General features: G+C 72.5%; 51 protein-coding genes (1 of these 51 running past the window's edge). 20 read left to right on the top strand and 31 right to left on the bottom strand.

What is annotated here, in order from left to right; genetic code table 11:
- Positions 1–491: 491 nt before the first annotated feature.
- The 5 genes from proC to ACZ5WC_RS07775 all read right to left on the bottom strand — a co-directional run bounded on the left by proC (position 492) and on the right by ACZ5WC_RS07775 (position 4,088).
- Positions 492–1,301 (bottom strand): pyrroline-5-carboxylate reductase, encoded by an 810-nt coding sequence (proC, locus tag ACZ5WC_RS07755; RefSeq protein WP_468539982.1) that lies wholly within the window; start codon positions 1,299–1,301, stop codon positions 492–494.
- Between the two features lie 87 nt (positions 1,302–1,388).
- The gene (locus ACZ5WC_RS07760) at positions 1,389–2,159 is read right to left on the bottom strand and encodes an ABC transporter permease (RefSeq protein WP_468539983.1); all 771 of its coding nucleotides are present in this window, start codon (positions 2,157–2,159) and stop codon (positions 1,389–1,391) included.
- Positions 2,156–2,998, bottom strand: a complete 843-nt coding sequence (locus ACZ5WC_RS07765) for an ABC transporter ATP-binding protein (RefSeq protein ID WP_468539984.1) — start codon at positions 2,996–2,998, stop codon at positions 2,156–2,158. The genes ACZ5WC_RS07760 and ACZ5WC_RS07765 overlap by 4 nt, the downstream gene beginning before the upstream one ends.
- A 122-nt stretch (positions 2,999–3,120) precedes the next feature.
- The gene (locus ACZ5WC_RS07770) at positions 3,121–3,678 is read right to left on the bottom strand and encodes a hypothetical protein (protein WP_096633092.1); all 558 of its coding nucleotides are present in this window, start codon (positions 3,676–3,678) and stop codon (positions 3,121–3,123) included.
- A 53-nt stretch (positions 3,679–3,731) separates the two neighbouring features.
- The gene (locus ACZ5WC_RS07775) at positions 3,732–4,088 is read right to left on the bottom strand and encodes an SH3 domain-containing protein (protein WP_468539985.1); all 357 of its coding nucleotides are present in this window, start codon (positions 4,086–4,088) and stop codon (positions 3,732–3,734) included.
- Between the two features lie 134 nt (positions 4,089–4,222).
- Here ACZ5WC_RS07775 and ACZ5WC_RS07780 point away from each other — a divergent pair, with 134 nt between their 5' ends.
- Positions 4,223–6,388 carry a protein kinase domain-containing protein gene (locus tag ACZ5WC_RS07780; protein ID WP_468540522.1) on the top strand — a complete coding sequence of 722 codons (2,166 nt, stop codon included), beginning with the start codon at positions 4,223–4,225 and terminating at the stop codon, positions 6,386–6,388.
- Between the two features lie 136 nt (positions 6,389–6,524).
- Here ACZ5WC_RS07780 and ilvD read toward each other — a convergent pair whose 3' ends face one another.
- The 4 genes from ilvD to ACZ5WC_RS07800 all read right to left on the bottom strand — a co-directional run bounded on the left by ilvD (position 6,525) and on the right by ACZ5WC_RS07800 (position 11,046).
- Positions 6,525–8,375, bottom strand: coding sequence for a dihydroxy-acid dehydratase (gene ilvD / locus ACZ5WC_RS07785; RefSeq protein WP_468539986.1), 1,851 nt, complete (start codon positions 8,373–8,375; stop codon positions 6,525–6,527).
- Positions 8,376–8,518: 143 nt separating this feature from the next.
- Positions 8,519–9,151 carry a TetR/AcrR family transcriptional regulator gene (locus tag ACZ5WC_RS07790; protein WP_468539987.1) on the bottom strand — a complete coding sequence of 211 codons (633 nt, stop codon included), beginning with the start codon at positions 9,149–9,151 and terminating at the stop codon, positions 8,519–8,521.
- Positions 9,148–9,981, bottom strand: a complete 834-nt coding sequence (locus tag ACZ5WC_RS07795) for a sugar phosphate isomerase/epimerase family protein (protein ID WP_468540523.1) — start codon at positions 9,979–9,981, stop codon at positions 9,148–9,150. Before ACZ5WC_RS07795 ends, ACZ5WC_RS07790 begins: the two co-directional genes overlap by 4 nt.
- 114 nt (positions 9,982–10,095) lie before the next feature.
- Positions 10,096–11,046, bottom strand: coding sequence for a Ppx/GppA family phosphatase (locus tag ACZ5WC_RS07800; RefSeq protein ID WP_468539988.1), 951 nt, complete (start codon positions 11,044–11,046; stop codon positions 10,096–10,098).
- Between the two features lie 39 nt (positions 11,047–11,085).
- Between ACZ5WC_RS07800 and ACZ5WC_RS07805 the strand changes: the two genes are divergently transcribed.
- Positions 11,086–11,943, top strand: coding sequence for a DUF3109 family protein (locus tag ACZ5WC_RS07805; RefSeq protein ID WP_468539989.1), 858 nt, complete (start codon positions 11,086–11,088; stop codon positions 11,941–11,943).
- 17 nt (positions 11,944–11,960) lie between these two features.
- Here the strand turns inward: ACZ5WC_RS07805 and ACZ5WC_RS07810 are convergent, their stop codons facing one another.
- Positions 11,961–13,916, bottom strand: coding sequence for a BACON domain-containing protein (locus ACZ5WC_RS07810; protein ID WP_468539990.1), 1,956 nt, complete (start codon positions 13,914–13,916; stop codon positions 11,961–11,963).
- A gap of 231 nt (positions 13,917–14,147) precedes the next feature.
- Between ACZ5WC_RS07810 and radA the strand changes: the two genes are divergently transcribed.
- Both radA and disA read left to right on the top strand, forming a co-directional pair.
- Positions 14,148–15,560, top strand: coding sequence for a DNA repair protein RadA (gene radA / locus ACZ5WC_RS07815; protein WP_468539991.1), 1,413 nt, complete (start codon positions 14,148–14,150; stop codon positions 15,558–15,560).
- Positions 15,561–15,640: 80 nt separating this feature from the next.
- The gene (gene disA, locus ACZ5WC_RS07820) at positions 15,641–16,765 is read left to right on the top strand and encodes a DNA integrity scanning diadenylate cyclase DisA (RefSeq protein ID WP_003968311.1); all 1,125 of its coding nucleotides are present in this window, start codon (positions 15,641–15,643) and stop codon (positions 16,763–16,765) included.
- Between the two features lie 219 nt (positions 16,766–16,984).
- On the opposite strand, the gene ACZ5WC_RS07825 is transcribed toward disA, so the two are convergent.
- Positions 16,985–17,794, bottom strand: coding sequence for a hypothetical protein (locus tag ACZ5WC_RS07825; protein WP_468540524.1), 810 nt, complete (start codon positions 17,792–17,794; stop codon positions 16,985–16,987).
- A 222-nt stretch (positions 17,795–18,016) separates the two neighbouring features.
- On the opposite strand from ACZ5WC_RS07825, the gene ACZ5WC_RS07830 reads away from it, so the two are divergent.
- From ACZ5WC_RS07830 to cseC, 5 genes are all read left to right on the top strand, one after another.
- Positions 18,017–18,931, top strand: coding sequence for an HhH-GPD family protein (locus ACZ5WC_RS07830; RefSeq protein WP_468539992.1), 915 nt, complete (start codon positions 18,017–18,019; stop codon positions 18,929–18,931).
- Positions 18,932–19,099: 168 nt separating this feature from the next.
- Positions 19,100–19,771 carry a SigE family RNA polymerase sigma factor gene (locus ACZ5WC_RS07835; protein WP_311120073.1) on the top strand — a complete coding sequence of 224 codons (672 nt, stop codon included), beginning with the start codon at positions 19,100–19,102 and terminating at the stop codon, positions 19,769–19,771.
- Between the two features lie 143 nt (positions 19,772–19,914).
- Positions 19,915–20,568 (top strand): hypothetical protein, encoded by a 654-nt coding sequence (locus tag ACZ5WC_RS07840; protein ID WP_468540525.1) that lies wholly within the window; start codon positions 19,915–19,917, stop codon positions 20,566–20,568.
- 91 nt (positions 20,569–20,659) lie between these two features.
- Positions 20,660–21,379: a two-component system response regulator CseB gene (gene cseB, locus ACZ5WC_RS07845; protein ID WP_468539993.1), complete on the top strand. Its 720-nt coding sequence runs from the start codon at positions 20,660–20,662 to the stop codon at positions 21,377–21,379.
- A gap of 42 nt (positions 21,380–21,421) precedes the next feature.
- The gene (gene cseC / locus ACZ5WC_RS07850; protein ID WP_468539994.1) at positions 21,422–22,759 is read left to right on the top strand and encodes a two-component system sensor histidine kinase CseC; all 1,338 of its coding nucleotides are present in this window, start codon (positions 21,422–21,424) and stop codon (positions 22,757–22,759) included.
- A 267-nt stretch (positions 22,760–23,026) separates the two neighbouring features.
- Here the strand turns inward: cseC and ACZ5WC_RS07855 are convergent, their stop codons facing one another.
- The gene (locus ACZ5WC_RS07855; protein ID WP_096632718.1) at positions 23,027–23,725 is read right to left on the bottom strand and encodes a M23 family metallopeptidase; all 699 of its coding nucleotides are present in this window, start codon (positions 23,723–23,725) and stop codon (positions 23,027–23,029) included.
- 456 nt (positions 23,726–24,181) lie between these two features.
- Here ACZ5WC_RS07855 and ACZ5WC_RS07860 point away from each other — a divergent pair, with 456 nt between their 5' ends.
- On the top strand, positions 24,182–24,586 hold the full coding sequence (locus tag ACZ5WC_RS07860) for a trypco2 family protein (protein ID WP_468539995.1): 405 nt from the start codon (positions 24,182–24,184) through the stop codon (positions 24,584–24,586).
- Complete coding sequence (locus ACZ5WC_RS07865; protein ID WP_468539996.1) at positions 24,583–27,831, top strand: NACHT domain-containing protein; 3,249 nt, start codon at positions 24,583–24,585, stop codon at positions 27,829–27,831. The genes ACZ5WC_RS07860 and ACZ5WC_RS07865 overlap by 4 nt, the downstream gene beginning before the upstream one ends.
- A gap of 88 nt (positions 27,832–27,919) precedes the next feature.
- Here the strand turns inward: ACZ5WC_RS07865 and ACZ5WC_RS07870 are convergent, their stop codons facing one another.
- Positions 27,920–30,448 (bottom strand): ATP-dependent Clp protease ATP-binding subunit, encoded by a 2,529-nt coding sequence (locus ACZ5WC_RS07870; RefSeq protein ID WP_096632714.1) that lies wholly within the window; start codon positions 30,446–30,448, stop codon positions 27,920–27,922.
- Positions 30,449–30,898: 450 nt separating this feature from the next.
- Between ACZ5WC_RS07870 and ACZ5WC_RS07875 the strand changes: the two genes are divergently transcribed.
- Entirely contained in the window at positions 30,899–31,513 is a 615-nt protein-coding gene (locus ACZ5WC_RS07875) for an SCO3374 family protein (RefSeq protein ID WP_468539997.1), read from the top strand.
- Here ACZ5WC_RS07875 and ACZ5WC_RS07880 read toward each other — a convergent pair.
- The 10 genes from ACZ5WC_RS07880 to ACZ5WC_RS07925 all read right to left on the bottom strand — a co-directional run bounded on the left by ACZ5WC_RS07880 (position 31,492) and on the right by ACZ5WC_RS07925 (position 39,848).
- Positions 31,492–31,827, bottom strand: a complete 336-nt coding sequence (locus tag ACZ5WC_RS07880; protein ID WP_018489329.1) for a histone-like nucleoid-structuring protein Lsr2 — start codon at positions 31,825–31,827, stop codon at positions 31,492–31,494. The genes ACZ5WC_RS07875 and ACZ5WC_RS07880 overlap by 22 nt on opposite strands.
- Before the next feature lie 144 nt (positions 31,828–31,971).
- A complete protein-coding gene (locus ACZ5WC_RS07885) occupies positions 31,972–32,541 on the bottom strand; it encodes an amino-acid N-acetyltransferase (RefSeq protein WP_468539998.1) in 570 nt (189 codons plus the stop codon).
- Positions 32,542–32,550: 9 nt separating this feature from the next.
- Positions 32,551–33,021: a BlaI/MecI/CopY family transcriptional regulator gene (locus ACZ5WC_RS07890; protein ID WP_468539999.1), complete on the bottom strand. Its 471-nt coding sequence runs from the start codon at positions 33,019–33,021 to the stop codon at positions 32,551–32,553.
- A gap of 131 nt (positions 33,022–33,152) precedes the next feature.
- The gene (locus ACZ5WC_RS07895) at positions 33,153–33,332 is read right to left on the bottom strand and encodes a hypothetical protein (protein ID WP_468540000.1); all 180 of its coding nucleotides are present in this window, start codon (positions 33,330–33,332) and stop codon (positions 33,153–33,155) included.
- Between the two features lie 90 nt (positions 33,333–33,422).
- Entirely contained in the window at positions 33,423–34,007 is a 585-nt protein-coding gene (locus ACZ5WC_RS07900) for a hypothetical protein (protein ID WP_468540526.1), read from the bottom strand.
- A gap of 160 nt (positions 34,008–34,167) precedes the next feature.
- Positions 34,168–34,965, bottom strand: coding sequence for a type III pantothenate kinase (locus ACZ5WC_RS07905; protein WP_468540001.1), 798 nt, complete (start codon positions 34,963–34,965; stop codon positions 34,168–34,170).
- Positions 34,965–36,005 carry a carboxylating nicotinate-nucleotide diphosphorylase gene (gene nadC / locus ACZ5WC_RS07910; RefSeq protein ID WP_468540527.1) on the bottom strand — a complete coding sequence of 347 codons (1,041 nt, stop codon included), beginning with the start codon at positions 36,003–36,005 and terminating at the stop codon, positions 34,965–34,967. The genes ACZ5WC_RS07905 and nadC overlap by 1 nt, the downstream gene beginning before the upstream one ends.
- A gap of 146 nt (positions 36,006–36,151) precedes the next feature.
- Complete coding sequence (locus ACZ5WC_RS07915) at positions 36,152–37,834, bottom strand: L-aspartate oxidase (protein ID WP_468540002.1); 1,683 nt, start codon at positions 37,832–37,834, stop codon at positions 36,152–36,154.
- Entirely contained in the window at positions 37,831–38,886 is a 1,056-nt protein-coding gene (gene panC, locus ACZ5WC_RS07920; RefSeq protein WP_468540003.1) for a pantoate--beta-alanine ligase, read from the bottom strand. Before panC ends, ACZ5WC_RS07915 begins: the two co-directional genes overlap by 4 nt.
- Positions 38,883–39,848, bottom strand: coding sequence for a Rossmann-like and DUF2520 domain-containing protein (locus tag ACZ5WC_RS07925; RefSeq protein ID WP_468540004.1), 966 nt, complete (start codon positions 39,846–39,848; stop codon positions 38,883–38,885). The genes panC and ACZ5WC_RS07925 overlap by 4 nt, the downstream gene beginning before the upstream one ends.
- 167 nt (positions 39,849–40,015) lie before the next feature.
- On the opposite strand from ACZ5WC_RS07925, the gene ACZ5WC_RS07930 reads away from it, so the two are divergent.
- Positions 40,016–41,170 (top strand): threonine aldolase family protein, encoded by a 1,155-nt coding sequence (locus ACZ5WC_RS07930; protein WP_468540005.1) that lies wholly within the window; start codon positions 40,016–40,018, stop codon positions 41,168–41,170.
- A gap of 45 nt (positions 41,171–41,215) precedes the next feature.
- Here the strand turns inward: ACZ5WC_RS07930 and ACZ5WC_RS07935 are convergent, their stop codons facing one another.
- Positions 41,216–41,398 carry a hypothetical protein gene (locus ACZ5WC_RS07935; RefSeq protein WP_468540006.1) on the bottom strand — a complete coding sequence of 61 codons (183 nt, stop codon included), beginning with the start codon at positions 41,396–41,398 and terminating at the stop codon, positions 41,216–41,218.
- A gap of 104 nt (positions 41,399–41,502) precedes the next feature.
- Between ACZ5WC_RS07935 and ACZ5WC_RS07940 the strand changes: the two genes are divergently transcribed.
- Positions 41,503–42,615 (top strand): DUF5937 family protein, encoded by a 1,113-nt coding sequence (locus ACZ5WC_RS07940; RefSeq protein ID WP_468540528.1) that lies wholly within the window; start codon positions 41,503–41,505, stop codon positions 42,613–42,615.
- A gap of 24 nt (positions 42,616–42,639) precedes the next feature.
- On the opposite strand, the gene ACZ5WC_RS07945 is transcribed toward ACZ5WC_RS07940, so the two are convergent.
- Both ACZ5WC_RS07945 and ACZ5WC_RS07950 read right to left on the bottom strand, forming a co-directional pair.
- Positions 42,640–43,314 carry a response regulator transcription factor gene (locus tag ACZ5WC_RS07945; RefSeq protein ID WP_468540529.1) on the bottom strand — a complete coding sequence of 225 codons (675 nt, stop codon included), beginning with the start codon at positions 43,312–43,314 and terminating at the stop codon, positions 42,640–42,642.
- A gap of 60 nt (positions 43,315–43,374) precedes the next feature.
- Positions 43,375–44,577, bottom strand: coding sequence for a sensor histidine kinase (locus ACZ5WC_RS07950; protein ID WP_468540007.1), 1,203 nt, complete (start codon positions 44,575–44,577; stop codon positions 43,375–43,377).
- A 120-nt stretch (positions 44,578–44,697) separates the two neighbouring features.
- Between ACZ5WC_RS07950 and ACZ5WC_RS07955 the strand changes: the two genes are divergently transcribed.
- Both ACZ5WC_RS07955 and ACZ5WC_RS07960 read left to right on the top strand, forming a co-directional pair.
- On the top strand, positions 44,698–45,687 hold the full coding sequence (locus ACZ5WC_RS07955; RefSeq protein WP_468540530.1) for an SAM-dependent methyltransferase: 990 nt from the start codon (positions 44,698–44,700) through the stop codon (positions 45,685–45,687).
- Positions 45,688–45,725: 38 nt separating this feature from the next.
- Positions 45,726–46,868: an NADH-quinone oxidoreductase subunit D gene (locus ACZ5WC_RS07960; RefSeq protein ID WP_468540008.1), complete on the top strand. Its 1,143-nt coding sequence runs from the start codon at positions 45,726–45,728 to the stop codon at positions 46,866–46,868.
- Between the two features lie 17 nt (positions 46,869–46,885).
- Here the strand turns inward: ACZ5WC_RS07960 and ACZ5WC_RS07965 are convergent, their stop codons facing one another.
- From ACZ5WC_RS07965 to ACZ5WC_RS07980, 4 genes are all read right to left on the bottom strand, one after another.
- The gene (locus tag ACZ5WC_RS07965) at positions 46,886–47,983 is read right to left on the bottom strand and encodes a hypothetical protein (RefSeq protein ID WP_468540009.1); all 1,098 of its coding nucleotides are present in this window, start codon (positions 47,981–47,983) and stop codon (positions 46,886–46,888) included.
- A 160-nt stretch (positions 47,984–48,143) separates the two neighbouring features.
- Complete coding sequence (locus ACZ5WC_RS07970) at positions 48,144–49,118, bottom strand: ABC transporter substrate-binding protein (RefSeq protein ID WP_468540010.1); 975 nt, start codon at positions 49,116–49,118, stop codon at positions 48,144–48,146.
- A gap of 59 nt (positions 49,119–49,177) precedes the next feature.
- Positions 49,178–49,852 carry an ABC transporter permease gene (locus ACZ5WC_RS07975; RefSeq protein ID WP_468540011.1) on the bottom strand — a complete coding sequence of 225 codons (675 nt, stop codon included), beginning with the start codon at positions 49,850–49,852 and terminating at the stop codon, positions 49,178–49,180.
- A gap of 3 nt (positions 49,853–49,855) precedes the next feature.
- On the bottom strand, positions 49,856–50,563 hold the full coding sequence (locus ACZ5WC_RS07980) for an ABC transporter permease (RefSeq protein WP_468540012.1): 708 nt from the start codon (positions 50,561–50,563) through the stop codon (positions 49,856–49,858).
- Between the two features lie 157 nt (positions 50,564–50,720).
- Here ACZ5WC_RS07980 and ACZ5WC_RS07985 point away from each other — a divergent pair, with 157 nt between their 5' ends.
- The gene (locus ACZ5WC_RS07985; RefSeq protein WP_468540013.1) at positions 50,721–51,905 is read left to right on the top strand and encodes an ABC transporter ATP-binding protein; all 1,185 of its coding nucleotides are present in this window, start codon (positions 50,721–50,723) and stop codon (positions 51,903–51,905) included.
- Positions 51,906–51,919: 14 nt separating this feature from the next.
- Here the strand turns inward: ACZ5WC_RS07985 and ACZ5WC_RS07990 are convergent, their stop codons facing one another.
- Positions 51,920–53,041, bottom strand: a complete 1,122-nt coding sequence (locus ACZ5WC_RS07990; RefSeq protein ID WP_468540014.1) for an alpha/beta hydrolase — start codon at positions 53,039–53,041, stop codon at positions 51,920–51,922.
- Positions 53,042–53,192: 151 nt separating this feature from the next.
- Between ACZ5WC_RS07990 and ACZ5WC_RS07995 the strand changes: the two genes are divergently transcribed.
- The 3 genes in view from ACZ5WC_RS07995 to ACZ5WC_RS08005 are tightly spaced (at most 29 nt apart) and all read left to right on the top strand, a layout consistent with a single transcriptional unit that may run on beyond the window.
- Positions 53,193–55,025 (top strand): phosphatidylglycerol lysyltransferase domain-containing protein, encoded by a 1,833-nt coding sequence (locus ACZ5WC_RS07995; protein ID WP_468540015.1) that lies wholly within the window; start codon positions 53,193–53,195, stop codon positions 55,023–55,025.
- A gap of 29 nt (positions 55,026–55,054) precedes the next feature.
- A complete protein-coding gene (gene folP, locus ACZ5WC_RS08000) occupies positions 55,055–55,915 on the top strand; it encodes a dihydropteroate synthase (protein ID WP_468540016.1) in 861 nt (286 codons plus the stop codon).
- Positions 55,912–56,198: the 5' portion of a nuclear transport factor 2 family protein gene (locus tag ACZ5WC_RS08005; RefSeq protein ID WP_468540017.1), read on the top strand. 187 nt of this gene lie beyond the right edge of the window; the window shows 287 of its 474 coding nt (coding positions 1–287); it begins with the start codon at positions 55,912–55,914; its stop codon lies beyond the right edge, outside the window. Before folP ends, ACZ5WC_RS08005 begins: the two co-directional genes overlap by 4 nt.

Here is a 56,198-nt window from a genome sequence, read left to right on the forward strand (position 1 = left end):
GTCCCGTTTCACCGGGGCCCTCCGGGCGCTTCCCTTCGTTCTTGCGTTTCCGACTCTATCAGACTCTTTCGTGTCCGATTCCCGGTCGAAGCGGGGTGCTTTCGAGGTTCTTCGCTTTCGCGTTTTCCCTTTCCGGCGAGTCCGACTCTATCAGATCCTTTCGGGCCTGATTCCCAGTCAGCGGGGTTTGTCTTCCCGGCTGTTGGGCCGTTCCGACGAGTGAGACTTTAGCGGAATCATGGGCCCCGACGCTAATCGGGGTGCGTTCCTTCGAACGCGGATTCCTCATTTCGCGCAGGCACACGAAAAGGCATGCGACACGAGGTCGCGCGTCTTGTCGTGGTTACTGCGGAATGGTTGTCCGGGGACCGACCGGGGTCGGCGCTCACGTCGGACAACTCGGAGCACACTACGGATCTGCTCGGGGTGTGTCAACCCCCGGCCGGAGGTGGCGGCGGCCGGGGGCGGGGGGGGGTGGGTCCGGCTGGGTGTCAGCCGTTGCCGGAGGCCAGTTCGCGGCTGCGGTCGCGGGCGGCCTCCAGGGCGGCGATGAGGGCGGCGCGTACTCCGTGGTTCTCCAGTTCCCGGATGGCGCTGATGGTGGTGCCGGCGGGGCTGGTGACGGCCTCGCGGAGCTTGACCGGGTGTTCGCCGCTGTCCCGGAGCATCACGGCGGCGCCGATGGCGGCCTGGACGATGAGGTCGTGGGCCTGGGCGCGGGGCAGGCCGAGCAGGATGCCCGCGTCGGTCATGGCCTCGACCAGGAAGTAGAAGTAGGCGGGGCCGGAGCCGGAGAGCGCGGTGGCCGCGTCCTGCTGGGACTCCGGGACACGCAGGGTCTTGCCGACCCCGCCGAAGATCTCCTCGGTGGTGGTGAGGTGGGCGCCGGTGGCGTGGCTGCCCGCCGAGATGACGGACATGCCCTCGTCGACGAGGACGGGGGTGTTGGGCATGACCCGGACGACCGGGGTGCCCGGGGTGAGCAGGTTCTCGATGAACGCGGTGGTGATGCCTGCCGCCGCGCTGATGACGAGGCGGTCCGCGGTGACGTGCGGGGCGAGTTCGTCCAGGAGCCTGCCCATGTCCTGCGGCTTGACCGCGAGGATGAGGACATCGGCGTTCTTGGCCGCCTCCGCGTTGCTGACCGACTCGACTCCGTACCGCGTGTGCAGTTCCTGGGCCCGCTCGCTGCGGCGGGTGGTCACCAGGAGGTCGGCCGGTCGCCAGCCCGCCCGGATCATGCCGCTGAGGAGGGCCTCGCCGATCTTGCCGGTGCCGAGGACTGCGACTGTCTGGGTCATGCGTTCACCCTCCGGGCTGTGCTCTGCTGTCGAGTGTCTGGTTCGGGCTGTCCCGCCGTCCCTCCCGTCATCCTCGCATCGGGGCCCTCACGGCGTACGGCGGCGGAGGGTGATCGCGCCCAGGCAGAGGACCAGGAGCGCACTGCCCGCGACGACGGCCACGTCACGGACGAAGTCGCCGGTGATGTCGGGGTGGTGGAGGACCTGGTTCATGCCGTCGACGGCGTACGACATGGGCAGGACGTCGGAGATCGCCTCCAGGACCGGGTGCATCGCGTCGCGCGGGGTGAACAGGCCGCACAGCAGGAGCTGGGGGAAGATCACCGCCGGCATGAACTGGACCGCCTGGAACTCGGACGCGGCGAACGCGGAGACGAACAGGCCGAGCGCCGTGCCGAGCAGCGCGTCGAGCAGGGCGACCATGAGCAGCAGCCAGGGCGAGCCGATGACGTCCAGGCCCAGCAGCCAGATGGAGACGGCCGTGGCGAGCACTGACTGGACGACCGCGACCGCGCCGAACGCGAGGGCGTAGCCCGCGATCAGGTCGCCCTTGCCGAGCGGGAGGGCGAGGAGGCGTTCGAGGGTGCCCGAGGTGCGTTCGCGCAGGGTCGCGATCGAGGTCACCAGGAACATCGTGATCAGCGGGAAGATGCCGAGGAGGGAGGCTCCGACGGAGTCGAAGGTCCCGGGGCTGCCGTCGAAGACGTAGCGGAGCAGGGTGATCAGCAGGACCGGGACCAGCAGGAGGAGTGCGACCGTGCGGCGGTCGTGGGTCAGCTGGCGCAGGACGCGGCCCGCGGTGGCGGTCGTACGGGACGGGGTGAGGGCGCGGGCCGGGGTGGGGGCGGTGGTCGTCATCGCGGGAGCTCCTCGGGTGTGGGCGGGGTGTCGGCGCCTGCCTCGTCGACCAGGTGGAGGAACGCCGCCTCGACCGTGTCCGTGCCGGTGCGGTGGCGCAGGGCGTCCGGGGTGTCCTCGGCGAGGATGCGGCCTTCTCGCATCAGGAGCAGGCGGTGGCAGCGTTCGGCCTCGTCCATGACGTGGGAGGAGATGAGGAGGGCGGCGCCTCGGTCGGCGGCCAGGCGGTGGAAGAGGTCCCACAGGTCGCGGCGGAGTACGGGGTCGAGGCCGACCGTCGGTTCGTCCAGGACCAGCAGGTCGGGGGTGGAGAGCAGCGCGACGGCCAGGGAGACGCGGCTGCGCTGGCCGCCGGAGAGCGCACCGGCGAGGGCGTCGGCGTGGCTCGTGAGGTCGACGTCCCCGATGGCGCGGGTGACCGCTGCGCGGCGGGTGTCTCGGTGGGCGCGGCCGGGGTGCAGGACGGCGGCGAAGTAGTCGAGGTTCTGGCGGACGGTGAGGTCGGTGTAGACGGAGGGCGCCTGGGTGACGTAGCCGATGCGGGTGCGCAGGGCGGGGTGTCCGGCGGGGCGCCCGAGGACGTCGAGGGTGCCGGTGGCCCGGGCCTGGGTGCCGACCACGGTGCGCATGAGGGTGGTCTTGCCGCAGCCCGAGGGGCCGAGGAGGCCGGTGATGCTGCCGGGGCGGACGGTGAAGTCGAGGGCGCGGAGGACGGTGCGCGTGCCTCGTACGACCGTGAGGCCCTGGGCCTCGATCGCCGGGGGCGGGGACGAGGGCGGGGGTGGGTTCGGGGGGCTTGTGGGGGTGGCCGGTGTCGACCCGGGCTCATAATTCATCATGTGATGAATTCTTCGCCCGATGGCACCGCCCGTCAAGGGGCGGGAGGAGTGAAAACGGCTCAGCCCGCCGACGGGCATCGGCGGGCTGAGTGAGCTGAGTCGTTCGTGGGGCGGGCGGGCCCTCAGGTGCGCTTGGGGCGCTTGCGGCCGGAGGACTTGCGGGCCGCCGGGTTGCCGGTGCGGGCCGAGCGGCGCTTCTCGTACTGCGTGCGGGCCGTCTCGTACTCCGTACGGCGCAGCTTCTCGCCGGGGGCCTCCACGAGCGAGCGGACGAAGTAGGCGAGCAGCGAGCCGATGAAACCGATCGACTTCAGCCCCCGCAGGGCGTCCTCGCGTGCCGGGTCCTTCGGGCGGGCGCGGAAGCCCTCCCAGGTCTTGCGGAACGCGATGGCGCTACAGATCGCGAACATCACGATCACCAGCATCCCGACGAGGTTCCCGACCTCCGCGATCTCCAGGCCCTGGAAGGCGAAGCGCAGCACGAAGCAGGCGGCCACGGCGGCGGCCAGCGAGCCGGCCGCGACGCCGGCGCGGCGCAGCCCGTAGCCGCCGTCGTGCTCGACCCAGGTCGTGCCGAAGAAGCGGATGGGCTCGGGCTGCGGGCCCGGGGGCGTGGGGGCGCCGCCGGAGGGCTTCCCTCCTGCGGGCGGGGTGCCGGGGGCTTCGCTGTTCTCGCTCACGGGGTCGATTATCCGCCATGCCCCGTCGCCCCCGGCCCTGCGGCGGGGACCGGTCAGTCGCAGCGCGGTGCGATGTAGCCGTCGCGGCCGGTGTAGACGTACGCGTCGGAGACGAACTGGCCGTTGGCGATGTTGTCCCAGAGGTTCGACGTGCCGTAGGGGCCGGTGACCCGCTCCCCCGGCTTCTGGCAGTAGATCGGGATCTTCTGTCCGTACGGCAGGGTCCGGACGATGCGGTAGTTGGTGCCGGGGCCGGTGCGGACGTTGACCCGGTAGCCCGGGGCGATCGGGTACCGCGTGCCGGATGCGGCCGCCGTCGTGACCATCGCCCCGTCCGGGGCGGCCGCCCCGTCGGTGACGGCTTCGGCGTGCTCCGCCATGCGCTCCGCCGTGTGCTCTTCAACGCCCATGAGGGCCTCCCCCGTTGAGAAACGCGTACGCGCGTACGGCGTACGACGCGCAGGCTAGCAAGCCCCGTGTCTCTCGCACGCACCATCGACTAGGCTCCGTGCGTCGCATGCGCACGAGCACACGGGGGTGGGCGATGCCGCCGCTGCGAGGAGCCGGAGTGCATCCGGAAGCGGAGTTTCCGCGGTACGCCGGCGCCTACCGTCTTGAGGCCTGTCTCGGCTCGGGCGGCATGGGGGTCGTGCATCTGGCGCGCTCGGCCTCGGGGATGCAGCTCGCGGTGAAGGTGGTGCATGCGCCGTACGCGGCGGACCCCGAGTTCAGGGCGCGGTTCCGGCAGGAGGTGGCGGCCGCGCGGCGGGTGAGCGGGGCGTTCACCGCGCCGGTCGTCGACGCCGATCCGGAGGCCGGCCGGCCCTGGATGGCCACCCTCTACGTCCCCGGGCCCACCCTCTCCGAGCAGGTGAAGCGGAACGGCCCGATGGCCCCCGCGGAGCTGCGCAGGCTGACCGCCGGGCTGGCCGAGGCGCTGCGGGACATCCATCGGGCGGGCGTGATCCACCGCGATCTCAAGCCGAGCAACGTGCTGTTGACCGACGGCGGCCCCAAGGTCATCGACTTCGGGATCTCCCGGCCGTACGACAGCGATCTGCGCACGGAGACGGGCAAGCTGATCGGCTCGCCGCCCTACATGGCCCCCGAGCAGTTCCAGCGGCCGCGCGAGGTGGGCCCGCCCGCCGATGTGTTCGCGCTGGGGTCCGTGATCGTCCATGCGGCGACGGGGCGGGGGCCGTTCGACTCGGACAGCCCGTACATCGTGGCGTACCAGGTGGTGCACGATCAGCCGGATCTGGGCGGGGTGCCCGAGGAGCTGGCCCCGCTGGTCGGGCGGTGCCTGGCGAAGGACCCGGCGGACCGGCCGACTCCGGGCGAGGTGATGGCGGCGCTGGAGCCCCCGTCGTACGAGGCCGACGCGTTCATACCGGCGCAGCGGCGCCGGGCCTCGGTCGCCGCGGCGGTCCCGGCGGCGCCGGACCGGGACGGTGCGGAGGAGGACACGCATGTGCGCGCCGCGCGTCCGGTGCGGCGCCGGCGGCCGTCGCGCGCCCGGCCGGCCCTCGCGGCGGCGCTGCTCCTGCTGGTGGCGGGGGCCGGGGCGTACGCGGTGTGGGGCGGCGGGGAGGGGCCGGGCCGTACGGGGCCGGAGCGGGCGGGCGGCGGCGACCGGGCCGCCGAGGCCTTCGCCCCGTGGCGTACCGAGCTGAGGCGTACGGGGAGCGCCACGCCCGTCTGTGCCTCCGCCGGGTCGGGGGCGGCGCTGTACTGCTCGGTGGCCGGGACCGGCACGGCCAGGATCGATCCGGCGGACGGGCGCGTGCTGTGGTCGGCCGACGCCACATCGGCCGGGGCCGTCGCCGCGCCGATCGTCTCCGGCGGGGTCGTGCTGTCCACCGGCCCGGACGGGAAGCTGCGCGCGCTCGACCCGGTGAAGGGCACCGCTGTCCGCGACACCGTGCTCTCCGCGAGCCCCGGTGGCGTGTTCCCGGCGGGTGACACCCTGCTGGCCGTCGCGGACGGCGGCACGGTGACGGCGCTCGACGGCACGAGCGGTGCGGAGCGCTGGAAGCGTCCGCTCGCGGGGCACACCCGGCCGGACTTCGCCCTGTACGACGGGGCGTCCGGGCTCGCCTACGCCTTCGAGCACGCCTCTTCCGGCGCGTCGACCCTGGTCACCGCGGTGGACGCCCTGAGCGGCCAGGCGTCCTGGCAGCGGCGGCTGGACGGGGTGCTCACCCCGGTCGGCACGGCGGGATCGGGGGATCTGGTGCTGACGGCGATGAACCGCGACTCGGACACCTCCGGGCTCGTGCGGTACGCCCCCGGGACCGGCGCCGCCGTACGCCTCGCGCTGCCCTTCACGATGGACGGGCCCCAGGTGGTGACGGCCGGGGATGCCGCGTATCTGCTGGCGCGGGGCGGTTCGCTGCTGGCCGTGGACACCGCGGCGGGCGGTACGGCGGAGGCGGAGCTGTGGCGGCTGGAGACCGGGGTCGGGCGGGCTTCCGCGCCGGTGCTCGGGGAGGGCGGGCGGCTGTACTTCTCCGCCGCGGACGGGCGGCTGCTGGCCGTCGACACGGCCCGGGGTGCGCTGGTGGGGCAGACCCGGGCGCGGCTGAGCGGCGGGAAGCTGACGTACGCGTCCGACCTGCCCGCCCCGGTGACGGCGGGGCGGACGGTCGTGGGAACGGCGCCGGACGGGTCGGTCTTCGCGGTGGACGGGCTGGCGCCGGGGGGTTGGTGAGGCCGGGGGGAGCCTGGGGGCGGGCTGCCCCCGGCCCCCGCTCCTCGAACGCCGGACGGGTCGGACGACAGACGTCGGAGGGGCGGGAGAGCGGGAGAGCGGGGGTGGGAGGAACAGCTTCCGGGGGCCGGAAGCGTCAGCCCAGCTTCGAGACGTCCCTGACCGCGCCCCGGTCCGCGCTTGTCGCCATCGCCGCGTACGCGCGCAGCGCCGCCGAGACCTTGCGGTCGCGGGACTTGGGGGCGTACACGCCGTTCAGCGCCTCGCGGCGGGTGGCCAGTTCGGCGTCGTCGACCAGCAGCTCGATGGAGCGGTTCGGGATGTCGATCCGGATGCGGTCGCCGTCCTCGACGAGCGCGATCGTGCCGCCGGAGGCCGCCTCGGGCGAGGCGTGGCCGATGGAGAGGCCCGACGTGCCGCCGGAGAAGCGGCCGTCGGTGACCAGGGCGCAGACCTTGCCCAGGCCCCGGCCCTTGAGGAAGGACGTCGGGTAGAGCATCTCCTGCATGCCGGGGCCGCCGCGCGGGCCCTCGTAACGGATGACGACGACGTCGCCCGCCTTGATCTCCTTGCGGAGGATCTTGTCGACGGCCTCTTCCTGCGACTCGCAGACGACCGCCGGGCCCTCGAAGGTCCAGATCGACTCGTCGACACCGGCCGTCTTCACGACACAGCCGTCCACGGCGAGGTTGCCCTTGAGGACGGCGAGGCCGCCGTCCTTGGAGTAGGCGTGCTCGACGTCGCGGATGCAGCCGCCCGCCGCGTCCAGGTCGAGGGTGTCCCACCGCTCGGACTGCGAGAAGGCGGTCGCGGAGCGGACGCAGCCGGGGGCGGCGTGCCACAGCTCGATGGCCTCGGGCGACGGGGAGCCGCCGCGCACGTCCCAGTTCTTCAGCCACTCGGCGAGGGTGTCGGAGTGCACGGAGTGGACGTCCTCGTTGAGCAGGCCGCCGCGGTGGAGCTCACCGAGGAGGGCGGGGATGCCGCCGGCGCGGTGGACGTCCTCCATGTAGTACGTACCGCCGGGGGCGACGTTGGGGGCGACCTTGGACAGGCACGGGACGCGGCGCGAGACCTCGTTGATGTCCTCCAGGTCGTACGCCAGCTCCGCTTCCTGGGCGGCGGCCAGCAGGTGGAGGATCGTGTTGGTGGAGCCGCCCATGGCGATGTCCAGCGCCATGGCGTTGTCGAACGCGGCGCGGGTGCCGATGGAGCGGGGCAGGACCGTCTCGTCGTCCTGCTCGTAGTACCGCTTGGTGATCTCGACGACCGTGCGGCCGGCGTCCTCGTACAGCGCCCTGCGGGCGGTGTGGGTGGCGAGGACCGAGCCGTTCCCGGGGAGGGAGAGGCCGAGGACCTCGGTCAGGCAGTTCATCGAGTTGGCCGTGAACATGCCGGAACAGCTGCCGCAGGTGGGGCAGGCGTTCTCCTCGATGCGGAGGATGTCCTCGTCGGAGATGGACTCGTCGACCGCGTCGCTGATCGCGTTGACCAGGTCGAGTTTTCGCACGGTGCCGTCGACGAGGGTGGCCTTGCCGGCCTCCATCGGGCCGCCGGAGACGAAGACGGTCGGGATGTTGAGGCGCATCGCGGCCATCAGCATGCCCGGGGTGATCTTGTCGCAGTTGGAGATGCAGATCAGCGCGTCCGCGCAGTGCGCCTCGACCATGTACTCCACGGAGTCGGCGATCAGGTCGCGCGAGGGCAGGCTGTAGAGCATGCCGCCGTGGCCCATCGCGATGCCGTCGTCCACGGCGATGGTGTTGAACTCACGCGGGACCGCGCCCGCCGCCAGGATCGCTTCGGAGACGATCCGGCCGACCGGGGCGAGGTGGGTGTGGCCGGGGACGAACTCGGTGAACGAGTTGGCGACCGCGATGATCGGCTTGCCGATGTCCGCGCTCGCTACGCCCGACGCGCGCATAAGGGCGCGCGCGCCCGCCATGTTGCGTCCGTGGGTGACCGTGCGGGACCTCAGCTGCGGCATCGTCGCTCGCTCCTTCGGCAGGGGGACTGCCTCCGACAGATAAGAAAAGACTGTCTTCGAGCGTACGCCCCGAATCCAAGATCTGGACAGGCTGTCCGGAATGCGGGATGCCGTGGTCGTTCCGTGGGCATGCGCTGTGCGCGTCAGCTCTCCGCCAAGTATCGCTGGAGCGTGGGGGCGACCATCGCGACGATGTCCTCCGGGTCCGCCGAGGCGAGCGGCTCGGCGCGGACCACGTACCGCAGCATCGCGATGCCGAGCATGTGCGAGGCGGCCAGCTCGGCCCGGAAGGTCGGGTCCGGTACGTCCAGCTCCGCCGCGACCCGCTCCAGCAGCCGCCGCAGCACGAAGTCGCGGAGCACGTTGGCCGCCGCCTCGTGGGTGACGGCGGAGCGCAGGATCGCCAGCAGGGGCGTACGGGTGCCGGGGTCCTCCCACACGGAGAGGAAGAAGCGCGCGAGCCGCTCCCCCAGGCCCTCCGGCGGGCCGCCGAGGACGGTGGGGATGACCAGGGCGGGTTCGAAGGTGACCTCGACGGCGGCGGCGAAGACCTCGTCCTTCGTACCGAAGTAGTGGTGGACGAGGGCCGCGTCGACCCCGGCGGCCTTGGCGATGCCCCGGATCGACGTCTTGTCGTAGCCGCGCTCGGCGAACTCCGTACGGGCCGCCTCCAGGATGCGCGTACGGGCATCGGGGCCCTCGGACGCGGCCTTGCGGGAGGGGCGGCCCCGGCGGCGGGGTGCGGGGGCGGGCTCCTCGGGGTTCTCCTCGGTCACGGGCGGCGGATCTTCGAGGACGGGTCGGGGGCGGCGGCGGTGGTGGCCAGATGCAGGCGGGTGAAGGCCAGGGCCTCGGCGAGGTCGGCCTCGCGTTCGGCGGAGGACATCGCCCGGCGGGTGTTGACCTCGACCACGACATGGCCCTCGAAGCCCGTGCGGGCCAGACGCTCCAGCAGCTCCGCGCACGGCTGGTCGCCCCGGCCGGGCACCAGGTGCTCGTCCTTGGCCGAGCCCTTGCCGTCCGCGAGGTGGACGTGGGCGAGGCGGTCGCCCATCCGCGCCGCCATGGCGAGCCCGTCGGTGCGGGCGGTCGCGGTGTGCGAGAGGTCGACCGTGAAGTGGCGGTAGTCGTCGTTGGTGACGTCCCAGTCGGGGGCGTACGCGAGCATCTCGCGGTCGCGGTAGCGCCAGGGGTACATGTTCTCGACGGCGAACCGGACGTCCGTCTCCCCGGCCATCCGCCAGATCCCGGTCACGAAGTCCCGGGCGTAGTTGCGCTGCCACCGGAACGGGGGGTGCACCACGACGGTGGAGGCGCCGAGCTTCTCGGCGGCCGCCCTGGCCCGCTGGAGCTTGACCCAGGGGTCGGTGGACCAGACGCGCTGGGTGATCAGCAGGCAGGGGGCGTGGACCGCGAGGATCGGGACCTGGTGGTAGTCGGAGAGCCGGCGCAGGGCCTCGATGTCCTGGCTGACGGGGTCGGTCCAGACCATGACCTCGACGCCGTCGTACCCCAGGCGCGCGGCGATCTCGAAGGCCGTCGCGGTGGACTCGGGGTAGACCGAGGCCGTTGACAGCGCGACCTTCGCATCGGGGATGCGCACCACTGGTTCTGCCACCTGGACAGCCTACGGGCACCTGTGCGCCGCGCCGAGGGACCCTGGCGGAAAGTGATCAGGGCCATGGGCGTACGCCTCCGCCGCCCCGTCACCCACCGCCCGTCACCCGGGCAGGGCGACCCGCTCCACCGGCAGGTGGTCCAGGCGGCGCAGGATGACGCCCTCGCGCAGGGCCCAGGGGCAGATCTCCAGCTCCTCGACGCCGAACAGGTCCATCGCCCCTTCGGCCACCAGCGCCCCGGCGAGCAGCTGGGCCGCTCGGCCCTCGGAGACCCCGGAGAGGCGGCCGCGCTCCTCGACGGTCATGGTCGCCAGCTTCGGCACCCAGTCCTCCAGCGCCGCGCGGCTCAGCGTGCGCTGGACGTACAGCCCCTCGGCGGAGCGGGCGGCGCCCGCGATCCTGGCGAGCTGCTTGAAGGTCTTGGAGGTGGCGACGACGTGGTCCGGGCGGCCGGCCCGGCTGAACTCGCCGACCGTCCGGGCGATGCTGGCCCGTACGTGCCGGCGCAGCGACCTGACCTGTTCGGGGTCGGCCGGGTCGTCCGGCAGCCAGGCACCGGTGAGGCGGCCCGCGCCGAGCGGCAGCGACACCGCGATGTCCGGCTCCTCGTCGATGCCGAAGGCGATCTCCAGCGAACCGCCGCCGATGTCCAGGACCAGCAGCTTCCCCGCCGACCAGCCGAACCAGCGGCGCGCGGCCAGGAAGGTCAGCCGGGCCTCCTCCTCGCCGCTGAGAACGGCGAGGTCGACGCCGGTCTCGACCTGTACGCGCTCCAGCACCAGGTCCGCGTTGGTCGCCTCGCGGACCGCGGAGGTGGCGAAGGCGAGCACGTCCTCGCAGCCCTTGTCCTCGGCGGCCTGGACCGCCCCGGCGATCGTCGCCACGAGCCGGTCGACGCCGAGCGGGCCGATCGCACCGGTCTCGTCGAGCAGTTCGGCGAGCCGGAGCTCGGCCTTGTGCGAGTGCGCGGGCAGCGGGCGGGCACCGGGGTGGGCATCGACCACCAGCAGATGAACCGTGTTCGATCCCACGTCGAGGACTCCGAGTCTCATACGGGAACGCTACTGCTCCATCGGACTTACTCTGGGCGCGTGCCAAAGACGAAAAAGGCTAAGCAGGACAAAGCCACGAAGAAGCAGAAGACGAACAGGGAGACATCACCGTCGGAGGCGAGCGGCCCCGGCCCGTCCGACGAGAAGGGCATCGACTTCGCGCGGGCCTGGGTGGAGTTTCCCGACCCGGCCGACGACGAGCAGGTCTTCCGCTGCGACCTGACCTGGCTGACCTCCCGCTGGACCTGCATCTTCGGCAGCGGCTGCCAGGGCATCCAGGCGGGCCGCGCGGATGACGGCTGCTGCACGCTGGGCGCGCACTTCTCCGACGAGGACGACGAGAAGCGGGTGGCTGAGCACGTGGCGCGGCTCACCCCCGAGCTGTGGCAGTTCCACGATGTCGGTACGGAGACGGGCTGGGTCGGCGTCGACGAGGACGGCGAACGGCAGACACGCCGCTGGGAGGGCTCCTGCATCTTCCAGAACCGGCCGGGATTCGCCGCCGGGGCGGGCTGCTCGCTGCACATCCTGGCGCTGCGGGAGGGCAAGGAGCCCCTGGAGACCAAGCCGGACGTGTGCTGGCAGCTGCCGGTGCGGCGGACGTACGACTGGATCGACCGGCCCGACGACACCCGGGTGCTCCAGGTGACGATCGGGGAGTACGACCGCCGGGGCTGGGGCCCGGGCGGTCACGACCTGCACTGGTGGTGCACGTCGGCGACCTCGGCGCACGGGGCCGGGGAGCCGGTGTACGTGTCCTACCGCCCGGAGCTGATCGAGCTGATGGGCAAGGAGGGGTACGACCGGCTCGTCGAGCTGTGCGAGGAGCGGCTGTCCTCGCTGCTGCCGATGGCCCCGCACCCGGCGGACCCGCCGCTGCCTCCGAAGAAGCGCTGAGTCCGGCCGGCGGGCCGTCAGCCCGCCGGGGCCGGGTCGGAGGGCCCCGGGTCCGTCGGGTCCGGGTCCGGGTCCGGGTCCGGAGTGCCCGGGTCCGTGGGCCCCGGGTCGGTCGGGTCCGGCGTCGGGTCGGGCGGGTCCGTGGGGTCCGGCGGATCGGTCGGGTCCGGCGGGTCCGTGGGGTCGGTCGGGTCCGGGCCGGGGTCGGTGGGGCCGGGCCCCGGGTCCGTGGGGCCGGGGTCGCTCGGGCCGGGATCGCTGGGGCCGGGGTCCGTGGTGCCCGGGTCCGTGGGACGGGGTGAGCCCGTCCCGGGGTGCGTGGGGCGCGGGCCGCCCGTCGTCGGGGAGGCCGCCCCGTAACCGTCGATGAGCACGACGGAGGCGGACGGGGTCAGCGAGATCCGGGCCCGCCACGGGCCGCTCGGCTGCGCCGCGTGGATCACCGAGACCGCGATCGTGGTGGACTGCCCGGCGGCGAGCGTGCCGGACGTACGGCTGAGGCGCAGCCAGGGCGCGTCCGTCGCCGCCGACCAGGCGACCGGCCCGCCGCCGGAGGCGGTCAGCGTGATCGTCGTGACGGCGCCGGAGGTCCGGGCGGTGACCTCCAGGCGGGCATCGCGCTGCTGTGCGCCGCCGACGCTGATGACCTCGGCGGTGACGTCCGGGACGCGGGCGCCGAACCGGTCGCCGGGGCGGGCGTTGCCCGCCGCCTCGTACGGGTCGCCGCTCATGCCGCCCGCGCCGTCGACCTCGGTGGCGGTGACGGATGTGCCGTCGTGGCCCTCGCCCGTCTGCGGTGCTCCCCGGTACGCGGCCCACAGGGCGATCACGGGGGCGGCGACCACGGTCGCGACCACGGTGGTCGTCACGACCCGGGCGCGCAGCCGGTCCCGGCGGGCGGCGTGGTCCTTGGGGTCCAGGGGGAACCCGGTGCGGTCGAAGCGCGGGCCGCCGGAGCGGGAGCGCTGGGCCTGGGCCATCGCCACGTACACGGAGGGCCGGGGGGCCTCGACGAGGGGGAGGGCGGCGGCCGGGGCCAGGGCCGCTCCGGGCCAGGGCCCCGCGGCGTCGGCCCGCTCGGCGGCGCGGCGGCAGCGCGGGCAGTCGTCGACGTGCCGGACGAGCTCGCGGCGCAGGGCGGCGGAGAGCAGCACCTGGTGGTCGCCGGTGAGCCGGGCGACGGTGGGGCAGTCACCGGTCTCGACGACGGCGAGGGCGGCGCGGGTGCGCTCCACCTCGCAGGCCGCGGCGGCCAGCAGCTCGCGGGCTGTGACCGGCTCCATGCCGAGCACGGCGGCGACGGCGCGCGGGGTGAGCCGGTGGCGTACGGCCAGTTCGAGGGCTTCGCGCTGCTCGGGGGTGGTGCCCGCGGCCTCGGGCCAGGCGAGCGTGGCGAGCTCCCGGCGGCGGGCCTCGGCGGCCGGGGACTCGGCGGGTGCGGGGGTGGTGGCGTCCTCGGGGGTGGCGGGGCGGGCGGTGGCGGAGGGGGTTGCTGGTGCGGTCTTTCCCCGCGGGTCCGCTGCGTGCTTTCCCTGCGGGCCCGCTGCGTGCTTTCCCTGCGGGCCCGGTGCGTACTTCTCCTGCGGGCCCGGGGGCGTGGGGGTCGCGGAGGCCTTGGCCGTACGGGGTGGCTTGGCCGGTCCCGACGGGCGGCGGTGGGCCTGGCGGCCGCGCTTGCGCTCGGTGAGGGTGCGCAGGCAGGTCCATCGGGCCAGGGCGTACAGCCAGGATTTACGTTCCTCCTCGGCCTCGGGACACCGGGCGTCCTGCCGGTCCGCGACCGCGAGGACCGCGCCGAGCGCCTCCGCGGCCGCGTCGTGGTCGCAGAGCACGGAGAGGCAGTAGGTGAACAGCCCGTCGAGATACGGCTCGTAACGTGCGGGGGATCGCTGTGCCGCGGCGTGATGGTCCCGGCGGTGCGCCCGGTGTGCGCCGGTGGTGTGCGTGGGGGTCTCCAGCCTGCTGCTCGTCACCCGGCGACCGTAGGCAGAGGAGCGCATGCCCTTAGCGCCCCTTGAGCACTTTTAATCCCAACGGGTGAACGTATCCCTCGAAAGGGGACAGGGATCAGCGGTTCCCGCCCGGGGCGCTCAGGAATGCTCCGGGATGCCTCCGTGCGCCCTCCGTGCGAGCGGGCCGGGTGACGGACCGGATGCGCGGACCGCGCGGGCGGGACTGTCGGACCCCACCGCTACGGTGGCGCCATGGCTGCCCGTACGAAATCCGCGAAGGACCGACCGTCCTACCGCTGCACCGAGTGCGGCTGGACCACCGCCAAATGGCTCGGCCGCTGCCCCGAGTGCCAGGCGTGGGGGACGGTCGAGGAGTTCGGCGGCGCCCCCGCCGTGCGCACCACCGCGGCCGGGCGGGTCTCGACCGCCGCCGTGCCGATCGGCCAGGTCGACAGCCGGACGGCCACCGCCCGTTCGACCGGGGTCGGCGAGCTGGACCGGGTGCTCGGCGGCGGGCTCGTGCCGGGCGCGGTCGTGCTGCTGGCGGGCGAGCCGGGGGTCGGCAAGTCGACCCTGCTGCTGGACGTGGCGGCCAAGGCGGCGAGCGACGACCACCGCACGCTGTATGTGACCGCCGAGGAGTCCGCGAGCCAGGTCCGGCTGCGGGCCGACCGCATCCGGGCGATCAACGACCACCTCTACCTCGCGGCGGAGACCGACCTGTCCGCGGTGCTCGGGCACCTGGACGCGGTCAAGCCCTCGCTGCTGATCCTCGACTCGGTGCAGACGGTCGCCTCGCCCGAGATCGACGGCGCGCCCGGCGGGATGGCGCAGGTCCGGGAGGTCGCCGGGGCGCTGATCCGGGCGTCCAAGGAGCGCGGGATGGCCACGCTGCTGGTCGGCCACGTGACGAAGGACGGCGCGATCGCCGGGCCCCGGCTGCTGGAGCACCTGGTCGACGTGGTGCTGTCCTTCGAGGGCGACCGGCACGCCCGGCTGCGCCTGGTGCGCGGCGTCAAGAACCGCTACGGGGCGACCGACGAGGTCGGCTGCTTCGAGCTGCACGACGAGGGCATCACCGGCCTCGCCGACCCTTCGGGCCTCTTCCTGACCCGGCGCGACGTGGCGGTGCCGGGCACCTGTCTGACGGTGACGCTGGAGGGCAAGCGGCCTCTGGTCGCGGAGGTGCAGGCGCTGACCGTCGACTCCCAGATCCCTTCGCCCCGGCGCACCACCTCCGGCCTGGAGACCTCCCGGGTCTCGATGATGCTGGCCGTGCTGGAGCAGCGCGGCCGGATCAGCGCGCTCGGCAAGCGGGACATCTACAGCGCGACGGTGGGCGGTGTGAAGCTCACCGAGCCCGCGGCCGACCTGGCCATCGCGCTCGCGCTGGCCAGTGCCGCCAGCGACACCCCGCTGCCGAAGAACCTGGTCGCGATCGGTGAGGTGGGGCTCGCGGGCGAGGTCAGACGGGTCACCGGCGTGCAGCGGAGACTGGCCGAGGCGCACCGGCTGGGCTTCACCCACGCCCTCGTCCCGACCGACCCGGGGAGGGTCCCCGCCGGTATGAAGGTCACGGAAGTCGCCGACATGGGCGACGCCCTGCGGGTCCTCCCGGCCCGCTCTCGCAAGGAGGCACCGCAGGAGGACAAGGCGCGCCGGTAGACTTTGCCCTGGTCTCGCCCGCCCGTGGACACGGCATGGCGGACGCAAGGGCACCGCAAACCTGTGACCGGAGGAGTGCAGTGGCAGCCAACGACCGGGCGACGACGCCCGGAAAGTCCGGCCAAGGCACCGGCAACGAGGCGCTGATGCGCGCCTCGTTGAGCGCGGTCGCGCCCGGTATGGCCCTGCGGGACGGCCTGGAGCGCATTCTCCGCGGCAATACCGGCGGGCTGATCGTCCTGGGCATGGACAAGACCGTCGAGTCGATGTGCACCGGCGGATTCGTGCTGGACGTGGAGTTCACGGCGACGCGCCTGCGCGAGCTGTGCAAGCTCGACGGGGCGCTGATCCTCGACAAGGACATGACCAAGATCCTGCGGGCCGGCGTTCAGCTGGTCCCGGACGCCTCGATCCACACCGAGGAGACGGGCACCCGTCACCGTACGGCGGACCGGGTTTCCAAGGCGTGCGGCTTCCCCGTCGTCTCGGTCTCCCAGTCGATGCGGCTCATCGCGCTGTACGTGGACGGGGAGCGGCGGGTCCTGGAGGAGTCCTCCGCGATCCTGTCCCGGGCCAACCAGGCGCTCGCCACCCTGGAGCGGTACAAGCTCCGCCTCGACGAGGTCGCGGGCACGCTGTCCGCGCTGGAGATCGAGGACCTGGTCACCGTGCGGGACGTGACGGCGGTGGCGCAGCGGCTGGAGATGGTGCGGCGGATCGCCACGGAGATCGCGGAGTACGTGGTCGAGCTCGGCACCGACGGGCGGCTCCTCTCGCTCCAGCTGGACGAGCTGATCGCGGGCGTGGAGCCGGAGCGGGAGCTGGTCGTCCGCGACTACGTCCCCGAACCGACGGCGAAACGGTCGCGCACGGTGGCCGAGGCGCTGACGGAGCTGGACGCGCTGAGCCACACCGAGCTGCTGGAGCTGCCGGTGGTGGCGCGGGCGCTGGGCTACAGCGGCTCGCCCGAGACGCTGGACTCGGCGGTGTCCCCGCGGGGGTTCCGGCTGCTGGCGAAGGTGCCGCGGCTGCCGGGGGCGATCATCGAGCGGCTGGTGGAGCACTTCGGGGGCCTGCAGAAGCTGCTGGCGGCGAGCGTGGACGACCTCCAGACCGTGGACGGCGTCGGCGAGGCGCGGGCGCGCAGCGTGCGGGAAGGGCTGTCGCGGTTGGCGGAGTCGTCGATCCTGGAGCGGTACGTCTGAGTTCGGCTCGGATGGGGAGGGCGTCCGGGCGGGCGCCCTCTTTCGCGTGCCGTCCACCGGGGCGGGGGTTCCGTTCTCAAGCCGGACGGGCTGGGATTCACGGGCCCCCAGCCCCAGCATGGGCGCCACCCGCCCGGGCGGAGGGTTCCGTCCTCAAGCGCCGGACGGGCCGGAAGGTGCTGCGCTGGGCTGGATGCGGCCCGGACACGGGCTGAGGCGTCAGTCCTTCGACAGGACGAACGACGCGCGCTGGACCGGGCCGCCCTCGGGCTTCGCCTCCAGGAGGTACGTTCCCGGGCCCGCCTTGCCCGGCGGCGGGGTCGCGCAGTCGGGGGCGGAGCGGGTGCGGTTCCAGTCCACGGTGTGCACCACCGTCTCGCCCGCCGGGACCTTCAGGAACAGCGGGCCGGGTGCGGCGGGGCAGTCCTTCGAGGACCAGACCGTGTCCTCACCGTCGCCGCCCGCCTCGGTGACGGTGAGGACCACGTTCTTCGGTCCGAGGTCGGTCTTGCAGGTGGCGGACGAGGTGTTCTTGGCGATCAGTTCGAACTTCGGCTTGTCGTCGGGGCCGTAGCTGACCTTCGTACGCAGGCTCAACTGCACCGCGCCGGGCTTGCAGTCGGGCAGCGGGGAGTTCGCCGGAACCTGCTGTCCGCCCGCACCGGCCGTACCCGCAGAGCCTGTTGACGATCCGTCGGACGACGCTCCGTCACTCGCGCCGTCGGAGGACGCACCGGTGTCGCCGTCGCCGCCGTCGGAGCCGCCGGGACCCTCGGAGCCGCCGTCCTCGCCCGACTCGTCGCGCCCGCCAGGCTGTTGGCTGATCGCGGGGCCGGTGCTCGACGGTCCGGGGGTGATCGACTTGACCGGGTCGGAGCCGCCGGACTTGCCGTCGCCCGTGCTCCCCCCGCCGCCGGCGGAGGTGACCGCCCAGGCGACCAGCGCAGCGAGCAGCGCAACCAGGAGTGCCGCTACCGCCCTCCGTCGCCAGTAGATGCTGGAGGGAAGCGGACCGACCGGATTACGCATAGATCCCACGGCCCAAACTGTACGAGAGATCCGGGGCCGCTCGGGCCCCACCCGCCGCTCGGGGCACAAGTTTTGCTGATCATCATCACGGGCGGCGCTCGCGCAGGCCGGGGCACAGGGGACAGAACGGGTGGCCGTTGTCACTCGCTGAGCCGCGCGTGCGGCCGACACCCCCGCACCCGTGACCGGCCGCCCCTCTTCCGTGCCAGGATCGGGAGTGCGATGACTGCCATGACTTCGACTTCACCTCAGACGCCCCCCGCCGCCGCCTCCCTCCACACCCCCGTCATCGGATGGTTCGAGCAGCACGCCCGCGATCTGCCCTGGCGCCGCCCCGAAGCGGGCGCCTGGGGCGTGATGGTCAGCGAGTTCATGCTGCAACAGACCCCGGTGAGCCGGGTCCTCCCGGTGTACGAACAGTGGGTGGCCCGCTGGCCCCGCCCCGCCGACCTGGCCGCCGAGGCGCCGGGCGAGGCGGTACGCGCCTGGGGCCGGCTCGGCTACCCGCGCCGCGCGCTGCGGCTGCACGGGGCCGCGCAGGCGATAACGGAACGGCACGGCGGCGACGTACCGAGCGAGCACGCGCAGCTGCTGGCGCTGCCCGGGATCGGCGAGTACACGGCGGCGGCGGTGGCCTCGTTCGCGTACGGGCAGCGGCACGCGGTGCTCGACACGAACGTCCGCCGGGTGTTCGCCCGCGCCGCGACCGGCATCCAGTACCCGCCGAACGCCACCACGGCCGCCGAGCGCAAGCTCGCCCGGGCCCTGCTGCCCGAGGAGGAGGAGCGGGCGGCGCGCTGGGCGGCGGCCACGATGGAGCTGGGTGCGCTGGTGTGCACCGCGCGCAACGAGGACTGCGACCGTTGCCCGATCGCCTCGCAGTGCGCGTGGCGGCTGGCCGGGAAACCCGCGCACCAGGGGCCCGCGCGGAAGGGGCAGACGTACGCCGGTACGGACCGCCAGGTGCGCGGGCGGCTGCTCGCGGTGTTGCGGGAGGCGCTGAACCCGGTCCCGCAGGCCGCCCTGGACGCGGTGTGGGACGAGCCGGTGCAGCGGGCCCGTGCGCTCGACGGGCTGGTGGCCGACGGGCTGGTCGAGCCGCTGGCCGACGGGCGTTACCGGCTGCCGCTGACCTGAACCCGGGCCCCGGGCAGGGCGCTGTGAAGGGTCCCGCCCGGGGCTGTTACACAACCGATGGACAGCCGTGCACCGTCCTACGGCTGCTCCGCACATCGCCGTGACAACGCCTCCGTAGCGTCTCCGACAGCAGTGCACGGGGATCGAACGGGGACGGAGGCGGTTGTCATGGCGCAGGGCGAGGTGCTCGCGTTCGAGGACTACGTACGCACACGGCAGGAGGCCCTGCTGCGCAGCGCGCGCCGCCTGGTCCCCGACCCCGTGGACGCGCAGGACCTGCTCCAGACCGCCCTGGTGCGGACGTACGGCCGCTGGGACGGCATAGCCGACAAGTCCCTGGCCGACGCCTATCTGCGCCGCGTCATGATCAACACCCGTACGGAGTGGTGGCGGGCGCGCAAGCTCGACGAGGTGCCCACCGAGCAGCTGCCCGACGCGAGCGTCGAGGACGGCAGCGAGCAGCGCGCCGACCGCGCCCTGCTGATGGACATCCTCGGGATTCTGGCTCCGAAGCAGCGCAGCGTCGTCGTACTGCGACACTGGGAGCAGATGAGCACGGAGGAGACGGCCGCAGCGCTCGGCATGTCCGCCGGTACGGTCAAGAGCACGCTGCACCGGGCGCTGGCGCGACTGCGTCAGGAGCTGGAGAGCCGCGAGCTGCACAGCCGCGAGGCGGTCGCCCGGGAGACCGGGAGCCACCGCGCGGCGGCGCCGGTCGCCTCCGCCCGTGTCGTCGCCCAGCGATCGCCGGTCACGGTGGTTCCGGGCGGTCGGGCACACACACCGGCGCAGCGGCACGGGCGTCACGACGAGCGGGGGATGGAGCGGTGCGCGGCCTGACAGGCAGCAGCGGCGGCATCAGCGGGAGCGGGGGCGGCAGCCCCGAAGGCGGCTCGGACAGCGGTTCGGGCGGCGGCTTCGACGGTGCGGACGGCGACGGCGCCCCGGGGAGATCCGGCCGGGGCCGCGGGCTCCGGACCGGTATGGCGGCGAGTGGCACGGCCTTGGCCGGACTCGTCGCCTTCGGGCTGTTCAGCGTCGGCTGCACCACCGGCGGCACCGGCACCCGGGACGAGGGCCCCGCGGGCAGTCAGCCCGTCGCCCAGATCACCCCGCAGCCCAGCCCCTCCGGTACGGCCCCGGCCGCCAAGCGGGTCGACAGCGTTCGGCTCCTCAAGAACGACCCCAAGGTGGGCGAGCGGATCAAGAAGGGCCTTGAGCCCTGCGCGGGCAAGGCCTACCCGGTCGACACCTCCTACGGATCGCTGACCGGCGGCCCGGCCGCCGACGTCGTGGTCAACGTGACGAGCTGCGCCGACCTGGTGGGCGTCGGGACCTACGTGTACCGGGCCGACGAGAACGGCTCGTACGAGAACGTGTTCGCGGTCGAGGTCCCCGCCGTCTACGGCACGATCGACCGGGGCGACCTGGTGGTGACGACCCAGGTGTACGGGGCGGACGACCCGATGACGTCCCCGTCCGGCTCGGAGGTGGTCACCTACCGTTGGGCGAGCGACCGCTTCACCGAGCACGACCGGGTGCACAACGACTTCAGCCAGGGCTTCGCGGGCGCGGACGGCGATCTGCCGGTTCAGTCGGAACCGGAGGAGCCGGCGGAGGAGCCGAGCAGCAACTGAAGCAGTCACCCCGGAGGAACCGGGGTGACAACTGAAGCGGTGGCCCCGCCCGGCACCACCGCGCAGGAACCGAAAGCGAGAAGCAGCGTCCATGGCCGAGACCCACGTCCTCTTCGTCGAGGACGACGACGTCATCCGTGAGGCCACCCAGCTCGCCCTGGAGCGGGTCGGCTTCACCGTCACCGCGATGCCCGACGGGCTCTCCGGCCTGGAGGCCTTCCGGGCCGACCGGCCGGACATCGCCCTGCTCGACGTGATGGTGCCGGGCCTGGACGGGGTGAGCCTGTGCCGGCGCATCCGGGACGAGTCGACCGTCCCCGTGATCATGCTCTCCGCGCGCGCCGACTCGATCGACGTGGTGCTGGGCCTGGAGGCCGGGGCGGACGACTACGTCACCAAGCCCTTCGACGGCGCGGTCCTCGTCGCCCGCATCCGCGCGGTGCTGCGCCGCTTCGGCCACGCGGCCGGGCCGGACGGCGGACAGCAGCCCGGCGGCGGTGCGGAGGGCGAGGGCCAGGTGCTCGGCGGGGTGCTGGTCTTCGGCGACCTGGAGGTCGACACCGACGGTATGGAGGTGCGGCGCGCCGGTGAGCAGGTGGCGCTGACGCCCACCGAGATGCGGCTGCTGCTGGAGTTCTCGTCCGCGCCGGGCACCGTCCTGTCCCGCGACAAGCTCCTGGAGCGGGTGTGGGACTACGGCTGGGGCGGCGACACCCGGGTCGTGGACGTGCACGTCCAGCGGCTGCGCACCAAGATCGGCCAGGACCGGATCGAGACGGTCCGCGGCTTCGGCTACAAGCTGCGCGGCTGATACGCGGATGAAGCGACCGGTGAGGCGCCTGGTGAGGCGCGGATGAAGCGGCGGGCCCTGCGGACGGGTGTTCGCTGGAAGATCAGCATCGCCATCGCGGCGGTCGGCGCGCTCGTCGCGGTGGCGCTGAGCCTCGTGGTGCACAACGCGGCCCGGGTCTCGATGATCGAGAACGCCCGCGAGGTGCAGCTGGAGCGGCTGCTGGGCGCCCAGCGCTTCTACGAGGCGACGAACATGCAGAAGGGCGCGCCGAAGTTCGGCGCCAAGCTCAACGACCCGACGATCCCGCCGAGCCTGCGCGAGGAGGTCCGCAAGAACCGCCGGGCCACGCATGTGGCGGAGGGCTCCGACGGGGTTCCCGACGTGTGGGCGGCGGTGCCGCTGGCCAACGGGGACGTGCTCTCGCTGCACACCCGGTTCGCGGACCGCTCCGCCACGATCATGGACGATCTGGACCGGGCCCTGATCATCGGCTCGGTCTCGGTGGTCTTCGGCGGCTGCGCCCTCGGCGTCCTGATCGGCGGCCAGCTCTCGCGCAGGCTGCGCAAGGCCGCGGCCGCGGCGGGCCTGGTCGCCCAGGGGCAGACGGACGTCCGGGTCGGGGACTCGGTCGGCGGGGTCGTCCGCGACGAGACGGACGAGCTGGCGCGGGCGGTCGACGCGCTGACCGACGCGCTGAACGAGCGGATCGAGGCGGAACGCCGGGTCACCGCGGACATCGCCCACGAGCTGCGCACCCCGGTGACCGGCCTGCTCACGGCGGCCGAGCTGCTGCCGCCGGGCCGCCCCACCGAGCTGGTACGGGACCGGGCCCAGGCGATGCGGACGCTGGTCGAGGACGTGCTGGAGGTGGCCCGTCTGGACAGCGCTTCGGAGCGGGCGGAGCTCCAGGAGCTGCCGCTCGGGGAGTTCGTCAGCCGCCGGATCGGGGTGCTGAACCCCGAGGTGACCGTACGGGTGGTGCACGAGTCGTGGGTCTCCACCGATCCGCGCCGTCTGGAGCGCATCCTCGGCAATCTGCTCGGCAACGCGGCCAAGCACGGCTCCACCCCGGTGGAGGTCACGGTCGAGGGCCGGGTGGTCCGGGTCCGCGACCACGGTCCCGGGTTCCCGGAGGAGCTGCTGCGGGACGGGCCGAGCCGCTTCCGTACCGGCTCCATGGACCGGGCCGGGCACGGGCACGGTCTGGGGCTGACGATCGCGTCGGGCCAGGCCCGGGTGCTGGGGGCCCGGCTGACCTTCCGGAACGCGGCGCCCTCGGGTGCGGCGGAGGGCACGGGCGGGGCGATCGCGGTGCTGTGGCTGCCGGAGCACGCGCCGACGAACACGGGGAGTTTCCCGGTGCTGCGGATGGCGGACCAGCGGCAGGCGTCGGACTGAGCCGCACGCCGCACGGCACCGGGGGGGGGAACGCCGACGGCGACCCCGAGGAGTGAGCCGTGAGGCTGTCCTCGACGTCGCCGTCGGTCGGGTGACCCGGGCGCACGCCCCGGGTACCGGGGTGTAACGGGTCCACTGACTCTGTTCGGTTGTGCTGCGCGGCCGACGGGTGCCCGGGGTGCCGGGTGCCGGCGGAGTCGCGCGGTAGGGGGTGTCCGGCGGGTCATGACCGGGGTCATGACCCGGGCGCCCCCTGGGCCGGCCGGATCAGATGGAGACGTGCACCGAGCGGAGGAACGCGGCCGGGTTCAGCGCCGAGCCGTAGTTCGGGGTGGTGCGGATCTCGAAGTGAAGGTGCGGGCCGCTGGAGTTTCCGGTGTTGCCGGACAGGGCGATCTTCTGGCCCGTCTTGACCTGCTGGCCGATCTTCACGTTGATCTTCGACAGGTGCGCGTACTGCGAGTACTTGCCGTTGGCGTGCTTGATCACGACGGCGTTGCCGTACGCGGGACCGTCGCCGCCGCCGTTCGGGCCGGCCTTCACGATGGTGCCGGTGTGGGCGGCCACGACCGGGGTGCCGACCGGGACGGCGAAGTCCTGGCCGGAGTGCTTGGCGGCCCAGCGGGCGCCACCGGTGCCGTAGCTGGCGCTCAGCGTGTACTTCTTGACCGGGGCCTTCCAGGAGGCGGCGTTCTTCTTGGCCGCCTTCTTCTTGTCCTCGGCCTTCTTCTTCGCGTCGGAGGCCTTCTTCGCGGCCGCCTTGCCCTGCGCGGCCGCCTGCTTGGCGACCGAGTCGGCGGTGGCCCCCACCGCGAGGGGGGCGGTGCCGGCGGCACCGGTGGTGCCGGACGCGAACGCCGTGCCAGCACCCAGCACCACGGACGCTCCCAGGCCGGCGGCCAGGACGGCGCCACGGACACGGAAGGCGGACGGGCGGATGGTGTGCTGGTTCGATGCGCGCTTCATACGGTGAAGTCCTCCGAAGGTGAGTGGACCCGGCGTGCTGTCCGGGCTTGCTCAACCTTGGTAACCCGCACCCCCACCCATGCTCAAACCCCCCATCTACGAAGAAAAGCCGTAGAGAGGACCGGGGGAATTCACCTCGCTTGTCCCCTTACGAGAAGTCGGCGCGAGCTACGGAATCCTTCGCGCGGACGAGGTCCGACGCCTGCTTCATGGGGATTTTTCGGACATTAAGCCGCGAATAGCTTGTATCGCCCAAAACATCGAAAGTGCCTGCCGGTGCCGGGCCGAAGGCCCTGCGGCCGATCATGGCGCTTTCTCCTAGCGCGGGTAGTAGGCCTGTTTCGGGCTGTGCGCCTTGTCACCGCTGGTGGGACCTTGGTCCTTCCGATTCGGGACCTTCGGCCCGCTACATCACTACGCTGACGGGAAAGCGACGCCGCACCCCCGGGGGACCCCATGACAGCCGAGAACACCCACGCCCTGGACGGCATCGAGCTCGCCGATGCCGTCGCGTCCATCCGCAACCAGCTCATCGACGCGGCGACCCGGGCCACGGACCACCCCGTCTCCTTCGCGGTCGGCGACATCCAGATGGAGTTCACCCTCGAACTGCGCCGGGAGGCCAGGGCGGGCGGCAAGGTGAAGGCCTGGGTGGTCGAGGCGGGGGCGGATGCCGCCCGCGCCACGGGACGCACGCACAAGGTCGCCTTCACCCTGACCCCGCGCAACGCCACGACGGGCGAGGCGTGGGAGATCGGGACGGAGGACGACGGCTCGACGGCGGGGTTCGGTGCGGACCCGGCGCACGGCCACGGCACGGCGGGGTCCGGTGACGGGGCGGACGGGCCCTCCCGCACATGAGCACGACCGTCACCCATCCCGCCGACCGCACGGTGGCCGTCTCCGCGATCCGCCAGGGCAGCGGTGTCCTGCTCACCGACCGGCTGGTCCTGACCTGCGCCCATGTGGTCAAGTCCGGGTCCGTCCTCATCGCCCACCCCGCACTCCCGGACCGGATACGGGCCACCGTCGCCTGGATCGACTACCAGCTGGACGTGGCCCTGCTGGAGGCCGTCGAGCCGGTGCGGCGGGTCCCCCCGGTGCGGCTCGGCGTGGTCGACACCCGCCAGGCGATCCCCGACTGCGAGATCACCGGCTTCCCCCGCGTCCAGCGCTACGGCCCCGACCGGCGGCTGGAGGCGGACCAGTACACGGCGACGGTCCTGCCGATGGCGGGCCGGGTCCGCGATCTGCTGGTCTGCGATCTGGACGGCCCGCCCGCCGCGCTCCCCGACGACGAGCCCGCGGCCCTGTCCGGGCTCTCCGGCGGCCCGGTCTTCATGGGGGACGTGCTCCTCGGCGTCGCCCGGCAGGTCCCCCGGCAGCGCGAGGGCCGCCGGGTCGAGTGCGTCCCGCTCGGCCCGGTCCTCGCGGCGGCCCCCTTCCGCCTGGTCTTCCGGCGCAACGAGGTCGCCCTGCGCCAGGAACGCGTCCACGGCAGCTTCCCGAGGGACCTGCGGTACGAGGCGGAGTACGCGCAGGCGCTCGGCGTCGCGTACCGGCGTACGAAGATCTTCGGCCTCGACGAGCTGAGCAGGCACGACTCCGAATGGGACCTGGACACCGCCTACCTCAGTCTGGAGGCGCAGACCGAGGACCGGGCCGCTCCCGGCCCGCCGCTCCCCCGGCGCATCGACGCCCTCCTCACCGGCCGCCCCCGGGCCCTGCTGCGCGGCGAGGCGGGCGCGGGCAAGACGACCCTGCTGTGGTGGCTGGCCGCCCACGCCTCGGCCCGCACCCTGGACGACGACCTGGCCCCGCTGAACGGCCTGGTTCCCTTCGTGGTGCCACTGCGCACCCTGCGGGCCCGTGGGGTGACGTTCCCGGGCCCGGCGGAGCTGTCGGGTGCGGCGGGGCTGGTGGTCGACACGGCCCCGGAGGGCTGGGCGGGCCGGGTCCTGGAGTCGGGCCGGGCACTACTGCTGGTGGACGGGTTGGACGAGGTGCCTCCGGAGGACCGCGAACAGGCCCACACCTGGCTCACACACCTGCTGGCCCGCTACCCGGACACCCGGTGCGTCGCGACCGTACGGCCGCTCGCCGTCGAGCCGGACTGGCTGCGCTCCGAGGGCTTCGCGGAGCTCCGGCTGCTGCCGATGCGGAACGAGGACATCCAGGCGTTCGTGACCTCCTGGCACCGGGCGGCCCGGCTGTCCGAGGAGGACGACGCCGAGCGGCTCGACGGACTGGAACGCGACCTCGCCCGCCAGTTCGCCCAGAACCCCACGCTCCGTGACCTGGCCCGTACGCCACTGCTCTGCGCGGTGATCTGCGCCCTGCACCGCCGCCGCGACGGCTTGCTCCCCGAGACCCGGTGGAGCCTGTACCGCTCGGCCCTGGAAATGCTCCTCGGCCACCGCGACCGCCGCCGCCGGATCGGCGACCCCGAGGGCGTCGAACTGGACGTCGAGGAACACACCCAGCTCCTCCAACGGATCGCGGTGTGGCTGGTGCGCGAGGGGCAGTCGGAGTTCACCCGCGACCAGGCGCTGCGCCAACTCCGGCGTGCGCTGGCGGGGATGGAGCGGGTGGGTGCGCAGGGCCCGCCCGAGAGGATCCTGACGCACCTGCTGAACCGCAGCGGCCTGCTCCAGGAACACGGCGACGACACCTACCAGTTCATCCACCGCACCTTCCAGGACTACCTGGCCGCGAAGGAGTTCGTCGAGGACGACCACCTCAACGAACTGCTGCGCCACGCGGACGAGGAGACCTGGCAGGACGTGATCCTGCTGGCGGCGGGGCACTGCGGGCGACGCGAACTCGCCGTGCTCGTACGCGGGTTGCTGAACGCGGGGCTGCGGCACGGGGCCGGCACGGCGGACCGCACCGCCGCGCATGTCCTGGCCGCACTGTGCGCGCAGCACGCGGCCTGGCTGGACGGCCCCGTCCGGGCGGCGGTCCGGGAGAGCACGGCGGCGCTGTTCCCGCCGACCAGCGACAGCCAGGTGAGCTCCCTGGCCCGGCTGGGCCCGGCGGCCCTGGCCTTCCTGCCCGCCCCGCACACGATGTCCGACTCGGAGAGGCACGCCCCGTTCGTGGTCTCCCTGATCCTGGACATCGGGGGAGCCGCCGCGGTTCCCCACGCCCGTGAGTGGGCGCTGGCCCACCCCTGGCTGGGCACCAGATTCGCGGACAAGTGGGAACGCTTCCCGCCCGAGGAGTACGCCGCCGAGGTCCTGGCTCACTGCACCCTCCAGGGCACGCTCCTCATCGTGAACGACCGCAAACAGCTGCGGGCGCTGCGCCACCTCCCGTCCGTGTTCGCCCTGTTGCTGGGCTTGGAGCTGTCCGACGCGGAGATCGGAGCGGCGCTGGAGGGCACCCGGCTCCACGCGCTCTTCCTGGGGACGAACGCCCGGCTCCACGCGCTCTCGTCCCTGAGCACCGTCGCGGACTCCCTGTCGGTGCTGGACATCGGGCGGTGCCAGGCGATCTCGGACCTCACTCCGCTCGCCGGGCTCCACAAGGTCGTGCAACTGTTCCTGGACGCGGAGGGGACGCGCCCGGGCGACCTGGCGCCCCTGGCGGACCTGCCCGGTCTGCGGGAGCTCAGACTGAAGAACCTCGGGACCGGCCGACTGAGCGAGATCGCGGCCCACCCGGGTGTCACCGACCTGACCGTGACGAGTCGGCGTCCGCTCGCCCTGGAGGGGCTCGATGGCTGGAAGTCCCTCACCCGCCTGAAGGTCTCGGAGCTCGACGCGTTCGACGACGCCCTCACCGCGCTGCGGGAGCACTCCCGGATCACCGTTCTCGGCCTCACCGCCTTCCCCTGGGCGCACCGGCCCGCCCACTCGGTGTGCGTGCCCACCATCGAGGAACTGTCCGTGCAGGCCCCTGACCACGGCGGGGACCTCGGGATGCTGCGGCCGCTCTTCCCCGGGGTCACCCGTCTCACCCTGGACGCCTCCGCCCGGCGCGTACTGGACCTCACGGCGCTGCACTCCTGGCCGGGCCTGCGGGTGCGGGTCGCCGGGCTGACCGAGCGGCGGCTGATCGGGGCGGAGGAACTGGGCAACCGGCTCGACGCCCCTCGCGGCTGACGCGTACGAAAAGGGGCTGCCCCGAACCGGTACGGATACCGATTGCGGGGCAGCCCCTCAGCCCGGGCTCACGCCCTGGGCGTGTGCGTCACGCGTCCTTCGTCAGGTTCGGGCCGGTGCCGCCTGCCGCCTGCTCGATCGGGGGGACGTCGGGCAGAGCCGACTTCTCCTCGCCGCGGAACGAGAACTTCTTCTCGTCACCCTCGCCCTCGACGCCGACGACCACGATGTGACCGGGGCGCAGCTCACCGAAGAGGATCTTCTCGGAGAGGATGTCCTCGATCTCGCGCTGGATCGTCCGGCGCAGCGGCCGGGCGCCCATCACGGGGTCGTAGCCCTTCTTCGCCAGGAGCGACTTGGCGTCCGAGCTCAGCTCGATGCCCATGTCACGGTCCTTGAGGCGCTCGTCGACCTTGGCGAGCATGAGGTCGACGATCTGGATGATGTCTTCCTCGGTCAGCTGGTGGAAGACCACCGTGTCGTCGACACGGTTGAGGAATTCCGGCCGGAAGTGCTGCTTGAGCTCTTCGTTGACCTTGACCTTCATGCGCTCGTAGTTCGTCTTGACGTCGCCCTGGGCGGCGAAGCCCAGGTTGAAGCCCTTCGAGATGTCCCGGGTCCCGAGGTTGGTCGTCATGATGATGACCGTGTTCTTGAAGTCCACGACCCGGCCCTGGGAGTCGGTCAGGCGGCCGTCCTCCAGAATCTGGAGCAGGGAATTGAAGATATCGGGGTGGGCCTTCTCGACCTCGTCGAAGAGGACGACGGAGAACGGCTTGCGGCGCACCTTCTCGGTGAGCTGGCCGCCCTCTTCGTAGCCCACGTAACCGGGGGGCGAGCCGAAGAGGCGGGAAACCGTGTGCTTCTCGCTGAACTCCGACATGTCGAGGGAGATCAGCGCGTCCTCGTCGCCGAAGAGGAATTCGGCGAGCGTCTTGGAGAGCTCGGTCTTACCGACACCGGACGGACCGGCGAAGATGAACGAGCCACCGGGGCGCTTGGGGTCCTTCAGGCCGGCTCGCGTACGGCGGATCGCCTGCGAAAGGGCCTTGATGGCGTCCTTCTGCCCGATGACGCGCTTGTGGAGCTCGTCCTCCATGCGCAGCAGACGGGAGGACTCCTCCTCCGTCAGCTTGAAGACCGGGATACCGGTGGCCGTGGCCAGGACCTCGGCGATGAGCTCGCCGTCGACCTCGGCGACGACGTCCATGTCGCCGGCCTTCCACTCCTTCTCCCGCTTGGCCTTCGCCGCCAGCAGCTGCTTCTCCTTGTCGCGGAGGGAAGCCGCCTTCTCGAAGTCCTGGGAGTCGATGGCCGACTCCTTGTCCCGGCGGACACCGGCGATCTTCTCGTCGAACTCGCGGAGGTCCGGCGGCGCGGTCATCCGGCGGATGCGCATCCTCGATCCGGCCTCGTCGATCAGGTCGATCGCCTTGTCGGGGAGGAAGCGGTCCGAGATGTACCGGTCGGCGAGCGTCGCCGCCTGCACCAGGGCCTCGTCCGTGATGGAGACGCGGTGGTGGGCCTCGTAGCGGTCGCGCAGACCCTTGAGGATCTCGATGGTGTGCGGCAGCGACGGCTCCGCGACCTGGATGGGCTGGAAGCGGCGCTCCAGCGCCGCGTCCTTCTCCAGGTGCTTGCGGTACTCGTCGAGCGTGGTGGCACCGATGGTCTGGAGCTCACCGCGGGCCAGCATCGGCTTGAGGATGCTCGCCGCGTCGATCGCGCCCTCGGCGGCGCCCGCACCGACCAGCGTGTGGAGCTCGTCGATGAACAGGATGATGTCGCCGCGGGTGCGGATCTCCTTGAGGACCTTCTTCAGGCGCTCCTCGAAGTCACCCCGGTACCGCGAACCGGCGACCAGGGCGCCGAGGTCCAGGGTGTAGAGGTGCTTGTCCTTGAGGGTCTCGGGCACCTCGCCCTTGACGATCGCCTGGGCCAGGCCCTCGACGACCGCCGTCTTGCCGACGCCGGGCTCGCCGATGAGCACCGGGTTGTTCTTGGTCCGGCGGGACAGCACCTGCATGACCCGCTCGATCTCCTTCTCGCGCCCGATGACCGGGTCGAGCTTGGACTCACGAGCGGCCTGGGTGAGATTCCGGCCGAACTGGTCGAGCACCAGGGACGTGGAGGGCGTGCCCTCTGCGGGTCCGCCCGCGGTGGCCGCCTCCTTGCCGCCCGAATACCCGGAAAGCAGCTGGATGACCTGCTGCCGGACCCGGTTCAGGTCGGCGCCCAGCTTCACGAGGACCTGGGCGGCGACGCCCTCGCCCTCGCGGATCAGGCCGAGCAGGATGTGCTCGGTGCCGATGTAGTTGTGGCCCAGCTGAAGAGCCTCGCGGAGCGACAGCTCCAGGACCTTCTTGGCTCGCGGGGTGAAGGGGATGTGCCCGGAAGGAGCCTGCTGCCCCTGCCCGATGATCTCCTCCACCTGCTGGCGGACCGCCTCGAGCGAAATCCCGAGGCTCTCCAGGGCCTTAGCGGCGACACCCTCACCCTCGTGGATCAGGCCCAGGAGGATGTGCTCGGTGCCGATGTAGTTGTGGTTGAGCATCCGGGCTTCTTCCTGAGCCAGGACGACAACCCGCCGCGCGCGGTCGGTGAACCTCTCGAACATCGTTAATCGCTCCTCAGAGCGGTCGGTCAGTGAGGGGTCGGTCCCCTCCCAGTCCTTCCGCATGCTAGTCCCGCAGGACGGGACAGCTCATTCCAACTGCCGACATCCGTCCGGATCACCCCCGCACCGGCGGGGATTCTTACTGCCGAACAGCTGACAACTGCTCCAACCCGATGGTGCGAGACGATGTTCCCGCAGGCCAGGCAGATACCCCTGTCGCGAGTACGCCGATGGCGAACGTGAGACGCCTCGGCCAGCGTGTCGCCCCTTCCCACTAGGAAAGTCTTACCCGCAATCACTGACAGTCCATGCGGCGCGCCCCGGTTCCCTCCGCTACGGGCGAACAACCTTGCGCTGCTGAATGCTCTCGCGCGCCCCCGCGACCGGAACGTGACGTGATCACTTGCGGACCCTGCGTAACTTCGGGGGGTGTCCGGCGGTTCATCGACCATGGCCCCCACCGTCCCGCAGCCCCGGTCGTCACCCGATGCGCCACCCGACACCGCTCCGGGGTCGGCCGAGGCCGTCCTCGCACGCAGGTACGAACAGGAGCTGGGGTGGGCCACCGCGGGATGCGCTCCGCTGCGGCTGCTCACCGGTCTGCGCTTCGATGTGCTGGAGCTTCCGGCCGAGGCCGGTCACGCCGTGCTGCGGCGCGGGGTGCGCACCGGTCCGGTGCTGCTGTCCGGGGCGCGGATGGGACTGCTGGTCGCCGCGGGCGGCGCCGATGAGCTGCCGGGGCTGCTCGACTGGCTGGAATGGGGTCCGGTCGCCGTGGATCTGACCGCCGTGGGTGCGGGGGGCCGCGTCACGGCCCCGCCCCTCCCGGGCGGACCTGGGGACTCGACGGGGGCCGCCGTATGGCTGCGACCCCCAGAGCCGAGGCACGTGCCCGAGTCGGCGCTGCCGGCCCTCGCGGGCTTCGGGAGCAGCGGTGGGGATGCCCCCGATCTCGTACGCCTGGTGGACGCCGCGGCGACGGAGTGCCATCGGGTCCGGTTGGTGCGCGCCCGCGTCGGGCCACTGACAAGAGGTGCGGCGGATCAGCCGTTGGCCTTCTCGTAAGCCTCGCGGATCTCGGCGGGAACACGGCCGCGGTCATTCACATTGTGGCCGTTCTCCCGCGCCCACCGGCGGATTTCCGCGGTGTCCTTGTTGCCACCGGACACGGCGCGGCCCTTGCCGCGGCCCGTGGCGGCGCGGCCACCGGTGCGGCGTCCGCCCTTGGTGTAGGGCTCAAGAAGGCCGCGAAGCTTGTCCGCGTTGGCCGTGGTGAGGTCGATCTCGTACGTCTTGCCGTCAAGGGCGAACGTGACCGTCTCGTCCGCCTCGACGCCGTCGAGGTCATCGACAAGAAGGACCTGAACCTTCTGTGCCACGGTGATTTCCTTTCATCGAAAATGGAGTACGCGGAAAGGAAACCGCTTTTCCCCGGAAAACACAAACCCCCGGGAGAGGTTCAGGAGCCCGAGAAGACGGGAAACGTGCGCGATTCGGACATAGGGATGCAGGCCCTTCTCCCGTCACAGGTGCAGAAGCATCCGGCTGTTGCCCAAGGTGTTCGGCTTCACTCGTTCGAGACCGAGGAACTCCGCGACACCCTCGTCGTAGGAACGCAGCAGCTCACTGTAGACATCGGTGTCGACCGGCGTCTCTCCGATCTCGACGAAGCCGTGCTTGGCGAAGAAGTCCACTTCGAAGGTGAGGCAGAAAACCCTGCGGACACCGAGCCAGCGCGCGGTCTGCAAGAGCTTGACCAGAACGTGATGCCCCACTCCGGCCCCCTTGACGCGGGGGTCGACGGCAAGGGTCCGCACTTCCGCCAGGTCTTCCCACATGACGTGAAGTGCCCCGCAGCCGATGACCGTTGCGTCCTCGTCGCGCTCCGCCACCCAGAACTCCTGGATGTCCTCGTAAAGGGTGACGGTCGCTTTGTCGAGCAGGATGCCTCCGGACGCGTACCCGTCGAGGAGTCGGCGTACGGACGCGACGTCACTCGTCCTGGCCCGCCGGACGGTGATGGCGGGCTTATTTACCGACGGGTCGGTATGGAGTTCGGTATCCGGATTGCTTTGCGGCTGCTCTGAGGACATGCCCCGACGCTATCGTCCGCTCTCCGGCTCCGCGGCATCGGCCGGGGCGGCATCTCCGGCGGTCTCCGCGGTCACTTCCGCGGGGTTGGCGGAGGTAGTGCCAGGGGCACTTTCGGCAAGGTCGGGGGAAACCATACGAACGGCATCCTGGAGTGCTTCGCGCTGCTCGGCGGACATCATGCCGAAGAACGCGACAAGTGCGGCGGCGGGGTTGTCGCTCTGTGACCAGGCTTCGTTCATCAGTGCGGCCGAGTAGGCGGCCCTGGTGGAGACGGCGGTATATCGATAGGCCCGGCCGTCGACTTCCCTGCGCACCCAGCCCTTCTGATGGAGATTGTCCATTACCGTCATCACCGTCGTGTAGGCGATGGACCGTTCCTGCTGGAGGTCCTCAAGGACTTCCCGCACCGTGACCGGTCGGTTCCATCGCCAGACGCGGGTCATCACGGCGTCTTCCAGGTCTCCCAATTGGCGGGGCACGGGATCACTTTAGTGCCCGATGTCCCGAATAGCCTGGTATTTACACAGCAAAAGAGCGCACGGCTCTCATCGAGTCGTGCGCTCCGGGGCGTACGTCGCGGAGGTGCGGGGCGGGCGGGCCGCTCCAGCGGTCAGGCATTCTCCGGACGAGCGGTCTGCTTTACGGAATCCGCGTGGGCGAGAGCCGCGTCCACGATGGCGTCTTCCTTGGCCTTGTTCGGACCACCCTGACTCTTGACGATCGTCACGATCAGGCCGATGAAGAAGACGGCCATCACCACGGGGGGCACGAGCGCGGATACATAGTCCATGCCGTCCAGAGTAGCGAGCCCCGTGCGGCCCGACGCGGCGACCTCCCGGTGGAGGCCGCCGCGTCGGGCCGGGCTGCGGTACGGGCGGGGTCAGCCGGCCGCCCGCTCCTCGGACGGCGGCGGCTCGGGCCGGCGGCGAGGGGGGAAGACCTCGGAGGGCTTGGGCATCGGGCGGTCTCCGGGCGCCTGGGGGCGGCTCGGGGCGGCGGGGGTCTTGGGCCGGACCGGTTCCCGGTCGGCGGCGCGGCCGCCGGGCAGGGCCAGCAGTCGGCTCCGCGGGCCGGGGGCCGAGAGACCGGCGGAGCGGCCCGCGAGCCGGGCCCGTACCGAGCGCTCCGCGAGGAGCTGGCAGCGCTCCAGGAGGGCCGCGGCGAGCGGCCTGCCGCGCAGGGCCCGCAGGGCGGCCAGATCGTCCGGGCGGGGGTCGTAGCCGGCCGCCAGGGCATCCTGGAGCAGCTCCAGATAGCCGGCGACGGAGCCGGGGAGGGCGTTGCGGTAGCGGGCGAGGTCGGCGAGGAGGAACGCTCGCAGCCGACCGGCCTCGCCGACCGCCTCGTCCACGGAGCCCGCGAGCCGCAGGCAGTCCTGGACATCCTCGTCGGACAGGGGCATGGGGTGGAGGGCGATGGCGAGGGCACGTCGGAGCACCCGCAGCTCGTCCGCGCTGAACGCCATGCCGCCTCGTGAACCGTAGGGCGTGGGCATAGTGCGACAATACGTGCTAAATGGACAAAATCCGTTTAACTGGTCGCCGGTGGCGCGGCGAGCCCGCCCGGGGCCCGGCCGCCGCCACCGCACGTTGTCGCAGGTACGCGGAGCGCGCCCGGGGCATCCCCTACGACCGGGGCATGTTCCGCTCGTAGACCAGGCGCAGTCCGATGAGTGTCAGCCACGGTTCGTGCTCGTCGATCGCGGCGGACTCCCCCAACACCATCGGAGCAAGGCCGCCCGTCGCGATGACCGTGACGTCGTCCGGGTCGGCGGCCAGCTCCTTCTTCATCCGCGCCACCACCCCGTCGACCTGGCCCGCGAAGCCGTAGACGATCCCGGACTGCATGGCCTCGACGGTGTTCTTGCCGATCACGCTGCGCGGCCGGGCCAGCTCGATCTTGCGGAGCTGGGCGCCCTTGACGCCGAGCGCCTCGACCGAGATCTCGATGCCGGGGGCGATCACCCCGCCCGCGTACTCACCGCGCGGGGAGACCGCGTCGAAGGTGGTGGCGGTGCCGAAGTCGACGACGATCGCCGGGCCCCCGTACAGCTCGACGGCGGCCACCGCGTTGATGATGCGGTCCGCGCCGACCTCCTTGGGGTTGTCCATCAGGACCGGCACACCCGTCTTGACGCCGGGCTCCACGAGGACGGCGGGCACGTCGCCGTAATAGCGGCGGGTGACCTCGCGCAGCTCGTGCAGGACCGAGGGAACGGTCGCGCAGATCGCGATGCCCTCGATGCCGTCGCCCAGCTCCATGCCCAGCAGCGGGTGCATGCCCATCAGGCCCTGGAGGAGGACCGCCAGCTCGTCGGCGGTACGGCGGGCGTCGGTGGAGATCCGCCAGTGCTCGACGATCTCCTCGCCGTCGAAGAGGCCGAGGACCGTGTGCGTGTTGCCGACGTCGATGGTCAGGAGCATCAGGCGTCGGCCCCGTCGGTGATGGTGTCCTCGGCCGCGTCGGCGTCGCGGAAGTCCAGGCCGATGTCGAGGATCGGCGAGGAGTGGGTGAGCGCCCCGACCGCCAGGTAGTCGACGCCCGCGTCCGCGTAGGCGCGGGCCGAGTCGAGGGTGAGGCGGCCGGAGGACTCCAGGATCGCGCGGCCGGCGACCAGGGCGACCGCCTCGGCGGTCTCGGCCGGGGTGAAGTTGTCCAGCAGGATCAGGTCGACACCCGCGTCCAGCACCTCGCGGACCTGCTCCAGCGTGTCGACCTCGACCTCGACGGGCAGGTCGGGGAACTCGGCCCGGACCCGCTTGAACGCCTCCGCGACCCCGCCCGCCGCGACGACGTGGTTGTCCTTGACCAGGGCCGCGTCGGAGAGCGACATCCGGTGGTTGACGCCGCCGCCGCAGCGCACCGCGTACTTCTCCAGCGCGCGCAGGCCCGCCGTCGTCTTGCGGGTGTCGCGGACCTGGGCCCCGGAGCCCTCCAGCACGTCCGCCCAGGCGCGGGTGGCGGTCGCGATGCCGGAGAGACGGCAGAGCAGGTTCAGCGCGCTGCGCTCACCGGTCAGCAGGTCGCGGGTGCGGGTGGTGACGGTCAGCAGCTTCTGCCCGGTAACGATCCGCTCGCCGTCCTCGACGTGCCGCTCGACCTCGAACTCCTCGGTGCAGACGATCGACAGGACCGCCTCGGCGACCCGCAGCCCCGCCACGACGCCCGCCTCCCGGGCGGTGAAGTCACCGGTGATGACGGCGTCCTCGGGGACGGTCGCCACCGTCGTGACGTCCACCCCGCCGTCGAGGTCCTCCTCGATCGCCACATGGGCGACGTCCTCGACCTGGACGGGGTCGAGCCCCGCCTCGGCCAGCAGCAGGGCGAGCGCGGGGTCCAGGCCGCACTCCAGGGCTTCGGCGTCGAATCCGTCGTCACCGCCACAACCGCAGCCGTCGCCGCAGCCGCCCCCCGAGGCCTCGGACGGGGCGGGCGCGCCGACGCTGATCAGCGGTACGTCCACGGGTGTGGGGCGCGGATTCTCTTCGGGCGTGCTCACGGTGACGGCTCCTCGGGGGCGTGGCGGGTGGTGCGGGTACGGCTGGTGCTTCCGGCGTTGCTGGTGCCGCCCCGCGGTGTGCGGCGGAGCGGCTGCTTCCAGCAGTGTGCTCAATCCGACGGGCGTACGGGCGGGAATGCGGCGGTCTCCGTGCGGTGGACGACCGGGGTGCGGTCGGGCGCGATCCGGACGACCAGGTGGCGGCGGCCGTGGGCGTCGTCGCGGTCGGGCCGGTCCTCGCGCCAGTGGCAGCCGCGGGTCTCCTCGCGGTCCCGGGCGGCGGCGACCAGGACCCGGGAGACCAGGAGGAGGTTGGTGACCTCCCAGGCGTCGACCCCGGGGACGACCGCCTTGGCCCCGTCCCCGTCGGTGGCGGCCTCGCGGTGCAGGGCCTCCAGCTCCTCGGCGGCGGCGGCCAGGCTCTCGGCGGAGCGCAGGACTCCGGCGCCGCGGGTCATGGTGCGCTGGATCGCCGTACGGGCCTCGGGGGCCAGCAGCGCGACCGGATCGCCGGCGCCCGGGACCGCGGCCGGTTCGGTACGGGGCGGGCGGGCCTCGGCGATGTCGGCGGCGATGCGCTCGGCGAAGACCAGGCCCTCCAGGAGGGAGTTGGACGCGAGGCGGTTGGCCCCGTGCACCCCGGTGCAGGCGACCTCGCCGCAGGCGTACAGGCCGGGCACCGTCGTGCGGCCCCGCAGGTCGGTGCGGACGCCGCCGGAGGCGTAGTGCGCGGCCGGGGCGACCGGGACCGGCTCGGTGACCGGGTCGATGCCGTGGGCCCGGCAGGCGGCCAGGATCGTGGGGAAGCGCTGCTCCCACATGGCCGCCCCGAAGTGCCGGGCGTCCAGATACATGTGCTCGGTGCCGTGCTCGTGCATCCGGCGGGTGATGGCCTTGGCGACGATGTCGCGGGGGGCCAGCTCGGCCAGCTCGTGCTGCCCGGCCATGAAGCGGACGCCGTCGCCGTCGACGAGATGCGCGCCCTCGCCGCGTACGGCCTCGGAGACCAGCGGCTGCTGGCCCTCACTGTCCGCGCCCAGGAAGAGGACGGTCGGGTGGAACTGGACGAACTCCAGGTCGGAGACCTCCGCCCCGGCCCGCAGCGCGAGCGCCACCCCGTCGCCGGTGGAGACGGAGGGGTTGGTGGTGGCGGAGAAGACCTGGCCCATGCCGCCGGTGGCGAGGACGACCGAGGGCGCCCGGACCGCGCCGACGCCGTCGTGCTGGCCCTCGCCCATGACGTGCAGGGAGACCCCGGCCGTACGGCCTTCGGCGTCCGTGAGCAGGTCCAGGACGAGGGCGTTCTCGATGGTGTGGAGGGCTGCCTCGCGGACCGCCCCGACCAGGGCGCGGGAGATCTCCGCGCCGGTCGCGTCGCCGCCCGCGTGGGCGATGCGGCGGCGGTGGTGGCCGCCCTCGCGGGTCAGCGCTATCTCCCCGCTGTCCGTGGTGTCGAAGTGCGCGCCGGTGGTGATCAGGCGGCGTACGGCGTCGGGGCCCTCGGTGACCAGGGTGCGGACGGCCTCCTCGTCGCAGAGGCCCGCGCCCGCGACGAGGGTGTCGTCGAGGTGCTGCTCGGGGGTGTCGCCCTCGCCGAGGGCCGCGGCGATACCGCCCTGTGCCCAGCGGGTCGAGCCGTCGTCGAGCCGGGCCTTGGTGACGACCACGGTGTCCAGTCCGGCGGCCGCGCAGCGCAGCGCGGCGGTGAGCCCGGCGACGCCGGAGCCGACCACCACGACGTCCGCGTCGATGGCCCAGCCGGGGGCGGGGGCGGTCAGCCGTATTCCGGTCACGTCAGGGCTCCGAAGGTGAGGGTGATGTTGTCGATGAGGCGGGTGTCCCCGACCCGGGCGGCGACGGCGAGGATCGCCTCCCCGCTCTCGCGGTCGTCGGGGATCTCGGTGAAGTCCGCCGGGTCCACCAGGGCCAGATAGTCCACGGCGAGCGGCAGCCTGCCCCGGGCCGCGGCCTCGTCGAGCACCGCCTGGGCGGCGGCCCGGACGGCGGCGGGCGCCCCGTTGGGCCGGGCCAGCGCCACGGCCTGGGCGTCGGCGGCGGCACGTGCCTCGCCCATCCTGTTGAGCCCGGCGGCCCGGTCGGAGCCGGGGGCGGTGGCCTTGGCCCGCTCGTGCAGCGCCTGCTGGGCCGCGAGCCGGTCGCGGGCCGCGAACAGGGCGCGGGGCAGGGCGAGCGCGGTGTGCCGCTCCTCGGTGGAGAGGAACCTGTTGCGGCTGGAGAGCGCGAGCCCGTCGGGGTCCCGCACGGTGGGCACACCGGTGATCCGGACGCCGAAGTTCAGGTCGCGGACCATGCGGCGGATCAGGGCGAGCTGCTGGGCGTCCTTCTGCCCGTAGAACGCCTCGTCGGGCCGGGTGAGGTGGAGGAGCTTGGCGACGACGGTGAGCATCCCGTCGAAGTGCCCGGGGCGGGCCGCGCCTTCGAGGCGTTCGCCCATGGGACCGGCGGTGATCCGGACCTGGGGCTCACCGCCCGGATAGACCTCGTCGACACCGGGAGCGAAGACCGCGTCGGCCCCCGCCGTCGCGGCGATCTCCAGGTCGGCGTCCAGGGTGCGGGGGTAGCGGTCGAGGTCGGCGGCCTCGCCGAACTGGAGCGGGTTCACGAAGACGGTGACCACGACCTGGCCGTCCGGTCCGGCGGCGGTGCGGGCGGCGCGGATCAGGGCGGCGTGGCCCTCGTGGAGGGCGCCCATGGTCATGACGACGGCCCGCTCGGCCCCGGCGGGGCGGGGCAGCGCGTCGAGCTCGGCGGCGGTGCGCAGGAGGGCGGGGGCCCGGCCCGGGGCGGCGGGGCCCCTGTCTCCCGTACGGCTGGTGGTCGTCATCGGGTCTCCCCCGGTCGTGGTCCCGGGCCGGAGCCGCCGGGGCGGGTCTCCTGGTCGGCCGCCAGGACGACGAGCAGGTCCTCGGCCAGCTCCGCCTTGAGCAGGCCGTGGGCGAGCGCCCGGTCGGCCGTGGCGCGGGCCATCGCGAGATACCCGGCCACCGCCTGCGGGGCGTGGGCGCGCAGCTCGCCGATGTGGGCGGCGACCGTGCCCGCGTCCCCCCGCGCGACCGGCCCGGTCAGCGCGGCGTCACCGGAGCGCAGGGCGTTGTCCAGGGCCGCGCCGAGGAGCGGCCCGAGCATCCGGTCCGGGGCGGCGACCCCGGCCTTGGTCAGCAGCTCCATCGACTGGGCGACCAGGGTGACCAGGTGGTTCGCACCGAGGGCGAGGGCCGCGTGGTAGAGCGGGCGGGACTCCTCGGCGATCCACTCGGGCTCGCCGCCCATCTCGATGACCAGCGCCTCCGCGGCGAGCCGCAGCTCCTCGGGGGCGGTGACCCCGAAGGAGCAGCCCGCGAGCCGCTGGACGTCGACGGCGGTGCCGGTGAACGTCATCGCCGGGTGCAGCGCGAGCGGCAGGGCCCCGGCCCGCAGCGCCGGTTCCAGCACCTTCGTCCCGTACCGCCCGGAGGTGTGGACGAGCAGCTGGCCGGGCCGCACGGCGCCGGTCTCGACCAGGCCCTCCACCAGGGTGGGCAGCACATCGTCGGGGACGGTCAGCAGCACCAGCTCGGCGCGGGCCAGCACCTCGGCGGGCTCCACCAGGGGCACGTCGGGGAGCAGCTCGGCGGCGCGCCGCCGGGAGGCGTCGGAGACGCCCGACACGGCGACCGGGCGGTGTCCGGCGAGCTGGAGGGACGCGGCGAGTGCGGGGCCCACCCGGCCCGCGCCGACGACCCCGACCGTGAGGCGGGCGGGGCGGTCCCTCGCGTCGAGGGGTTCCTTCGAAACTGATGCGTTCACGCGGCGATGGCCTTCCGTTCCAGTCCGCGGGGGGTACCGGACGATTTCTCTGCATGCTACGCCAGCGTTTCGGGGAAGCCTCCCCGCCGCCCACAGCCTGTGGACAACTCCGCGAACCGAGGGAAACCCACGGGCGCGCTGTCAGAGGTCCGGGTGATGATCGTCCCATGGCGACGGTGGATGAGCAGGAGCAGCGGCGGCGCAGGCTGGCCGCGTGGCGGGGGTCGAGCCGGGTGCTGGCGCGGACGGGCGCGGACGGCACGCTGGGCGAGCGGCTGGCGGCGCTGGCGGCCGACGCCTCGTCCGTACACGACCCGGAGGACTGGACCGATGTGTACGGGGGCGGGGTCGTCGCCGATCTGGAGCGCCGGGCGGCCGGGGTGCTGGGGACGGAGGCGGCGGCGTTCTTCCCGACCGGCACGATGGCCCAGCAGGTCGCCCTGCGCTGCTGGGCCGGGCGTACGGGCGACACGACGGTGGCCCTGCACCCCCTGTCCCACCCGGAACTGCACGAGAGCGGGGCACTCGGCACGGTGAGCGGGCTGCGCACCGTGCATCCGACGTCCGCACCCCGGCTGCCGAGTGCCGAGGAGATACGGGAGTTCCCCGAGCCGTTCGGGACACTGATGCTGGAGCTGCCGCTGCGGGACGCCGGGTTCGTGCTGCCGTCCTGGGAGGAGCTGACGGCGGTGGTGGAGGCGGCCCGGGAACGGGACGCGGTGGTCCACTTCGACGGGGCGCGGCTGTGGGAGTGCGGCCCGCACTTCGGGCGGGAGCTGCCGGAGATCGTGGCGCTCGCCGACAGTGTGTACGTGTCGTTCTACAAGTCGCTGGACGGACTGTCCGGGGCGGTGCTGGCGGGCCCTTCGGTCCTGGTGGAGGAGGCCCGGGTGTGGCGCCACCGGTACGGCGGCCAGGTCTTCCAGCAGTATCCGGCGGCGCTGTCCGCCCTGCTGGGACTGGAGCGGGAGCTGCCGAGACTGCCGTCGTACGTGGCGCACGCGAAGGTGGTGGCCGGGGCGCTGGCGGAGGGGTTCACGGAGGCGGGGGTGCCGTGGTTCCGGGTGCGTCCGGAGCCGCCGCACACGCACCAGTTCCAGGTCTGGCTGCCGTACGGCACCGAGGTGCTGGACGAGGCGTCGGTGCGGCAGGCCGAGGAGAGCGGCGTGACGCTGTTCCGGCGCTGGTTCCCGGGAGCGGTCGGGGGCGGGCTGCCACCCGGGGTCTCGTTCACGGAGGTGACGGTGGCGGCGGACGGGCTGGAGTGGACCGCCGATGACGTACGGAAGGCGGTGGGGGCGTTCACCGGGTATCTGGCGTAGCGGGCCCTGTCCGGTGGCCTGGCCCCGGCCCTCAGGGTTCCGTCCTCAGACGCCGGACGGGCTGGGTTCGCCGGACGGACCGGTCCGGCGCGTCGGCGGGTGGGTGAGCCAGTACCGGTACAGGTCGCGCAGGGTCGTGCGGTCGTGTCGGCCCGGCGGCGGAGGCGCGGGCTCCGACAGCTGGGCCGCGCGGTAGGTGTCGAGCATGTGCTGCTGAATGGCGTCCATGCATCCAGCGTGCGCAGGTCGCAGCGATGCCGCGCGTTGATTGACGGCTCGCGTCAAATGGAACGTCGGCCCGTGCGCGTACCCCTCAACATGGGGGGATGAGCGTGCACATAGACATCGCTGGACTCCCCGCCGACCGCGTCGTTTTCGCGACCTCGCCCCTCGGCGAACTGGGGCTCGCCCTGCATGCGCTCTCGGAGCCCGGGCACCACCCGGGCCTGCACGGATGGACCACCGCGACCGCGGCGGCCCTGGAGCCCGACCTCGCCGACCGGCTGGTGGAGGCGGAGTTCCTGTGGCGGAACACCTTCTCCGACATCTTCCTGCCGTTCTCCGGCATCCGCGGGGGCGACGGCAGGACCGGGGCGGACCTCGCGGAGGACCTGGACATCCTGGACCGGCTCGACGACGAGCGGTTCGTCGCCGCGGCCACGGAGTTCACCTGCTCCAGCATGTACGGCAGCGACGCCTCGTCCCCGCTGACGGACCCGGTCATGCGGGCCCGGGCCCTGGACATGGCGGCGGCACGCGGGCCGCGGCAGGTGGAGTTCACCGAGCGGCTGCTGGCCGACCCCGTCTCCGTACGCGCATGGATCAGGCGGCTCCTGGAGGACTGCGACCAGGCATTCTTCGCGGACACCTGGCGGCGGGTCTCCGTCCAGCTGGCCGCCGACGCCCGGCACAAGACGGAGCTGCTGCGGCACAAGGGGCTCGCCGACGCGATCGGCGCGGTCTCCTCGGCCGTGACACTGGACGAGGCCGTGGACCGGATCACCATCGACAAGCTGTCTGAGGGCCGGACCACCGCCGTCGACCCGGACGTCGGCATCGGCCTCACCCTCATCCCCACCAGCTTCGGCTGGCCGCACCTGACCGTGCTCCACGCCCGCCGCTGGCGCCCGGTGATCCACTACCCGGTCCGGATGCCGGATCTGCCGTCCCCCGCCTCCGTCGAACAGCTCCAGCGCCGGATGGAGGCCCTGGCCCACCCGATGCGGATGAGGCTGTGCCGCAACCTCGCCCGCTCGCCGTACACCACCGGCGAACTGGCCGAATCGCACAGCATCACCCCGCCCGAGGTCTCCCGGCATCTGTCGGTGCTCAAGAAGGCGGGCCTGGTCACCACACGCCGACGCGGGCGCTATGTCCTGCACCAGCTGGACCTGACCGTCGTCGCCCGGCTCGGCAGCGACTTCCTGGAGGGCGTGCTGCGGTAGGCCCTCGGGCCCGGTCCTGCGCCCTCAGCCCGCGCCGCCGCCCGCACGGACCAGCCCGGTCTCGTAGGCGAGGACGACGACCTGGACCCGGTCGCGCAGGTTCAGCTTGGTGAGGATGCGGCCGACGTGGGTCTTGACCGTCGCCTCGGAGAGCACGAGCCGGGCCGCGATCTCACCGTTCGACAGGCCCTGCGCGACCAGGAGCATGACTTCCCGTTCGCGTTCGGTGAGCTTGGCGATGTGCTTGTTCTTCGGCTCCTTCTGTCCGCTGGGCAGCAACGGCGAGAACCGGTCCAGGAGGCGGCGGGTGGTGGACGGGGCGACGACCGCGTCACCGCTGTGCACCGAGCGGATCGCGGCGAGCAGCTCGGCGGGCGGCACGTCCTTGAGCATGAAGCCGCTGGCCCCCGCCTTCAGCCCGGAGAAGGCGTACTCGTCCAGGTCGAAGGTGGTCAGGATGAGCACCTTGGGCGGGTTCTGCTGCGCGCAGATGCGGCGGGTCGCCTCGACGCCGTCGAGCCGGGGCATACGGACGTCCATCAGGACCACGTCGACGGCGGTGGACCGCAGGATCTCGATCGCCTCGGCCCCGTCCCCGGCCTCGGCCACGACCTCCATGTCGGGCTGGGCCGCGAGCACCATCCGGAAACCGGTCCGCAGGAGAACCTGGTCGTCTACGAGCATCACGCGGATGGCCATGGCCATGGGGATCGTGTCCTGTCCTGGGTTCGTGGTGGTCGAAGCGGTCGTGGAGTGCGCTCAGCCCGTCGGCTTGAGCGGCAGCAGGGCGCTGATGCGGAATCCGCCGCCGGGCCGCGGCCCGGCGTCCAGGGTGCCACCGACCATGCCGACCCGCTCCCGCATCCCGATCATCCCGTGCCCGGCGCCGTCCGCGCCGCCGTCCTCGTACAGCTCGTGGGCCGCGCCCCGGCCGTCGTCCTCGACCAGCAGCCCGAGGCCGTCGTCGAAGTAGACCAGCCGGACGCTGGCCCCGGCGTCGGGGCCGCCGTGCTTGCGGGTGTTCGTCAGGGCTTCCTGCACGATGCGGTACGCGGTCAGCTCCACGCCGCTGGGGAGCGGGCGCGGGGTGCCCTCGACCTTGAAGTCGACCTCCAAGCCGGTCTGCCGCACCTGCTCGACCAGGTCCTCGATCTGCTCCACGTCGGGCTGGGGGACGTACTCGCCGCTCTCCGGGGCGTCGCCGGTGCGCAGCACCCCGAGCAGCCGGCGCATCTCCGCCAGGGCCTGGCGGCCGGTGCTGGAGATGGTCTCCAGGGCCTGGCGGGCCTGGTCGGGGGCGGCGTCCATGACGTAGGCGGCGCCGTCGGCCTGGACGACCATCACGGAGACGTTGTGCGCGACGACGTCGTGCAGCTCACGGGCGATCCGGGCGCGCTCGGCGGCCACCGCGACCTTGGACTGCGCCTCGCGTTCCCGCTCCAGCCGGGCGGCACGCTCCTCCAGCTGGCTGAAGTAGGCCCGCCGGGTCCGCAGCGAGTCACCGAGAACCCAGGCCAGCACGAACGGCACGGTCATGACGATGGTGACGAAGACGGCCTGGGCCCAGGAGCCCCCGGGCTCGGCCTCCCACCGCAGCTGGGACAGGGCGGCCGCGCTCAGGCTGCACACCAGGGCGAGCCGGGACGCCCAGCGCTCCCCGACCGCGGCGACGGTGTACGTGATCACCAGCATCGCGAAGTTGCCGATGCTCGGCCGGACGCCGAAGACCAGCTGGACGACGCCCACCGTGATGGCGAGCAGCAGCATCTTCTCCGGGGCACGCCGACGCAGGGCCACCACCGTGGAGAGCCCCAGCGCGACAGGAACCGCGACGATCTCCTCGCGCCCCGCGTCGTACATGCCCGAAGCCATCGACATGCCGGAGAGCCCGAGGAGGACGAACGCCCAGAAGACGTCGACGCCCGTCGGGTGTCTGCGGAGAAAATCGTAGAGGCGCTGCACGTAACCCAGCGTAGGGACAGCGGATAGGTACCCGGGTCAACCGGAGGATCGATCCGGGTTCTGGGACCGTACTCCCCAAGGTGGAGACTTGCCTACGTGAGGGACAGCGTGGCGGACGGCGTGACGGGTGAGTGGCGTGGGTGGCGAGGGGCGGCGCAGGCCGCTCTGTACGGCGACGACGGCTTCTACCGCAGCCCGGACCGGAGCCCCGAGGGACCCGCGGGCCACTTCCGTACGTCGGTGCACGCCTCACCGTTGTTCGCGGCCGCGGTGGCCCGGCTGCTGGCCCGGACGGCACGGGAGCTGGACACGGACACGGTGGCGCTGGTCGACGTCGGGGCGGGGCGCGGCGAGTTGCTGACCGGGGTGCTGGCCGCGCTGCCGGAGGGGCTGGAGGTGACCGCGTACGCCGTCGAGGTGGCCGCCCGGCCCGAGGGGCTGGACCCCCGGATCGAGTGGTGCGCGGAACCGCCCCGGGGCGTCACCGGGCTGCTGTTCGCCAACGAGTGGCTGGACAACGTGCCAGTGGAGGTGGCGGAGGTGGACGGCGACGGTGTCACCCGGTACGTACAGGCGCGGACCTCGGACGGTACGGAGCGCCTCGGACCGCCGGTGACCGGGGCGGACGCGGCGTGGCTGGAGCGGTGGTGGCCGCTGTCCGCGCCGGGTGAGCGGGCGGAGATCGGCCGCCCCCGGGACGCGGCCTGGGCGGGGGCCGTCTCCTCGCTGGCCGCCGGTCTCGCGGTGGCGGTGGACTACGCGCATGTACGGGGCGGGCGGCCGCCCTTCGGGACGCTGACCGGCTTCCGGGACGGGCGCGAGGTGCGGCCGGTGCCGGACGGCTCCTGCGACCTGACGGCCCACGTGGCGCTGGACGCGTGCGCGGCGGCGGTCCCGGACGCCGCCGCCGAGCTCACCGACCAGCGGTCGGCGCTCGGGCGCCTGGGCATCGGCGGACAGCGGCCGCCGCTGAGCCTGGCCGCGACCGATCCGGCGGCTTACGTCCGCGCGCTGGCGGCGGCGGGCGAGGCCGCGGAGCTGACCGCGCGCGGCGGACTCGGCGACTTCGGGTGGCTGCTGCACCGGGTGGGGGCACCCCGGCACGGGTGACCCCCGCGCCCGGTCACGGTCAGGGAATACTGGCCCCCATGACGGAGACCACCATCGGCATCGGCGGCGCGGCGGAGAGCACCGACATGGTGCTGAACATCGGCCCCCAGCACCCTTCGACGCACGGGGTCCTCCGGCTGCGGATCGTCCTGGACGGCGAGCGCGTCCAGCACGCGGAGCCGGTCATCGGCTATATGCACAGGGGTGCGGAGAAGCTCTTCGAGGCCCGCGACTACCGGCAGATCATCATGCTCGCCAACCGCCACGACTGGCTCTCCGCGTTCTCGAACGAGCTGGGCGTCGTCATGGCCGTCGAGCGGATGCTCGGCATGGAGGTGCCCGAGCGTGCGGTGTGGACGCGGACGCTCCTCGCCGAGCTGAACCGGGTCCTCAACCATCTGATGTTCCTCGGCTCCTACCCCCTCGAACTCGGCGGCATCACCCCGGTCTTCCACGCCTTCCGCGAGCGCGAGGAGCTCCAGGCGGTGATGGAGGAGGTCTCCGGCGGCCGGATGCACTACATGTTCAACCGGGTCGGTGGGCTCAAGGAGGACGTCCCGGCGGGCTGGTCGGGGCGGGTCCGCGACGCCGTGGCCTCGGTCCGCTCCCGGATGGACGTGTACGAGAACCTCGTCCTCGGCAACGAGATCTTCCGGGGCCGTACCCGCGATGTGGGCGTTCTGTCGGCCGAAGCGGTGCACGCCTACGGGGTGTCGGGGCCGATCGCCCGGGCCTCGGGGGTCGACTTCGACCTGCGCCGCGACGAGCCGTATCTCGCGTACGGGGAGCTCCAGGACACCCTGAAGGTCGTCACCCGGACCGAGGGCGACTGCCTGGCCCGCTTCGAATGCCTGCTGGAGCAGACGCTCAACTCCCTGGACCTGGCGGACGCCTGCCTGGACCGGATGGCCCACCTGGAGCCGGGGCCGGTCAACCAGCGGCTGCCCAAGGTCCTCAAGGCCCCGGAGGGCCACACCTACGCCTGGACCGAGAACCCGCTCGGCGTCAACGGCTACTACCTGGTGTCCAAGGGCGAGAAGACCCCGTACCGGCTGAAGCTGCGCTCCGCCTCGTTCAACAACATCCAGGCGCTCACCGAGCTGCTGCCGGGGACCCTGGTCGCCGACATGGTGGCGATCCTGGGCTCGCTGTTCTTCGTCGTCGGGGACATCGACAAGTAACGGCCCGGCGCCTTTCCTCAGGACACCGCGCCGCGCAGCTCCGCCAGGTCGATCTGCTCGGTCTCGTCGTGCGCGGTGAGGTCGATGACCTTGCCGACGGCCCGGTTCTGCGCCGCTCCCGTGCGGTGCGCGGCGAGCGCCTCCTCACCGACGACGTCCGCGAGGTCCTCGTTCTGGACGGACTCGATGGCCGCGTTCGCCTTCCGGGCGTTCTGGGTCCCGAAGAAGTCGAAGCTGCCCTGGGGCACGAGGTGGCGGCGGGCGGCGGCGTACGGGGCGAGGGCCGAGGCGGCCGGGATCGCGCGCGCCACGGGCACCGGAGCGGCGGAAGCCTTCACGGGGGCCGGGGTATGCGGGGCGTCCGGGGCCGGGGCGTCCGGAGCCGGGGCCGGGGCGGGCAGGGCGCTCGACGGGCGGCGGTGCTGGTGGTCCAGGTGCTCGCCCGCCCCGGTGGCCGCCGTGTGCTTCCCCTTCGGGTCCCCCTCCTCCGCGTCCCGTTCTCCGGCGCGGGTCGCGAGGTCGCGCTGCCGGGCCGCCTCGGCCGTACGCCGGGCCTCCTGGAGCGCCACGTTGCGCGTGAGGTTGAGCAGAGCCTCGTCCGCGCGCCGGTACGACTCGGGGGTCGGCGTGGACCGCGCGGGCAGCAGCTCCCGGGGGGCGGCGGCCTCCATGGCGAGCCGCCGGCGGCCCTCCAGCGCGCTGGCCCGCTCGGTCTCGGCATTGGCGTAGCGGCGCAGCAGTCCGGCGTGCTCGCCGCGCAGTCCGGCGAGCTCCACGCGCTTGCGGCGGAGCTTGGTCTCCAGACGGGTGCGCAGCTCGCGCGACTCCTCCAGATCCTGCTCCAGCTCGGCTATCCGCTCCTCGGCCCGCCATTCGTCACTGGCGCGGGCCCGCGTCAGCTCGGCGACCCGCAGCCCCGCGGCCCGGTCCCAGCTGCGCATCAGATACGCGCCGGTGAGCGCGGCGGCCGCGACGGCGGCCACGAGGCCGCGCAGGACCAGGGGTTCGGCGAGCAGCCAGGCGCCGGCGGCACCGACGACCGACACACCTGCCACCACGGAGGGGGGCAGGATTTTGTGGAGGGGCGGCGAATGGCGGTGGCGTCCACGTGGCATGGCCTGAAATTTACCGTGTGTGCGCGCCACTTGGGGGGCCGCCCGGCAATCTGTTCCCCGCCGGTTACCTCGCGGCCCCCCGAAGACCCTCTGAAGGTCTTCCAAAGACCCCTGCACCGGGCCTTTGCGTCTTGATCACATCGCGCTTCCCGGCCGAGCCCTACTTCTTGATCAGGCCCTTCGACTCCAGATAGCCCTTGGCCACATCGGCCGGCTTGGCCCGCTCGGCGTCGACCTTCCGGTTCAGCTCGGCGAGGTCTTCCGTGGTGAGCGCGGCGGTGAGCATGCCGAGGGCGTCGGCGATCTCCGGCGCGCCCGCGTCCTTGGTATTCAGCACCGGAAGAACATTGTCCGCGTTCTGGAGCTTCTTGTCGTCCTCCAGGAACACCAGCCCGTCCAGCACCGCGTCCGTGGTGGTCGTCAGGACCAGCTGGACCTTGCCGTCACGGACGGCCTGCTTGGACTGCGGGGTGCCGACGCCCTTGGGGTCGATCCCGGTGACGTCGATGCCGTACGTCTGCTTCAGGCCGGGTGCGCAGAACGGCCGCACCTCGCACTCGTCGCCCGCCGCGATCTTCACCTTCAGCTTCGACTTCCCGAGATCGGAAAGCGTCTTCAGGTTGTTCTTCTCGGCGAATTCCCTGGACACCGCGAAGGCGTTCTGGTCGACGGCCTTCCCGGCCGGGAGGACCGTGAGACCCAGCGGGGTGGCGAGCCCCCTCAGGGCCGTGACCGTGGCTTCGATGTCCGCGGAGGCCACGGGCTCTGCCTGTGCCTTGCCGGCCCCGTTGACCTTGGCGTTCAGGAATTCGGCGAGGGTGGCGGCGTATTCCGGTACGACGTCGATCTCGCCCTTCTCCAGAGAGGGCTCGTACAGCTCACGGTTCTTCACCGTGGTGATCGAGGTGCTGTACCCGGCGTCGCCGAGGATCTGTGCGTACAGCTCGGCGAGCACCTTGGACTCGGTGAACGAAGCCGACCCGACGACCAGGGACCCCTTCTTGCCGTCACCGCCGGCCGAGGAGCCCGAGCCGTCCTTCCCCTGCTCCAGGCTGTCGCCGCCGCAGGCCGCGAGCGCCCCGGTCAGCGCCGCCATGCCGATGAACGCTCCGGCTATCCGCGAGGTCCTGCTCATGTGTTGTTCTCCGTCCGAACAGAAGAGGCAAGAAAAGTGACCAGAAGAAAGATGTGCCCTCAGGCGGGCCTGCGGCGGCGGAGCGGGGACAGCACCCGGTCCAGCGCCACCAGTGCGCCTTCCACCAGCAGGGCGAGCGCGGCGACCAGCACCGCGCCCGCGAAGACCTGCGCGGTGTCGTACGTGTTGAATCCGGCGGTGATGATCCGGCCGAGGCCGCCGAGCCCGACCATGGCCGCGATGGACGCGGTGGCCACGACCTGGACGGCGGCGGACCGCAGCCCGGTCATGATCATCGGGTAGGCGAGGGGCAGCTCGACCCGGACGAAGAGCTGGCCGCCCGACATCCCCATGCCGCGCGCGGCCTCCACCACGGCCCGGTCCACCTCGCGCATCCCGACGTAGGCGTTGGTCAGCAGCGGCGGCACCGCGAACAGCACCAGCGCGATGATCGTGGGCCAGTACCCCGAGTTGCGCAGGGGCGTGACCATGAACAGGGCCAGCACCGCGAAGACCGGCACGGCCCGCCCCACGTTGGAGACGTTGACCGCGAGCACGCCGCCCTTGCCGATGTGCCCCAGATACAGCGCGATCGGCAGGGCGATCGCGCAGGCCACCGCGAGGGAGACCCCGCTCACGTACAGATGCTCGCCGAGCCGCTGCGCGGCCCCGCCGTCCCCCGACCAGTTGGACCCGGTGGTCAGCCAGGTCCAGGCGTCGCCGATGACTCCCACGGGTCAGCCCGCCTCCGCCTTCGCCGGGGCGGGCAGGGCCGCCGTGGATATGCGGGTCCAGGGCGTCAGCAGCCGCTGGAGGCCGAGCAGCAGCAGGTCGGCCGTGACCGCGAGCAGCACGCACAGCACCGAGGCGGTGAGCACCTGGGCCTTGAAGAAGCTCGGCAGCGCGTCCTCGATGAGGTTGCCGAGGCCGCCCTTGCCGACGAGCGAGCCGACCGTGGTCAGCGCGACCGTCGACACGGTGGCTATCCGCAGCCCCGCCATCAGCGCGGGCAGCGCGAGCGGCAGCTCCACCTCCCACAGCAGCCGCGCCGGCCCGTATCCCATGCCCCGGGCGGCTTCTTTGGCCTCCTGCGGCACGGCTTCGAGCCCGGCCAGGATGTTGCGTACGAGGATGGTGAGCGAATAGAGCACCAGGCCCGTGACGACCAGCGCGGCGGACAGCCCGAACAGGGGCAGCAGCAGCGAGAACATCGCCAGCGAGGGGACGGTGTAGAGCACGGTCGTCAGCCCGAGGACCGGCGCGGCGAAGCGCCGGCCCCGGCGCGCGAGCAGCGCCAGCGGAAAGGCCACCGCGAGCCCGATCAGCACCGAGGCCACCGTGATCCCGGCGTGCTGGACGGTCGCATCGGCCAACTCCTGGCTGCGGGAGCGCAGATACTCCCCGCAGATCCAGTCGTTCGTCACCAGGCAGCTCTGCTCGGCCATCCCGCCCCCCACCTCCCGTTTCGTGCCGTCCGGTTTGTCTCGTCGCATGCGGATCGAACTGACGACTGACGACCCTATCCTCGACCACTGACAATCGCGGAGGCTGTCGCATTGCGGCAACATGCCCTTCGCGGAACGCCCTCCACAATGGGGAACCATGATCCGTTTCGAGCACGTCACCAAGCGGTACGCCGACGGCACCACCGCCGTCGACGACCTTTCCTTCGAGGTCGCCGAGGGTGAACTGGTCACGCTCGTCGGACCTTCCGGCTGCGGCAAGACGACCACCATGAAGATGGTGAACCGGCTGATCGAACCGACCGAGGGCGGGATATTCCTCGGCGGGGACGACATATCCGCCATCGACCCCGTCCAACTGCGCCGCCGTATCGGCTATGTGATCCAGCAGGTGGGACTCTTCCCGCACAAGACCGTCCTGGAGAACACCGCGACCGTTCCCCATCTGCTGGGCTGGAAGCGCGGAAAGGGACGCGACCGCGCCGCCGAACTCCTCGACCTCGTCGGACTCGACCCGTCCGTTTACGGTGACCGCTATCCGGAACAGCTTTCCGGTGGCCAGCGCCAACGTGTGGGCGTGGCCCGGGCATTGGCCGCCGACCCGCCCGTTCTGCTGATGGACGAGCCTTTCGGGGCGGTGGACCCGGTCGTCCGCGAGCGCCTCCAGAACGAATTCCTGAAACTCCAGGCCCAGGTCCGTAAAACCGTGCTGTTCGTCACCCACGACATCGAGGAGGCCGTCCGCCTCGGCGACCGGATCGCCGTCTACGGCCAGGGCCGCATCGAGCAGTTCGACTCCCCCGCCACCGTGCTCGGCGCCCCCGCGACCCCGTACGTGGCCGACTTCGTCGGCGCCGACCGGGGGCTCAAGCGCCTCTCGGTGACGCCCATCGAGGAGAGCGACCTCGACCAGCCGCCCGTCGTCCACCTCGACGACCCGCTGAGTGCGGCCACCGGGCGGCTCAGGTCCGAGGGCGCGCGCTGGGCGGTCGTCCTGGACGGCCGCGACAACCTGCACGGCTGGATACCCGCCGACGCGACGGCCGCCGACGCCACCGCCAAGGACACCGTCCGCGAGCACGCCCGCCGTATGGAGGCCTGGCTGCCGCTCGGTGCCCCCCTCAAGCAGGCGTTCGCCACCATGCTCCAGCACGACGCGGGCTGGATCGCGGTGATCGACAAGGAGAGCGAGGGCCGTTTCCTCGGCGTACTGACCCCCGCCCGGCTGCACGAGGCCCTGCGTCGCTCGATCGACGCCGACGCCCAGGACGTACCGCGTGCGGAGGTCGCGGTGGAGACGGTGGCGAAGATCGCCGCCGCGTAGCCGGCGCCGGGCGGTCAGTTCTCACTGAGCCGGGCGCTCAGCCACTCCAGGGCCGGCGGGATCTCCCGCCGCCAGGTCGTGAAGTTGTGCCCGCCGCTGTCGAGCACGATGGACGACACCTTCGCGGGGGCCTTCACCTTGTCGATGAACCTCATCGTGCTCCTCAGGTTGCCCTCGCCCTTCCGGGACGTCGTCACCAGGAAGGACCCGCCGGACGGCGGCCGGTTCTCCAGGGTCCACATCAGGTCGGCCCGGTCGCGCAGTGCCTGGTCGCCGTGGAAGAGGTCCCCGGTCGTCGGGTCCTCGGCGGCCTTGTAGTACGCGGAGAGCCCGGCGCTCGCCGCGTACCGGTCCGGGTGGTGCAGGCCGATCTTCAGCGCGCAGTAGCCGCCGGTCGAGTTGCCGATGATGCCCCAGTTGCGGGCCTTGTCCCCGACCCGGTAGGAGCCCGAGACCGCCTCGGGGAGGTCCTTCGCGAAGAACGTCTCGGTCTGCGGGCCCTTCGGGATGTCCACGCACTCGGTGTCCCGGGGCGGCGCGACCGTGGGCCGCAGCATCACCAGGATCATCGGCTGCGCCTTGCCCGCCTTCACCCGCTCGTGCGCCGTCTGCGGATAGCGCAGCCCCTTCAGCAGGTTCTCCGCCGTCCCCGGGTAGCCGGTGAGGACCACGACCGCCGGGAACTTCCGCCCGGCGTAGGCGCTCTGGAAGTACTCCGGCGGCAGATAGACGTACGCCGGGGACTCGATGCCCGACGTGCGCCCCGAGACGACCACCTTGTCGATCCGCCCGCCGACCGCCGGGACCCGCCCGCCCGGCACGTCCGGGTGCTGGGTACCGATCCGTGCCATGTGCCGGGAGCCCGGCCCACCGTCCGCGTGGTCGGTGACCACGCCGACGTCCTGCTTCCGGCCGAAGAGGTCGGCCCAGGAACCGTAGAAGAGGAAAGCGTTGTTGGCCGCGAGGCCCACCGCGGCGAACAGCATCAGCTGGGTCGCCAGCAAGAGCCCCACCCGGCCCGTGACCGCGGCCGCGCCGCGCCGGGCCAGGCGCGGCCAGAGCCAGACGGTGGCGGTGAACAGCACGACGGCAGAACCCGCCACGACCGCCAGAACTGTTTTGCTGGTGAGACCCATGAGTGAGCTTTCTTCTCGCTGATTCCGTGCGGGAAATTTCCGGAATGTGGAGGAACCCGCACTCCACAACCCCCGTCCTAGAGGGCGCACATCGTCCGCAGAGGCTCCGGCCGGCGGACTCAAGGAATCTCTCGCGAAGCCACGGGAAGCGATGTCTGTCACGCTAGATGGGGATAAATCGGTAGCGGTTCCGCAACGGGTCCGCCGGTTGCTGCGCGGGCCGCGTCCCGAATCCGTGCCGGCCGTCGTCGGCACCGCCTGCACCGTCGTCGGGCTGATCGATGTCGCGGCGGGGGTCTTCCCCCGCTTCCGGCACAGCCGGATGCACACCGTCGCCGAGGTGCTCCCCGGAGCGCTCGGCCCGTTCGCCGCCGCGCTCTCGCTGAGCGCGGGCGTGCTCCTGCTGCTGCTCGCGCACGGGCTGAAGCGGCACAAGCGGCGGGCCTGGCGGGCGGCGGTGATCCTGCTGCCGGCGGGGGCCGTGGCGCAGTTCGCGTACCGGCACTCGATCGTCGGGGTGCTGGTCTCGCTGACGCTCTGCGCTCTCCTGGTCCGCCACCGGGACCAGTTCCGGGCGCTGCCCGACCCGCGCAGCCGCTGGCGGGCACTGGCCAACTTCGTGCTGCTCGGGGCCGGTTCGCTGACGCTCGGGCTGATCATCGTCAGCGTCCACCCGGGCCGGGTCGTCGGGGCCCCGTCCATCGCGGACCGGCTCCAGCACGTGCTGTACGGCCTGTTCGGCGTCGAGGGCCCCGTCGACTACGCGGGCCGGACCGGCTGGACCGTGGCGTACTCGCTGGGCGCACTCGGCCTGCTGACCGCCGTCACCACCATCTACCTCGCCTTCCGCCCCGAGCACCCGGCCGCCCGCCTCACCGAGGACGACGAGAGCAGGCTGCGGGCGCTGCTGGAGACGCACGGCGGCCGCGACTCCCTCGGCCACTTCGCACTCCGCCGCGACAAGGGCGTCGTCTTCTCCCCGAGCGGCAAGGCCGCCGTCTGCTACCGGGTCGTCTCCGGCGTGATGCTGGCCAGCGGCGACCCCATCGGCGACGTCGAGGCGTGGCCGGGCGCGATCGAGCGGTTCATGGACGAGGCGAAGGCGCACTCCTGGACCCCCGCCGTGATGGGGTGCAGCGAGACCGGCGGCCAGGTCTGGACCCGCGAGACCGGCCTCACCGCGCTGGAGCTGGGCGACGAGGCGGTGGTGGACGTCGCGGATTTCTCCCTCGCCGGACGGGCCATGCGAAACGTGCGCCAAATGGTCAAGCGCATCGAACGCAACGGCTACGAGACCCGGGTCCGGCGGGCACGTGACATCGGCGACACCGAGCTGGACCGCATCCGCCGGGCCGCCACCGACTGGCGCGGCACCGACACCGAGCGCGGCTTCTCCATGGCGCTCGGCCGCATCGGCGACCCGGCCGACGGCGACTGCGTCATCGCCACCGCCCACCTCCCCGGCTCCGGCACGGAGGACTCCCCGCACGGCGACCTGAAGGCCGTCCTCCACTTCGTCCCCTGGGGGCGCGACGGGATGTCCCTGGAGCTGATGCGCCGCGACCGTGCCGCCGACCCCGGCATGAACGAGCTCCTGATCGTCGCCGCCCTCCAGGCCGCCGGGAACCTGGGCGTCGAGCGGGTCTCGCTGAACTTCGCGATGTTCCGCTCCGCGCTGGCCCGCGGCGAGCGGCTCGGCGCGGGACCGGTACTGCGCTGCTGGCGCGGGCTGCTGATCTTCCTGTCGCGCTGGTTCCAGATCGAATCGCTGTACAAGTTCAACGCGAAGTTCCGCCCGCGCTGGGAGCCCCGCTTCGTGGTCTTCCGCACCAGCCGCGACCTGCCCCGCATAGGCATCGCGGCGATGCAGGCGGAGGGCTTCGTGAACCTCTCGCTGCCCCGCCCGTTCCGCTCCCGGGGCGCGCGCCCGTGCGGCCACGTCCGGCGCACCGCACCGGAGCAGCACGAGGTGAGCGCGGCGTAGGGGTGCCGTACGGGGCCTAGGCTGGTGGCATGAGTACGTCACGCACACGGGGCACGGTCCGAGGGCTGCCGGAGTGGGACCGCTGTGCGGTCATGGGTGTCGTCAACGTGACGCCCGACTCCTTCTCCGACGGTGGCCGCTGGTTCGACACCACGGCCGCCGTCAAGCACGGACTGCACCTGGTCTCCGAGGGTGCGGACCTGGTCGACGTGGGCGGCGAGTCGACCCGCCCGGGCGCCAGCCGGGTGGACGAGGCCGAGGAGCTGCGCCGGGTGGTCCCGGTCGTGCGGGGGCTGGCCTCCGAGGGCGTCACCGTCTCCGTGGACACCATGCGCGCCCGCGTCGCCGAGCAGGCCGTCGCCGCCGGTGCCGCCCTGGTCAACGACGTCAGCGGCGGACTGGCCGACCCGGGCATGATCCCGGCGGTCGCCGCCGCCGAGGTCCCGTTCGTGGTGATGCACTGGCGCGGCTTCAGCGAGTCGATGAACAGCCGTGCGGTGTACGGGGACGTCGTCGCCGAGGTCCTCGACGAGCTGCGGCAGCGGATGGACGCGGTGGTCGCGGGCGGCGTCGCCCCGGACCGCGTCGTGATCGACCCGGGCCTCGGCTTCGCCAAGGACGCCCCCCACGACCTGGCGCTCGTCGCGCACCTGACCGAGCTGCACGGCCTGGGCCGCCCGCTGCTGGTGGCCGCCTCCCGCAAACGCTTCCTCGGGCACGTCCTGGCCGCCCCGGACGCCTCACCGCCTCCCGCCCGCGAACGGGACGCGGCCACCGCGGCCGTCTCCGCCCTCGCCGCGCAGGCCGGCGCCTGGGCGGTCCGGGTCCACGAGGTACGGGCCACCGCCGACGCGGTCCGGGTCGCCCGCGCGGTCGAGGGAGCCGCGTGAACGAGGAGCACGCCCGGGCCGCCGCCGACATCGCGGAGGTCGAGGCCGCCAACACCGCCTTCTACGAGGCGCTGGAACGCGGCGACTACGAAGAGCTGTCCGGGCTCTGGCTGCCGGGCGAGGACCTCACCGTCTCCTGCGTCCACCCGGGCTGGCCGGTGCTCTCGGGGCGGGGCGAGGTACTGCGCAGCTACGCCCTGATCATGGCGAACACCGAGTACATCCAGTTCTTCCTCACCGACGTCAACATCTCGATGACCGGGGACACCGCCCTGGTCACCTG

This window comes from Streptomyces sp. NPDC033165 (assembly GCF_055577965.1).

Bases quoted from the DNA above. Each gene is read 5' to 3' on its own strand.
- ACZ5WC_RS07870 (WP_096632714.1), bottom strand. From the start codon at position 30,448: ATGTTCGAGAGGTTCACCGACCGCGCGCGGCGGGTTGTCGTCCTGGCT.
- ACZ5WC_RS07995 (WP_468540015.1), top strand. From the start codon at position 53,193: ATGTCTGTCACGCTAGATGGGGATAAATCGGTAGCGGTTCCGCAACGG.
- ACZ5WC_RS07985 (WP_468540013.1), top strand. From the start codon at position 50,721: ATGATCCGTTTCGAGCACGTCACCAAGCGGTACGCCGACGGCACCACC.
- ACZ5WC_RS07835 (WP_311120073.1), top strand. From the start codon at position 19,100: ATGGCGCAGGGCGAGGTGCTCGCGTTCGAGGACTACGTACGCACACGG.
- ACZ5WC_RS07965 (WP_468540009.1), bottom strand. From the start codon at position 47,983: ATGCCACGTGGACGCCACCGCCATTCGCCGCCCCTCCACAAAATCCTG.
- ACZ5WC_RS07840 (WP_468540525.1), top strand. From the start codon at position 19,915: ATGGCGGCGAGTGGCACGGCCTTGGCCGGACTCGTCGCCTTCGGGCTG.
- proC (WP_468539982.1), bottom strand. From the start codon at position 1,301: ATGACCCAGACAGTCGCAGTCCTCGGCACCGGCAAGATCGGCGAGGCC.
- ACZ5WC_RS07760 (WP_468539983.1), bottom strand. From the start codon at position 2,159: ATGACGACCACCGCCCCCACCCCGGCCCGCGCCCTCACCCCGTCCCGT.
- ACZ5WC_RS07825 (WP_468540524.1), bottom strand. From the start codon at position 17,794: ATGCGTAATCCGGTCGGTCCGCTTCCCTCCAGCATCTACTGGCGACGG.
- ACZ5WC_RS07800 (WP_468539988.1), bottom strand. From the start codon at position 11,046: ATGAGACTCGGAGTCCTCGACGTGGGATCGAACACGGTTCATCTGCTG.
- ACZ5WC_RS07960 (WP_468540008.1), top strand. From the start codon at position 45,726: ATGACGGAGACCACCATCGGCATCGGCGGCGCGGCGGAGAGCACCGAC.
- cseC (WP_468539994.1), top strand. From the start codon at position 21,422: ATGAAGCGGCGGGCCCTGCGGACGGGTGTTCGCTGGAAGATCAGCATC.
- ACZ5WC_RS07780 (WP_468540522.1), top strand. From the start codon at position 4,223: ATGCCGCCGCTGCGAGGAGCCGGAGTGCATCCGGAAGCGGAGTTTCCG.
- ACZ5WC_RS07855 (WP_096632718.1), bottom strand. From the start codon at position 23,725: ATGAAGCGCGCATCGAACCAGCACACCATCCGCCCGTCCGCCTTCCGT.
- ACZ5WC_RS07775 (WP_468539985.1), bottom strand. From the start codon at position 4,088: ATGGGCGTTGAAGAGCACACGGCGGAGCGCATGGCGGAGCACGCCGAA.
- ACZ5WC_RS07970 (WP_468540010.1), bottom strand. From the start codon at position 49,118: ATGAGCAGGACCTCGCGGATAGCCGGAGCGTTCATCGGCATGGCGGCG.
- ACZ5WC_RS07885 (WP_468539998.1), bottom strand. From the start codon at position 32,541: ATGTCCTCAGAGCAGCCGCAAAGCAATCCGGATACCGAACTCCATACC.
- ACZ5WC_RS07945 (WP_468540529.1), bottom strand. From the start codon at position 43,314: ATGGCCATCCGCGTGATGCTCGTAGACGACCAGGTTCTCCTGCGGACC.
- ACZ5WC_RS07900 (WP_468540526.1), bottom strand. From the start codon at position 34,007: ATGGCGTTCAGCGCGGACGAGCTGCGGGTGCTCCGACGTGCCCTCGCC.
- ACZ5WC_RS07990 (WP_468540014.1), bottom strand. From the start codon at position 53,041: ATGGGTCTCACCAGCAAAACAGTTCTGGCGGTCGTGGCGGGTTCTGCC.
- ACZ5WC_RS07905 (WP_468540001.1), bottom strand. From the start codon at position 34,965: ATGCTCCTGACCATCGACGTCGGCAACACGCACACGGTCCTCGGCCTC.
- ACZ5WC_RS07935 (WP_468540006.1), bottom strand. From the start codon at position 41,398: ATGGACGCCATTCAGCAGCACATGCTCGACACCTACCGCGCGGCCCAG.
- ACZ5WC_RS07875 (WP_468539997.1), top strand. From the start codon at position 30,899: ATGGCCCCCACCGTCCCGCAGCCCCGGTCGTCACCCGATGCGCCACCC.
- ACZ5WC_RS07865 (WP_468539996.1), top strand. From the start codon at position 24,583: ATGAGCACGACCGTCACCCATCCCGCCGACCGCACGGTGGCCGTCTCC.
- ACZ5WC_RS07980 (WP_468540012.1), bottom strand. From the start codon at position 50,563: ATGGCCGAGCAGAGCTGCCTGGTGACGAACGACTGGATCTGCGGGGAG.
- ACZ5WC_RS07860 (WP_468539995.1), top strand. From the start codon at position 24,182: ATGACAGCCGAGAACACCCACGCCCTGGACGGCATCGAGCTCGCCGAT.
- ACZ5WC_RS07765 (WP_468539984.1), bottom strand. From the start codon at position 2,998: ATGATGAATTATGAGCCCGGGTCGACACCGGCCACCCCCACAAGCCCC.
- radA (WP_468539991.1), top strand. From the start codon at position 14,148: ATGGCTGCCCGTACGAAATCCGCGAAGGACCGACCGTCCTACCGCTGC.
- ilvD (WP_468539986.1), bottom strand. From the start codon at position 8,375: ATGCCGCAGCTGAGGTCCCGCACGGTCACCCACGGACGCAACATGGCG.
- cseB (WP_468539993.1), top strand. From the start codon at position 20,660: ATGGCCGAGACCCACGTCCTCTTCGTCGAGGACGACGACGTCATCCGT.
- ACZ5WC_RS07895 (WP_468540000.1), bottom strand. From the start codon at position 33,332: ATGGACTATGTATCCGCGCTCGTGCCCCCCGTGGTGATGGCCGTCTTC.
- ACZ5WC_RS07830 (WP_468539992.1), top strand. From the start codon at position 18,017: ATGACTGCCATGACTTCGACTTCACCTCAGACGCCCCCCGCCGCCGCC.
- panC (WP_468540003.1), bottom strand. From the start codon at position 38,886: ATGACGACCACCAGCCGTACGGGAGACAGGGGCCCCGCCGCCCCGGGC.
- ACZ5WC_RS07930 (WP_468540005.1), top strand. From the start codon at position 40,016: ATGGCGACGGTGGATGAGCAGGAGCAGCGGCGGCGCAGGCTGGCCGCG.
- folP (WP_468540016.1), top strand. From the start codon at position 55,055: ATGAGTACGTCACGCACACGGGGCACGGTCCGAGGGCTGCCGGAGTGG.